General features: G+C 50.1%; 45 protein-coding genes and 1 pseudogene (1 of these 46 running past the window's edge). 26 read left to right on the top strand and 20 right to left on the bottom strand.

All coding sequences use genetic code 11. From position 1 onward, the window contains the following. Positions 1-422: the 5' end (the start) of a DNA topoisomerase IV subunit A gene (locus tag AB1611_09630; GenBank protein ID MEW6379855.1), read on the bottom strand. Its footprint begins 1,495 nt before the window's first position; 422 of the gene's 1,917 nt are visible here — the first part of the coding sequence; it begins with the start codon at positions 420-422; the stop codon falls past the left edge of the window. A 29-nt stretch (positions 423-451) separates the two neighbouring features. After that, on the bottom strand, positions 452-2,254 hold the full coding sequence (locus tag AB1611_09625; protein MEW6379854.1) for a toprim domain-containing protein: 1,803 nt from the start codon (positions 2,252-2,254) through the stop codon (positions 452-454). A gap of 483 nt (positions 2,255-2,737) precedes the next feature. Between AB1611_09625 and AB1611_09620 the strand changes: the two genes are divergently transcribed. Together AB1611_09620 and AB1611_09615 are read left to right on the top strand one after the other, a co-directional pair. Next, entirely contained in the window at positions 2,738-3,820 is a 1,083-nt protein-coding gene (locus AB1611_09620; protein MEW6379853.1) for a hypothetical protein, read from the top strand. A gap of 37 nt (positions 3,821-3,857) precedes the next feature. Then, a complete protein-coding gene (locus AB1611_09615; protein ID MEW6379852.1) occupies positions 3,858-4,958 on the top strand; it encodes a hypothetical protein in 1,101 nt (366 codons plus the stop codon). A gap of 70 nt (positions 4,959-5,028) precedes the next feature. On the opposite strand, the gene AB1611_09610 is transcribed toward AB1611_09615, so the two are convergent. From AB1611_09610 to AB1611_09595, 4 genes are all read right to left on the bottom strand, one after another. Further along, complete coding sequence (locus AB1611_09610) at positions 5,029-8,730, bottom strand: PQQ-binding-like beta-propeller repeat protein (protein ID MEW6379851.1); 3,702 nt, start codon at positions 8,728-8,730, stop codon at positions 5,029-5,031. Positions 8,731-8,805: 75 nt separating this feature from the next. After that, positions 8,806-10,002 (bottom strand): PQQ-binding-like beta-propeller repeat protein, encoded by a 1,197-nt coding sequence (locus tag AB1611_09605; protein ID MEW6379850.1) that lies wholly within the window; start codon positions 10,000-10,002, stop codon positions 8,806-8,808. 205 nt (positions 10,003-10,207) lie between these two features. After that, positions 10,208-10,831, bottom strand: a complete 624-nt coding sequence (locus AB1611_09600; GenBank protein ID MEW6379849.1) for a hypothetical protein — start codon at positions 10,829-10,831, stop codon at positions 10,208-10,210. A gap of 48 nt (positions 10,832-10,879) precedes the next feature. Beyond that, the gene (locus tag AB1611_09595; protein ID MEW6379848.1) at positions 10,880-11,449 is read right to left on the bottom strand and encodes a hypothetical protein; all 570 of its coding nucleotides are present in this window, start codon (positions 11,447-11,449) and stop codon (positions 10,880-10,882) included. Positions 11,450-12,153: 704 nt separating this feature from the next. Between AB1611_09595 and AB1611_09590 the strand changes: the two genes are divergently transcribed. From AB1611_09590 to AB1611_09580, 3 genes are all read left to right on the top strand, one after another. After that, complete coding sequence (locus AB1611_09590; protein ID MEW6379847.1) at positions 12,154-14,022, top strand: hypothetical protein; 1,869 nt, start codon at positions 12,154-12,156, stop codon at positions 14,020-14,022. A gap of 142 nt (positions 14,023-14,164) precedes the next feature. Beyond that, positions 14,165-15,028, top strand: coding sequence for a protease inhibitor I42 family protein (locus AB1611_09585; protein MEW6379846.1), 864 nt, complete (start codon positions 14,165-14,167; stop codon positions 15,026-15,028). 217 nt (positions 15,029-15,245) lie between these two features. Continuing rightward, complete coding sequence (locus tag AB1611_09580; protein ID MEW6379845.1) at positions 15,246-15,827, top strand: THUMP domain-containing protein; 582 nt, start codon at positions 15,246-15,248, stop codon at positions 15,825-15,827. Between the two features lie 61 nt (positions 15,828-15,888). Here the strand turns inward: AB1611_09580 and AB1611_09575 are convergent, their stop codons facing one another. The 3 genes from AB1611_09575 to AB1611_09565 all read right to left on the bottom strand — a co-directional run bounded on the left by AB1611_09575 (position 15,889) and on the right by AB1611_09565 (position 19,751). Beyond that, positions 15,889-16,230 carry a P-II family nitrogen regulator gene (locus tag AB1611_09575; GenBank protein ID MEW6379844.1) on the bottom strand — a complete coding sequence of 114 codons (342 nt, stop codon included), beginning with the start codon at positions 16,228-16,230 and terminating at the stop codon, positions 15,889-15,891. 21 nt (positions 16,231-16,251) lie between these two features. Further along, positions 16,252-17,631: an ammonium transporter gene (locus tag AB1611_09570; GenBank protein MEW6379843.1), complete on the bottom strand. Its 1,380-nt coding sequence runs from the start codon at positions 17,629-17,631 to the stop codon at positions 16,252-16,254. Between the two features lie 461 nt (positions 17,632-18,092). Further along, a complete protein-coding gene (locus tag AB1611_09565) occupies positions 18,093-19,751 on the bottom strand; it encodes a YgiQ family radical SAM protein (protein ID MEW6379842.1) in 1,659 nt (552 codons plus the stop codon). Positions 19,752-19,972: 221 nt separating this feature from the next. Here AB1611_09565 and AB1611_09560 point away from each other — a divergent pair, with 221 nt between their 5' ends. The 3 genes from AB1611_09560 (at position 19,973) to AB1611_09550 (ending at position 25,732) form a co-directional block, all read left to right on the top strand. Continuing rightward, on the top strand, positions 19,973-20,401 hold the full coding sequence (locus AB1611_09560; protein ID MEW6379841.1) for a helix-turn-helix domain-containing protein: 429 nt from the start codon (positions 19,973-19,975) through the stop codon (positions 20,399-20,401). A gap of 27 nt (positions 20,402-20,428) precedes the next feature. Beyond that, positions 20,429-21,709 (top strand): AAA family ATPase, encoded by a 1,281-nt coding sequence (locus AB1611_09555; GenBank protein MEW6379840.1) that lies wholly within the window; start codon positions 20,429-20,431, stop codon positions 21,707-21,709. A 726-nt stretch (positions 21,710-22,435) separates the two neighbouring features. Further along, entirely contained in the window at positions 22,436-25,732 is a 3,297-nt protein-coding gene (locus tag AB1611_09550) for a UvrD-helicase domain-containing protein (protein MEW6379839.1), read from the top strand. Positions 25,733-26,159: 427 nt separating this feature from the next. Here AB1611_09550 and AB1611_09545 read toward each other — a convergent pair whose 3' ends face one another. The 4 genes from AB1611_09545 to gmd all read right to left on the bottom strand — a co-directional run bounded on the left by AB1611_09545 (position 26,160) and on the right by gmd (position 29,005). Further along, positions 26,160-26,354 carry a ferredoxin gene (locus AB1611_09545; GenBank protein ID MEW6379838.1) on the bottom strand — a complete coding sequence of 65 codons (195 nt, stop codon included), beginning with the start codon at positions 26,352-26,354 and terminating at the stop codon, positions 26,160-26,162. After that, positions 26,351-26,737, bottom strand: coding sequence for a cyclophilin-like fold protein (locus AB1611_09540; protein ID MEW6379837.1), 387 nt, complete (start codon positions 26,735-26,737; stop codon positions 26,351-26,353). The genes AB1611_09545 and AB1611_09540 overlap by 4 nt, the downstream gene beginning before the upstream one ends. Positions 26,738-27,007: 270 nt before the next feature. After that, a complete protein-coding gene (locus tag AB1611_09535) occupies positions 27,008-27,976 on the bottom strand; it encodes a GDP-L-fucose synthase (GenBank protein MEW6379836.1) in 969 nt (322 codons plus the stop codon). Positions 27,977-27,982: 6 nt separating this feature from the next. After that, complete coding sequence (gene gmd / locus AB1611_09530) at positions 27,983-29,005, bottom strand: GDP-mannose 4,6-dehydratase (GenBank protein MEW6379835.1); 1,023 nt, start codon at positions 29,003-29,005, stop codon at positions 27,983-27,985. Between the two features lie 174 nt (positions 29,006-29,179). On the opposite strand from gmd, the gene pgi reads away from it, so the two are divergent. Next, entirely contained in the window at positions 29,180-30,838 is a 1,659-nt protein-coding gene (pgi, locus tag AB1611_09525) for a glucose-6-phosphate isomerase (GenBank protein ID MEW6379834.1), read from the top strand. Between the two features lie 88 nt (positions 30,839-30,926). Here the strand turns inward: pgi and AB1611_09520 are convergent, their stop codons facing one another. Beyond that, the gene (locus tag AB1611_09520; GenBank protein ID MEW6379833.1) at positions 30,927-31,661 is read right to left on the bottom strand and encodes a hypothetical protein; all 735 of its coding nucleotides are present in this window, start codon (positions 31,659-31,661) and stop codon (positions 30,927-30,929) included. A 1,214-nt stretch (positions 31,662-32,875) separates the two neighbouring features. Here AB1611_09520 and AB1611_09515 point away from each other — a divergent pair. Next, complete coding sequence (locus AB1611_09515) at positions 32,876-34,054, top strand: hypothetical protein (GenBank protein ID MEW6379832.1); 1,179 nt, start codon at positions 32,876-32,878, stop codon at positions 34,052-34,054. A 191-nt stretch (positions 34,055-34,245) separates the two neighbouring features. Beyond that, on the top strand, positions 34,246-34,443 hold the full coding sequence (locus tag AB1611_09510; GenBank protein MEW6379831.1) for a hypothetical protein: 198 nt from the start codon (positions 34,246-34,248) through the stop codon (positions 34,441-34,443). 175 nt (positions 34,444-34,618) lie between these two features. Here AB1611_09510 and AB1611_09505 read toward each other — a convergent pair whose 3' ends face one another. Next, positions 34,619-34,975 carry a hypothetical protein gene (locus tag AB1611_09505; protein MEW6379830.1) on the bottom strand — a complete coding sequence of 119 codons (357 nt, stop codon included), beginning with the start codon at positions 34,973-34,975 and terminating at the stop codon, positions 34,619-34,621. Between the two features lie 582 nt (positions 34,976-35,557). Here AB1611_09505 and AB1611_09500 point away from each other — a divergent pair. Both AB1611_09500 and glgB read left to right on the top strand, forming a co-directional pair. After that, the gene (locus tag AB1611_09500) at positions 35,558-36,268 is read left to right on the top strand and encodes a hypothetical protein (GenBank protein MEW6379829.1); all 711 of its coding nucleotides are present in this window, start codon (positions 35,558-35,560) and stop codon (positions 36,266-36,268) included. 145 nt (positions 36,269-36,413) lie between these two features. Next, on the top strand, positions 36,414-38,300 hold the full coding sequence (gene glgB, locus AB1611_09495; GenBank protein MEW6379828.1) for a 1,4-alpha-glucan branching protein GlgB: 1,887 nt from the start codon (positions 36,414-36,416) through the stop codon (positions 38,298-38,300). A 91-nt stretch (positions 38,301-38,391) separates the two neighbouring features. Here glgB and AB1611_09490 read toward each other — a convergent pair whose 3' ends face one another. The 5 genes from AB1611_09490 to AB1611_09470 all read right to left on the bottom strand — a co-directional run bounded on the left by AB1611_09490 (position 38,392) and on the right by AB1611_09470 (position 44,984). Then, the gene (locus AB1611_09490) at positions 38,392-39,069 is read right to left on the bottom strand and encodes a hypothetical protein (GenBank protein MEW6379827.1); all 678 of its coding nucleotides are present in this window, start codon (positions 39,067-39,069) and stop codon (positions 38,392-38,394) included. Positions 39,070-39,316: 247 nt separating this feature from the next. After that, complete coding sequence (locus AB1611_09485) at positions 39,317-40,219, bottom strand: hypothetical protein (protein MEW6379826.1); 903 nt, start codon at positions 40,217-40,219, stop codon at positions 39,317-39,319. A 460-nt stretch (positions 40,220-40,679) separates the two neighbouring features. Further along, complete coding sequence (gene trxA / locus AB1611_09480; protein MEW6379825.1) at positions 40,680-41,009, bottom strand: thioredoxin; 330 nt, start codon at positions 41,007-41,009, stop codon at positions 40,680-40,682. A gap of 239 nt (positions 41,010-41,248) precedes the next feature. Further along, the gene (locus AB1611_09475) at positions 41,249-42,967 is read right to left on the bottom strand and encodes a S8 family serine peptidase (GenBank protein ID MEW6379824.1); all 1,719 of its coding nucleotides are present in this window, start codon (positions 42,965-42,967) and stop codon (positions 41,249-41,251) included. 460 nt (positions 42,968-43,427) lie between these two features. Next, positions 43,428-44,984: a tetratricopeptide repeat protein gene (locus AB1611_09470; GenBank protein ID MEW6379823.1), complete on the bottom strand. Its 1,557-nt coding sequence runs from the start codon at positions 44,982-44,984 to the stop codon at positions 43,428-43,430. 321 nt (positions 44,985-45,305) lie between these two features. Between AB1611_09470 and AB1611_09465 the strand changes: the two genes are divergently transcribed. The 13 genes and pseudogenes from AB1611_09465 to AB1611_09405 all read left to right on the top strand — a co-directional run bounded on the left by AB1611_09465 (position 45,306) and on the right by AB1611_09405 (position 57,220). Then, a complete protein-coding gene (locus AB1611_09465) occupies positions 45,306-45,725 on the top strand; it encodes a secondary thiamine-phosphate synthase enzyme YjbQ (GenBank protein ID MEW6379822.1) in 420 nt (139 codons plus the stop codon). A 2-nt stretch (positions 45,726-45,727) separates the two neighbouring features. After that, positions 45,728-46,825, top strand: a complete 1,098-nt coding sequence (locus tag AB1611_09460) for a M48 family metallopeptidase (GenBank protein MEW6379821.1) — start codon at positions 45,728-45,730, stop codon at positions 46,823-46,825. After that, complete coding sequence (locus tag AB1611_09455) at positions 46,818-47,363, top strand: DUF4416 family protein (GenBank protein ID MEW6379820.1); 546 nt, start codon at positions 46,818-46,820, stop codon at positions 47,361-47,363. Before AB1611_09460 ends, AB1611_09455 begins: the two co-directional genes overlap by 8 nt. A gap of 77 nt (positions 47,364-47,440) precedes the next feature. After that, positions 47,441-48,313, top strand: a complete 873-nt coding sequence (locus tag AB1611_09450; protein ID MEW6379819.1) for an NAD(+)/NADH kinase — start codon at positions 47,441-47,443, stop codon at positions 48,311-48,313. Continuing rightward, entirely contained in the window at positions 48,310-50,037 is a 1,728-nt protein-coding gene (gene recN, locus AB1611_09445; protein MEW6379818.1) for a DNA repair protein RecN, read from the top strand. The genes AB1611_09450 and recN overlap by 4 nt, the downstream gene beginning before the upstream one ends. Before the next feature lie 163 nt (positions 50,038-50,200). Beyond that, positions 50,201-52,087 carry an ATP-binding protein gene (locus AB1611_09440; GenBank protein MEW6379817.1) on the top strand — a complete coding sequence of 629 codons (1,887 nt, stop codon included), beginning with the start codon at positions 50,201-50,203 and terminating at the stop codon, positions 52,085-52,087. A gap of 39 nt (positions 52,088-52,126) precedes the next feature. Beyond that, complete coding sequence (locus tag AB1611_09435; protein MEW6379816.1) at positions 52,127-52,498, top strand: response regulator; 372 nt, start codon at positions 52,127-52,129, stop codon at positions 52,496-52,498. A gap of 96 nt (positions 52,499-52,594) precedes the next feature. Next, positions 52,595-54,217, top strand: a complete 1,623-nt coding sequence (locus AB1611_09430; protein ID MEW6379815.1) for a PAS domain S-box protein — start codon at positions 52,595-52,597, stop codon at positions 54,215-54,217. Between the two features lie 10 nt (positions 54,218-54,227). Further along, positions 54,228-55,571 (top strand): ATP-binding protein, encoded by a 1,344-nt coding sequence (locus AB1611_09425; protein ID MEW6379814.1) that lies wholly within the window; start codon positions 54,228-54,230, stop codon positions 55,569-55,571. A gap of 60 nt (positions 55,572-55,631) precedes the next feature. Beyond that, positions 55,632-55,874: a 4Fe-4S binding protein gene (locus AB1611_09420; GenBank protein ID MEW6379813.1), complete on the top strand. Its 243-nt coding sequence runs from the start codon at positions 55,632-55,634 to the stop codon at positions 55,872-55,874. Between the two features lie 119 nt (positions 55,875-55,993). Next, positions 55,994-56,212: a hypothetical protein gene (locus tag AB1611_09415; GenBank protein MEW6379812.1), complete on the top strand. Its 219-nt coding sequence runs from the start codon at positions 55,994-55,996 to the stop codon at positions 56,210-56,212. A gap of 367 nt (positions 56,213-56,579) precedes the next feature. Then, positions 56,580-56,663 (top strand): annotated as a pseudogene (locus AB1611_09410) (type II toxin-antitoxin system HicB family antitoxin). A 140-nt stretch (positions 56,664-56,803) separates the two neighbouring features. After that, the gene (locus tag AB1611_09405; GenBank protein MEW6379811.1) at positions 56,804-57,220 is read left to right on the top strand and encodes a hypothetical protein; all 417 of its coding nucleotides are present in this window, start codon (positions 56,804-56,806) and stop codon (positions 57,218-57,220) included. Positions 57,221-57,671: the final 451 nt, after the last annotated feature.

The following is a 57,671-nucleotide window of genomic DNA, read 5'->3' as shown; positions in this document are numbered from 1 at the left end:
GGTAAAAATACCGGCTCACGGTTTCGGCCATCGTAGGAATCCACATATTCGGTGATGTCCTTGTTGAAAAGGGTCTCTTTGGCCAGTGCAGACAGCCGGCACTCAATATAACGGGCTGCCGAGGCTGCATCGCCGGTATAGATATTGCCAAAGTTACCCTGCTTCTCGATAAAATATTCCTTGTTTGCCAGATTGACCAGGGCATCGTAGATCGAAGCATCACCGTGCGGGTGGTACTTCATGCAGTGTCCGACCACGTTGGCAACTTTGTTGAATTTGCCGTCATCCATCTCAAAGAGAGAATGCAGGATACGGCGCTGGACCGGTTTTAGCCCGTCTTCGATTTCCGGTATGGCCCGGTCCTTGATAACATATGAGGCATATTCGATAAAATTCTGCCCCATCAAACTCTTCAAACTCATGGGTATCCTCTCTCATCAAAAAACCAGCGTTAAACCAGATTTTCCATGATGTATTCTTTTCTCTCCGGAGTATTCTTGCCCATGTAGAACTGGAGAATCTCCGGCACCTTTTTCAATTCATCCACGATCACTTCAATCAGGCGGATATCCGGTCCGATGAACTGACCGAATTCTTTGGGCGAGATCTCTCCAAGCCCTTTGAACCTGGTGATTTCCGCCTTGGGACCGAGTTTTTTCACTGCCGCCTCTTTCTCCCGCTCGCTGTAACAATACAGGGTGCGTTTTTGGTCTCTCACCCGAAAGAGCGGGGTCTCCAGGATAAAAACATGCCGCTTCAGGACCAGGGGCTCGAAGAATTTCAGGAAATAGGTCAGGAGCAGGTTGCGGATGTGCAGGCCATCGACATCGGAATCAGTGGCCAGGACGATCTTTTGAAACCGCAGCCCGTCAATGGATTCTTCGATGCCCAGGGCTTTCATGATATTGTAGAGCTCTTCATTCTTATAGACCCTGCTCAGGCCTTCATCGCAGCAGTTTAAGGGTTTTCCTTTCAGCGAAAAGACAGCCTGGGTCATGACATCCCGGCAGGTGATCATGGATCCTGCTGCGGATTGTCCTTCGGTGATAAAAATCATGGACTTTTCCCCTTCAGGGGAACTGTCCCCCCGGTGCCGTTTGCAATCCCTGAAATTGGGCACTTTGATCGAGGTTTTTTTTGCCAGCTCCCGTGCTTCCTTCTTCACTCCCTGGAGTTCCAGGCGGACTTTCTCGTTGGCGGCAATTTTTTTCAGCACGGCATCGGCAATGTCCGCATTTTTGTGCAGGAAATCCGAAACCTGGTCCTTCACCTCGCCGACAATCCAACTGCGGATATCGGTGTTGCCGAGCTTGTTCTTGGTTTGCGATTCAAAAATCGGCTCATCGATCCGGATGGCAATGGCCCCGACCATGCCGTCGCGCACATCAGCCGCATTGAAGGATTTTCCCGCATAGTCATTGATCCCTTTCAGGGCACCTTCCCGGAATGCGGACTGATGGGTGCCGCCATCGGTAGTATATTGCCCGTTGACAAAGGAATAATAGGTGTCTCCGTAGCTGTCGGTATGGGTGAAGGAAAATTCCAGCCGCTCCGATGCATAATGGATGATCGGGTACAGGGCCGCTTCTTGAAGCTCGTCCTGAAGCAGGTCGAACAGCCCTCGTTTTGAAACAATGGGCTTGTCGTTATAGTGAAGCACCAGGCCGGTATTCAGATAGGCATAATGCCACAGACGCTTCTCGACCAGGTGCTGTTTAAATTGATAGGCCGGGAAAATGGACCGGTCCGGCCTGAATTCGATATAGGTTCCATTGGGCTCATTGATATTCAGGGTCTGGTCCTGCTGCAAAACGCCCTGGGTAAAGTGAGCTGTGCGGCACTGGCCATCCCTGAACGACTGAACCAGAAAATGCTCCGACAGGGCATTGACCGCTTTACAGCCTACTCCATTCAGCCCCACGGAGAATCGAAATACGTCCTGATCATATTTGGCCCCCGTATTGATCCGGGAAACACAATCAATTACTTTCCCCAGCGGGATCCCGCGGCCAAAATCGCGCACGCTGACCAGGTTATCATCCCCGATCCGGATAATAATCTTTTTCCCATAGCCCATGACATACTCGTCTACGGCGTTGTCAATTACCTCTTTCATCAGGATATAGATGCCATCATCGTGGTCCGAGCCGTCTCCCAGTCGGCCAATATACATCCCATAGCGAAGTCGGATGTGTTCCAATGACGAGAGTGTCTTGATTTTACTCTCGTCATACCTGGTGTCTGTTTCGAGCATGATTACCTCCGGCTGATTTCTTTCCTCGAATAGTACATGGAGAATCCCCATTGTACACCAAAATAAGGAGAAATGTAACCCGGAATATTAACTTTTACCGGCCAGTCATCCTGGTGGCGGCAGGTAAGCAGTGAACCGCAGACCAGACATAAAGGCACAGAGGGAAGGTTTCGAAATTATCCGCTCGTTGCGCAGAAGTGTAGCCGCATGAACTGATGTCATTTTATTTGAATATACTAATAATTATAGTTATAATGCTAATATCTATAAAGAACAGTGGTAGCCTCCTTTTTTGGCAGAGCCATAGAAATAGCAGGGGCCAGATATTGAATTACATTAATTCGAGACCTGCCCCCCAAAATTTTCGGAAGAAAGTTCATTTTTTTATTTTCTATTGTCTAACAGAGGCTTATCAGGTACAATTAAATTACAGAGCAATCTTAGAGAAAGCAACAGATACGAGACAACAAGGGAGCAAGCTTCATGCCTGCATACCGGCATTATGCTGATTATCTCATCAAGAGAGCCATGAGCGATCTTGGCTCAATGGATGATTTCCTGCGGCATGTGCTTTTTACCGATTCCTTCTGGCAACAGAAGGTTATCGGATTAGGCAAGGATATCCAGAAGTTTGAAGGTCCGTTGAAGAGGGAAGACCTGAACAAGGCCATCAAGCAGGAAACCCTGGATGGGGGATTCCTCTTTCATAATGCCAGGGTTATCATCGAGGGGGAAGATTCCCTGGAGGTTGAGGACATCTATCAACTGCTCAGGCAGGAGGCCGCTGTCCTTGAGCCCGGACAAAAGAGAAAGGCCCTGATTGCACTCATCGTCTCTCTTTCTGATTCCCCGATCCACCGGATCGACAGGAAGCCCTGTCCTTTTCTTGAGATTACCAATATCCTGGGACCACGAACCTTCATCGGCTTTGCCTCGATCAATCTGTACCCGATCGATGAGGGTTTCTATCAAGACTATTTCGGGAGCCTTTCCCGGAACTGGTGTCAGGCTGAGGTGGAGAGTGTTCTCGACAGATCATTCAGCAGCATGCTGTTGAGCTATTGGGCAAGAAGATTATGGCTGAGCAAAGACAGCCTTCAGGAGGCGATGGGCCGATTAGAGGCATTGAAGAGCTTTTTGGATTGTATCTGGAATAAGACACAGTATGGCAGGATATTTTATGAGACAATGGTGCTTTTTAAAGACCTGCCTGAGCTGGTTCATTTCTTCGATGAAGGAGGTCTCAAAATGAAATCGTTTGTCGATACTATGCCTGAACCTGCCAGAAAGATTTATGAAGAGGTTCTGGTTGCTCCTGTGGTTAAAAGACTGACACAGGAATTTGAAGGGAAATTACAACAGGCGGAGTTGGAAAAGGCAGAACAAGAGATCAGGGCAACTTGCCAGCAGGTCATTTTCAATAAGTTTCCTGATGTTTCCGCCGCTGCGCTCGTGGCCGTGAATCGATTGAGTTTCTCTCAGTGTAATCAGTTGCTCAGGAAATTGGAGAAGATCAAGGATGTTCATGATTGTGAGGCTTTTGTCAAAAACCTCGGAGGTGAATAAATAATATGCTCACAGGAAGCGACAAGGAGCAAGCTTCATGCCTGCATACCGGCATTATGCTGATTATCTCATCAAGAGAGCCATGAGCGATCTTGGCTCAATGGATGATTTCCTGCGGCATGTGCTTTTTACCGATTCCTTCTGGCAACAGAAGGTTATCGGATTAGGCAAGGATATCCAGAAGTTTGAAGGTCCGTTGAAGAGGGAAGACCTGAACAAGGCCATCAAGCAGGAAACCCTGGATGGGGGATTCCTCTTTCATAATGCCAGGGTTATCATCGAGGGGGAAGATTCCCTGGAGGTTGAGGACATCTATCAACTGCTCAGGCAGGAGGCCGCTGTCCTTGAGCCCGGACAAAAGAGAAAGGCCCTGATTGCACTCATCGTCTCTCTTTCTGATTCCCCGATCCACCGGATCGACAGGAAGCCCTGTCCTTTTCTTGAGATTACCAATATCCTGGGACCACGAACCTTCATCGGCTTTGCCTCGATCAATCTGTACCCGATCGATGAGGGTTTCTATCAAGACTATTTCGGGAGCCTTTCCCGGAACTGGTGTCAGGCTGAGGTGGAGAGTGTTCTCGACAGATCATTCAGCAGCATGCTGTTGAGCTATTGGGCAAGAAGATTATGGCTGAGCAAAGACAGCCTTCAGGAGGCGATGGGCCGATTAGAGGCATTGAAGAGCTTTTTGGATTGTATCTGGAATAAGACACAGTATGGCAGGATATTTTATGAGACAATGGTGCTTTTTAAAGACCTGCCTGAGCTGGTTCATTTCTTCGATGAAGGAGGTCTCAAAATGAAATCGTTTGTCGATACTATGCCTGAACCTGCCAGAAAGATTTATGAAGAGGTTCTGGTTGCTCCTGTGGTTAAAAGACTGACCCAGGAATTTGAAGGGAAATTACAGCAACTGGAAATGCAAAGGGAAAGGGAAAAGGCAGAGCTGGAAAAGGCAGAACAAGAGATCAGGGCAACTTGCCAGCAGGTCATTTTCAATAAGTTTCCTGATGTTTCCGCCGCTGCGCTCGTGGCCGTGAATCGATTGAGTTTCTCTCAGTGTAATCAGTTACTCAGGGAACTGGAGAAGATCAAGGATGTTCATGATTGTGAGGCTTTTGTCAAGAACCTCTAATGTTCTAACGTCTTCTTCAGGGGAATCGCATTGATAAAAGGGCTGACAGAGCTGTCCCCCTTAAGTTCTTCTATTTACCATGAATGGCATAGACCTGCCCATTTTGGCTTCCGATATAGATAGTGCCATCCTTTCCGATGATCGGAATGGCGGTAATTTTCCCTCCTTCGGTGAGAAATCGCCATTTTTGATTTCCGGTGACCGGATCGAAGGCGTACAGATAATAATCATGGCTTCCGATATAGACGGTGCCGTCAGGGCCAATGGCAGCCGAGGATCGGACTTCCCCTTCGGTGACTGCTGACCAGCGAAGCGATCCGTTGGGGTTGAGGGCATACAGCCTGCAATCGTCGCTGCCGATATAGATCGTACCGTCAGGGCCGAGAACAGGGGAAGAAACCACTTCGCCTCCCGTGAGGTAATCCCATTTCGGGGTGCCGTTCGACGGGTTGAGGGCATAGATATTCTTATCCTTGCTTCCCACATAGATTGTCCCATCCTTTCCGAGTGCCGGTCGCGAAAGGGTATAGATGTCGGCAATCCACTTTTTCCCTCCATCTGTCGCCTTTACGGCATAGAAGTGCCCCCCGTCCGTCCAGTTTCCCGCTCCCACGTAAATGGTTCCATCCGCTCCGACTGCTGGCGAAGAAACCATATTTTCCAGTTGGCTTGACCACCTGATCCGGCCATCTTTCGGATCCAGGGCGTACAGGCATCCGTCGTTGCATCCGACATACACGGTACCATCCGAGCCGAGGGCTGCGGTGGACATGATTTTGTCAGTCAGGGCTGTCTTCCACTTCACTCCTCCCTGCGGATTCAGAGCATAGAGATAATGATCGCTGCTGCCGGTATAGATGGTGCCGTCTTTCGGATCAACCACCGGCGAGGCAAAGACCGGGCCCTGCGTGACTAGAAACCACTTGATGCTTCCATCCGGATTCATGGCCAGGATTTTGTAATCGTCGTAGCTTCCGGCATAGATAGTACCGTCAGAACCAAGGGCCAGGCCAGAGAAAATGCGTCCGCCAACAGGGACGGACCATTGCTCGATTCCCGAAGACCGCGAAGAGGTGAACTGCAGGCCGAATATGCCGGAGCCCTGAACGGTAATACTCAGGGATGTCGGCTCAAACGTGCAGCCTGCCTTATCCGGCCTCAGGGTATAGCTCCCGGCGGCAGCGCTCAGGCTGAAATTACCCTGCCCGTCGGTCAGAGTTTCAGCGGTTTTCACTCCCCCGGAATTGGTCAGGGTCAGGGTGATACCTTCGGTAACATCTCCGGTAACTTTTCCGGAAACCGGGTAAAGGCTGCTCTGAACAGCGGAAAAGTTATTACCGGAGCTGTCGGCGCCCTGGATGGTGATTTCCCTCTGAGCCGGAGAGAAGCTGTAGCCCGCTTTGGAAGCCGTGAGAACATAGTGTCCGTCGGGCAGACGGAAACTGAATCTTCCCTGGCTATCGGAAGCCGTTGTCCGGGAAAGGTCCCCGGACAGGGTCAGGATTACCTGATCCCGGACATCACCGCTTATGGTTCCGGACAGCGTATACTCCTGCTGAGAGGCGGCATGGGCAATAAAGTTATTGCCGACATAGTGGCTTGCGCTCTCGATCCTGATCTGCCGTGAAGAGGGCTGGAAGGAGTATCCTGCCAGGCTGGGAGTAATCCGGTAGCAGCCCCGGTACACGGTAAATTCGAAGCTGCCGTTAGCCCGTGAAGTAGTCATTCCCCTGATTGAATTTCCTTCAATGGTATTTCCGTCCAGGTAAAGGGCCACTCCGTCCTGCGCATCTCCGGCGACGCTGCCTGAGATGATATAAGCTCTCAGAAGGGACAGGAAGGATGGATCGTCAGAGTCGCCGGTGAGACTTATGGAACAGGTTTGCGGGCTGAAGGTATAGCCATCCAGCGATGGAGTCAGAACATAGGACCCCTGAGGCAGCGAGAAGGAAAACTTTCCGCCCGCATCGGATATGGCTGTATCGATCAGGGTGCCTCCTCTGGCTGCCCTGACGGTTACTCCCTGCCGGGCCGCCGGTCCGGTAATCTCTCCAGTCAACCGGAATGCCCTGGAGGAGGTAAAATCGTACCCTTCATTCTTAACCCCGGAAACAGTGACTTCAATACTCTTGGGAGTGAAACAGGAGCCTTCCCTGGTCGGGAGAAGGATATAGATTCCCGGACGGATATCGGTGAATCTGAATGTTCCATCCACGGCAGTCTCAGTTGTGATTGCCTCATCCGAGTCTATCCTCCTCAAGGACATTGATACCCTCCCCTGAATATCGCCGGTAACCCGTCCGGAAACCGAGCACAGGAGACTGAGGGGTAAAGCTCCCTGGTGCCTGCATTCTTTGCGGAACATGGGCCAGACAGAGGTTGCAGCTCCCCGTGCCGGGTTAGCGAGGGCAGAGAGCTTACCATCGCTGCTGCTGACATAAATCCTGCCGTCCATCTTTTCATTCCCGGTCAGGCAGGGCGAGGGGGTAATGCCTTCGGGACTCATCCTGCCAGAAGAAGCGCCTTCACCGGCCTGCAGGAGTCCATACACAGTTCCCTGGGGAGTAAGGGCATAGAGCGTCCCGTCATCACAGCCAAAATAAACAATATGCGCCTGATCCAGGCCCGGAGAGGAAGAGACAGCGCCTGTGGCCTGATAAGCCCACTTGCGGGTGCCGTCCGCGTTGAGAGCATACAGGCAGTGGTCATCACTGCCAAAATAAATGGTGCCATCCCCATCGAGAGCGCAGGATGAGCGGATCGGCCCGCCGCTTGGAAAGGCCCACTTCCGGGCCCCCAAAGGTGTAATGGCATACAGGATATGATCGCAACTGCCGATATAGATGGTATTATCGGCACCGATGACTGCAGAAGCCCTGATGGGTCCGCCAGTGGGAAATTTCCACTTCAGTCCCCCCTGCGCCGAGAGGGCGTACAGGTTCCCGTCGCTGCTTCCGGCGTAAATGATACCGTTGGCATCGACAGCCGGAGAGGATTGAATCGCCCCGGCAGTGCGATATGACCACAGCATTCCTCCCCCCGGAGAGAAGGCATAGAGAGAGCTGTCATCGCTGCCGACATAAATCCTGCCAAAATCATCGACGGCTGGTGAGGATTGAATCGCTCCTCCGGTCCGGTACGACCACTGCCGCTTTCCGTCAGGATTTACAGCATAGAGGCAGTGATCGTCGCTGCCAAAATAGATGGTTCCCCGCTGACCGATTGCCGGAGAGGATTGAATGGCTCCCTGAGTGGCATAACTCCATTTGGGATCACCGGTTGACTGAAAGGCGTAGAGTGAGCCATCGCTGCTGCCCACGTATACCACGCCGTCCCGGCCAGTAGCCGGTGAGGATGCAATCCCTCCTCCGACCGCCGTACACCAGAGGACCGAGGATTTGAGGTCTTTGACCAGGAGAAAGTTATTGTTCGGGCTGTCCGTTCCGGAAACAACGACCTCACGGCTTTCGGGAATGACCAGATAATCGGGCATCGAAGCGGTGAGGGTATACTTCCCGCCGGGAAGGGAAAAGTGATAGAATCCATTGGTCTCGGTCCGGGTCTGAAGATTCCTTCCCCCGCTGACCGTGACCAGCACCCGATCCCGGACTTCTCCGTCAACGAATCCAGAAACCATGACGGTTCCCTTCCCTTCATTGCCAGCCCCCCCGCAGGAAGAAAGAAAGAGAATCAGAAGCGGTATTGCTCTCCTGAACAGACGGGCAAAAGGGCGCTTATAGCTCGGATAGCATGATCCTTTCTCTGTAAGCATTTTCCCTCATATTCCTTATGCTTTTATCTTTTTATCTTTTGGTGGTATAGGCGATCGAGAACCGTTATAAAGCACCTAATCGGCTCGATCAACTGCCGTATCCCGAATGGCATAGACCCTGGAATCCTGCCCGCAAAAGTAGATGGTTCCATCCTGGCCGATGAGCGGGATTGAAACAATCGGCTCCTGCCGATGCGTCGGGAATAACCCCTGACGGGCCCCATCGTGGTCCTCGAAGGCATACAGACAGCCATTATGACAGCCGATATAGATGGTCCCGTTCTGGCTCACGGCAGCCGATGACCGGATTTTATCATCGGTGGCTGCTGCCCACTCGAGTGAGCCATCGGCAGTATGCAGGGCATACAGTCTGGCATCATCACTGCCGACATAAACTGTGTCCTCCTCCAGATCAAGGACAGGACAGGAGAGAACCGGCCCTCCGGTCTGATACCGCCACTTTTCCGCCATCTCCCCTGTATTCCCCCCTGGTTCAAAGGCATATACGAAGCCGTTCGTGCTTCCGGCATAGACGGTTCCCTCGGAATCGACAGCCGGTCTGGCAAAGACCGGCATTTGCCCTGTCCATAGTATGTCACCGTCTTCAGGGTCCAGGGCAGAGAGTTTTCCGCTTGACCGCTCCGGTCTGTTCCAATCCAGATTGCCGCTTCCCACGTAAATGGTACCATCCTGTCCGATTGCCGGAGAAGACACCGGTCCTCCCAGTGATTTCGTCCATTTCCTGCTGCCATCGGAAGGATAGAGAGCGTAAAGGTTCCCATCGTTGCTGCCCACGTAAATTATGCCCTGCCGGTCAATAACAGGAGAGGATAATATCCAGCCTCCCGTGTCAGAAGACCACTTCCGGGTTCCGTTTGGATTAATGGCGTAGAATTTCCCGTCACAGCTTCCTGCATAGATGGTTCCATCATCACCAACCGCCGGGGAAGAGAAAACCGCCCCTTCTGTTGGAAATTTCCACAGAACAGTCCCCTGCGGCGAAAATGCGTAGAGATGCTTATCGTTGCTTCCTACATAGAAGGTATTCCCGTTGGGAGCACAGGCCGGGGAGGAGTAAATCTTATCGCTGGTGGAGAAAGCCCATTTTTCCTCCAATCCCAGAGGCTGATAGACAGGGTTTTGACTTTTACTGCCGCTGGTATCACCGCCCCCTCCACCACCGCCACCGCAGGAGGAGAGAACCAACAGAGGAATGAGCAGGAATAAACCGCACGATATCATGGAGTAAATACGGGGAGGCTTGGTAAGCATCTTCATTCTCCTTACAAAAGGGTTATGGAATTTTGGGGAAGTTTTCTCATTCAGCAGTAGATATTTATTCGGTTTTTTTTATCCTGAGAGCTACAAAGAAAGAAAAGAGGAAGCATGCAGGGGGGAAAATAAAGCGGAAAAGAGCAGTGAGAAGCACATCACTGCTCTTTTTTTCATAATTCAGCAGGGGGGGATATCCTCCTGCTCAGGGATAGATCAGGGAAGCCGCGGTTAACAGAGTAGTTATGCTGGGAGCCGGAGCAACCAGGGAAACCAGCAGAGAGCTTAAACCCGGCAGGGCCGTAGCCAGAGCAGGAGGCAGCGTTATCGGATTAGCGGCCAGGGCGAACGTGGGATAGGTGCTGAGATAGGTCAGATTGGCCACCGGAACATTGTTCGACAACCAGGCTGCACTGGTAGGGGTCAGATACTGATACCCTACCGGCAGGGTAATGGGCTGCGGGAGCCCGGTCGTTGCATTAACCAGATACTTGGGCGGCCAGGTTTTCACTCCAAGGAGGGGATCATAATAGGCCATGCCGACCGGGGTATTATACAGAAGAAAGGGATAGAGCCAGCTTGGATCCCAGGTCAGGCCAGGCTGAGCCGGTAATACGGTTGTAGGTTTCAGGTTGGTTACAATCGGCGTCGGCACACCAGTCACCGGATTCTTGGGAGACAGGGCTGCCGTCCACAGCGGCCAAAGGGTGTTGTAAGGAGGAAGTGCCTTCCAGTTTTGTGCATCGGCTCCCGGCACCAGTAAAAAGCCGAGAGCTGCTAAAAGTGTTAAAAAAAAGCAAAAATTTTTCAAGGGATATCTCCGACTCATCGTCAGTCTCCTTTCGTCGTAAGCCTGTTTTTGGTACTTTTCAAAGAATTACCAACCTAACAAAAGGGCCGGGGTCAACAGAGATGAAAGCGGGGGAGTGGAAGATACGGTTATAGGAGGATACGTGTTGTAATAATAGAGATTGGCTGTGGGGACATTTGCGGCAAGCCAGGCGGAACTGGTGGGTGCCAGGGAGGTATAAGCGATCTTGAGAGCGAGGTAATCAATAGGTGCAGGCAGGCCGGTCAACGGGTTCAGAAGAGATGCCGGGGGCCAGGAGTTGATTCCATAGTAGGGGTCATAATAGCAGAGCCCAAGGGGAGTATTATACAGCAGCCAGGGATAAGTTTTCCGGGGATCCCAGGTCAATCCGGGCTGCACCGGCAGGTACGTGCTTTTGGTAATCTGGCTGACAATCGGCTTGGGCAGCCCTGTCAGGGTGTCAATTGGAGATAACGGCGGTGACCATAAAGGCCAGAGTGTATTGTAGGGTGGAAGCGGCTGCCAATTGGCGGCCATGATTGTGGCTGAGTGTTGAACGATAAGTATTCCCAGGAAGATAAGGGTGAAGCTGGGCAGGATGAAAAGCCGCCGACTCTTCAGCTTCTTGTCCTTCATATTTTTTACTCCTTTTTCTTTCTTCATTTATACACAAGAAACCTGAGTGCTCAAAGCTGGTCTGCCAATAACTGCCATCACCTCCCTCATGCGCTTTCAAGAAACGGGTTGCTCCCCCCTGGTAATATTTCATTAGTCATTATAGTAATAATATATTATATTGATATTCGAAGATCAAGGCGGAAATAGAAGGTAGTTTTGAACCTGACAAAGGGATGAAAATTTCCCCTCTTTACTTTATCTCCCTGCATTGAGCATAATATAAAAGGAAGGACAGAAAGGAACAAGAGGAGGTTTAAAGTACTCGCTAGCGGACACTTTTTTCAATTCCTGTAATCAACCGCGAATGCACACGAATAGACGCTAATAAATTCTTTTGATTTGCATTCATTTGCCTTTACTATCGAGTCCTCTTTGTTCAGTTCGCGTTCATTCGCGTTCATTCGCGGTTGTTACCTCAAAAGTGTCCGGTAGAGAGTTAAAGTATAACGTTAATACCAAATTCCGTAATAAAAAATATTGTATAGCGTCTTACAAAAATATAGCTGTACATAAATCCCCCCCTCCTCACCCGGATGTAAAGAGGTAGCAAAAAAGGCAGGTGTTGCGATCGTAATAAAGTGAAGAAATTAAGGCCTCGGGAAGCAGCGTCTGATTTTTTAGAGGAATCGTGTCTCAATTCTTCACCTTGAGGAGGTTAATTAATGAAACGCTTTATTAAGATTGCTGTTATTGTCTGCTTTTTTGTATTTTCTTTATTCTTCCTTTCCCTGTCAGCTCAATGTCAATGGTCTTCATATCCATCTATTAACATTAACATTAATTTCTACGGCTTCCCCGGAGGAAGCTTTCCTTCCTCTGACAGCTATTGGCAGCCAGCCTTTAGCCAGCAAATTCCTCAATACGGCGGCTTGATTACGGGAACCCCTTATGCTGCTCCATTCGGAGGGTATTATTCACCTCCTGTCTCTATGCCTGTCTCCATACCTGTATCCACATATGCCTCCATGCCTGTATTCACGATGCCTGCTTACACCTCTGGCTACGCGGTGCCTGCCTCCTTCATGCCTGACCCTGACTCAATAAGAATGGCAGCAACCGCGTCCAAGTTTAACATAATGGGAGCGGCTTCCGATGGAGAGTATATTTTTGTGCTGTTTGGGGAATTAAATGGAGAGAGCAGATCGGGATTGGCAATTCTTGAGCCTGCCGGTCCTGATACTTATCGATATCTTTCCCATATCGTCTTATCCGAGGGTGGGCATTGGTACAATCCTGATGGAGAATCATCAATGCCTACGAGTATTATCATTAAAGATAATCTGGCTATAATTGGCGGTGAGGATCTGGGCATGGTATATTTCGTGGATATCTCCCACAAGGATAAGCCACAGCTCATCAACAAAGTAAGCCTTGCCGACAACCAAGATAAGGGTGTGGATAGAGTGCTGGATTTAATAGCGGCTGAAAACGGAGTGCTGTTTGTATGTATCGAAGATTTGGATGGCCTTACCAATGAAGACCACTATATCGTTCATGCTCTCGATATCTCCGATCCTGCGAAATTGACTAAAGAGGAAGGCTTGCTTGGTTCCTACACGGTGGATAAGGATTACAAGGTTTATGGAATGATTTCTGCACCAGGATATCTTTATCTTTCAGGAAAGAAATATGTCCAGAATGATTATGGCCTGTCGATTCACATTATTAACTCTTCAGACCCGAAAAACCTTGCCTTAGTTAAGGTTATCGATGATCTGGGCGCTCCCCCGGCGGGTGAGCCGGAGATAAGTGTAGGGGCTACCGATGGAAGTCGTCTTTTTACTATCGTCGGGGCTGGCGAATTTATTGGACCGCTGGTCGATGGTGAATTTCAGCTTAAAATTTTCGAGGTGAGCGACCCCGCTAATCCGCAAGTGCTGTCTGCTTCCAAAAAACTGACCGGTAGTCAAATATTCGGCAGCAACGGCATGGTACTGGAGAATAATTATGCTTATGTTCTGGCAACTACGTATAATCCCCGGAGAACGAAAGTTTATGTTTTTGATGTATCGGATCTGCAGAACCCTGATTTAGTCGATATCACCGAAAATTCTTACGGTTTAGGATTGAACCTGTATTTTGCTGATAATGACAATCTATTTTTTGTTACTGACGAATTTGTAAAGATCTTCAATACATCAAATCCGGAAAATCTACCGATGGCCAAGACCGTGGATGTCTGTAAGATCCTCGGAGATGAGCTTAAAGATTGGGGGTCTGCTAATCCTCCCGCTTATTCTGCATACGGCGGTATGTCAGGTGGTGTGTACGGTGATGGCGGCTTGAATGGCAGTATAGGCGGATTGTACCCATTATCATACGGTGGAACATATCCTACTGGCGTGCCCTACAATGCATATGGCACTGGCACTGGTCCATCCGCGTATGGGACGGGGACGCCAATTGCAATTCCTCCTTCCGATTCAACAGGCTTTGATTCGAATGCCGTAAATCTGGACGTCAACGGGGACGGCATGGTTACTCCGGCGGATGCCCTTTATATTTTCCATAAGTATCTGGAAATTCTTTAATCACCTCGACCTGAGAGGAGTTTCCGTTTTATTTATGCGGGATTCCCGGTTTGAATGAAAGTTCCCTCACCCTATCGCCATCTCCCCTCTGGGGAGATAACGGGGGGAGGGGGATACCTTGATCATTTAAGGAGATTAAGCAATGAAACGCTTTGGCAAGATTATTATCATTATAAGCCTTTTTGTTATTTCTTTATTCTTTCTTGTCACTCCATCGCCGGCATATTATTCGATATTATCTGCACAACCATATATACAATCATATTATTCGCTGCCATCTATCAACATCAACATTAATGTAAATTTTTGTGGGTTTCCCGGAGGCAGTTCTTGCTATAACCAGCCAGCCTCTCCATATGGTGCTTACTATTGCAGTCCTGGTTATAGTTATGGTTATCCACCGAACAGCCAATACTATTCACTCCCAAGATACGCAGCATCACCTGTTCAGCTAGGCGGGTATGTCATGGGCTACGGTCAATATTATTCAGACTACGGCTATTCTCCATCACAACCCCATAGCACAGGTTATCAACCGGCATATGCCACCTCCCTGCCTTCTTCCTTTGATCCTTATTCCCCGTACGGTCCATTTGGGGAGCCGTTCTCATCAGGGTATGCCTCATCTATCAATCCCTATGAATCGATGCAATCACAATTCAAAGATGCAGATGTATCAATATCTTACAGTGACAAGGGAAATGATGTAAGTATTAATACGGGACAAACCCTCAGTATTATTTTGCCGTCAAACCCTGATTCAGGATGCAGGTGGTACCTTGATGCCGATAAGTTCGATGAGACGATAGCAGTCAAAGAGAGTGCTGAGTTCTTTCCAGGATATGAATACAGTTCCAGCACGTCATTCGGATTCACCGGCGCACATGAGCAGTGGATATTCAAGGCTGCAGCTCCGGGTACTACTACCATCAGATTAGAAATCAAGGAGTCAGAAAACAGTAGTGCTCTGGACACCTATGAGGTGGAAGTGACGGTTGCGGATTAAGGCATCATTATTAAGGTAACGGTCAGTATGAGAAAGGCAGGGCCGGTAATGGCCCTGCCTTTATTGGGCACCCTTGCGTAATAATGACACACCCCTGGCCTCCTGTATTTACCGGCAGAGAATTGAGCGGGAAAAATCCGATGTATTTTGTGATGAGAAAACCCCATCTTGCCACCGTGTGAGATATGGATAGCACTGAAGATCGAGAGGTAATAGTGTGGAATCCGAATCACTCCAAGCACTTAGCCAGGGGAAGGCAAAGCTCATCGTCACCAGCCGGGAGCTTTCCACCACGCGCCGGACTATTTCTGCGCTGAAAAGAGCGGTGCCGGGTGCCTGCATCCGGAGTACGGGCTTTCGGGCCATATTCGCCCTCGAGTCGGAGGGTGATCCCCAGGAACTTGCCAAAAGGGTGAATCAGGAGTGTTTCAGACTCATCGGGCATATAACAGCCGTATTCGCCGAGGTTCAAAGCAGCTTCGATCCCATAAAGGAGGCAGCGGTAAGAATAGGAACAGAGCAGATCGGTGAGAATGAAAGGTTTTGCTTCAGGCTGAATAAACGGGGCGCACACCGGCTGGAGCAGGATACGCCGAAGATCGAGAATGAAATAGGGGGAGCCATTTGGGAGGCCCTTGTGCAAAAATATGGGCAAGAGCCGTCCATCAGTCTCAGAAATCCTGACATAAAAATCATCGCCGATGTCTTGGGACCAGTCACTGCGGTTGGAATCTGGAGGAATGCCTGGCAGCCCGGCGAGACACCTCGCCGTGAGGCTGGCGGGCCTGCCTGGGAATAGTGGAAGGTGGGGCGCTTATGCCCCACCAAAGATGGATAAAATATTTTCAGGGGAGTTTCCCTTATCCGATAGCCGCACCGCCTTTTTCGCCGGTTCTGATCCTTATGCATTCCTGGATATCGAGAACGAAAATCTTGCCATCACCTATTGAGCCGGTTCTTGCTCCCTTGATAATTGCATCTACGGTGCGCTGGACGAAATTTTCGTTGACCGCAATCTCAAGCCGTACCTTTTTCAGGAGGTTTACTTCATGGATAACGCACCGGTAGTTCTCGGTATATCCCTTCTGCTGCCCGCATCCGAGTGCGTTGGTAACAGTCATCTTGTGGACCTCTGCATCAAAGAGTGCCTTCTTGACATCAGGTAATTTATGAGGCTGTATCATCGCAATGATTAATTTCATTACCGTTATTCTCCCTTCTCGTCAGCGGGTAGTGAATATTTGAAATCCTGCATAAGACTCCATGCCGTGCTGGCTGATATCGAGCCCTTTCAGTTCGTCTTCTCTTGAGACCCTCAGACCGACCAGTTTACCGATAACCATGTAAATGACGGACATGGAAACGGCTACAAAAGCCACGGTCGCCAGTGATCCCAGGGCCTGTATGCCAAGCTGAGTGAAGCCTCCGCCGTGCAGTAATCCATCTCTGGCCAGACCGCCAAGTCCCTTATGACCGAAAATGCCAACAGCCAGAGTTCCCCAAATACCATTCACTGCATGCACCGGAACCGCGCCAACCGGGTCATCAATGTGGATCTTATCAAGGAAGAGGGTGGCCAGGACAACCAGGATACCACTAACTATGCCGATGATCAGGGCTTCATGAGGCACTATATAGGCACATGGCGCTGTCACGGCTACCAGTCCCGCCAGACAGCCGTTCATGGTCATGGTCAGATCAGGCTTTCCGCAGATGCGCCAGGCAAAAAACATGGCTGTTAATGACCCGGCTACAGCGGCCATATTGGTATTTACGGCTACCTTGGCCATGAAGCTGCCGTCACCTACGCTTAATGTCGAACCAGGATTGAACCCAAACCAGGCGAACCACAGGATCAGAGTACCAAGAGAAGCAAGCGACATGGAATGGCCTTCAATAGCGTTAGCCGAACCATCCGGATTATACTTTCCTATGCGGGGACCGACAATAGCCGTTCCAACCAAAGCCGCTACGCCTCCAACGGTATGAACTACCGCGGAGCCCGCAAAATCACCAAAACCAAGGCCGGCCAGCCACCCTCCACCCCAGATCCAGTGGCCGATGATCGGATAGACTGTAGCCGAGATAAGAAAAGAATAGGCAAGGTAGGCCTTGAACTTCATCCGTTCCGCTATGCCGCCTGCGACGATAGTTGCCGCTGCACCGCAGAACACTGTATGGAACAGCCACGCCGCCTCAAGGGGGAGATTTCCCTGATGTGTTGCGTTGACCATGAACCACCCGCTGAAGCCCATGAAGCCGTTACCCTTTCCAAACATGATCGCATAGCCGAAGATAAAAAAAACCACCGAGGCCATACAAAAATCAAGAAAATTATTCATCAGGACATTGCAGGTGTTCTTGGTTCTGATCAGACCAGCTTCCAGCATTCCAAAACCTGCCTGCATGACGAAGACCAGAAATGCTGCGATCATAACCCACAGCGTATCGACGCCAACTGAACTGGCATACCCCCCCGCCTCTTCAGCAAGAGCCGGCTTGAGCCAAAGTATACCGAAAATCATGGTAAGTACTGCAACTACTGATGTCCGCTTAAATCTCTCCCGGAAAATCATGCTGCCTCCTTTTTTGTTTGTGGACATTGCTCTTGCTTTCCTTGTTGCTTCAGTTTATGGGGTCCCCTGGTATATTCTCCTGACAAGTTTTATGCCATAATGATTAAAAATGAGCAATTTGAGTAGAAGGTTATTATTTACAGGAAGTTGCCAGGCATAAAGAGAGCATGGGCTTGCACCTGACCGGTTTTGGGAGTGACAAGATTCAGGCAGAACCCGCCACCGTAAGATCAGAATGTCAGAATAATTTCAAAAAAAACGGTTAATATTGACTTATTCTTTGCAGGTTTGCCCGGTTTTTGGCAACTCAGGGACAGCGGTGTCTTATACCTTTTTCAGCTAATAATATGAGACCGCCGGAAGCTTTGAGAGCGGGCATGGCGGACTGGACAATAGGCGGCTGCATTGCTTTCGACCGCTTATCAGTGATCGATTTTTAGCAGGTTTGCTCGATTTTTGGCAAGCCAGACTCCACTATTCTCCTCCCCTTACCGTGAAGATGCACGACGGTGAGCCCGCTGTTTTGGCTGGCAGCCAGGTGAGGATGAAAGCATTTTCTTTTGCTCTTTCTTTTCCGTAAAAGTGCGGGGGACAAAGACCGGCTTGCCTGTCGCGGGATCCAGGCCGGTATGATACATGCAGGTAGAGCGGGTCATCGGTGTCGGAGTGAATATCTGGACCCCTTCGACCGGATGATGGTTTCCTTCCTGCTCAAGCCGGCGCAGGGCATTGGCCAGCTCCCGGCTTTCCGCCCGCCCGGTCCCCGGATGGGCCACCATAAAGTAATATTTCAGGTGCTGCTGCCGGGCACCATTGATCCGCCGGAAGAGGCGGCAAAACTCTTCAAACCGGCCACCATCCTTGTTCATGAGGGACAGAACATGGCCGGATACGTGTTCCGGGGCTATCTTCAGACAGCCGGAAAGATGATGACGGCACAATTCCTCAAGATATTTCGGGCTTTCCAGGGCCAGCTCATAGCGGATGCCGCTGCGCACGAAAACCTTTTTGACTCCCGGAATCCGCCGGGCCTCCTGAAGGAGACGGATCAGCCGGTGGTGACTCCGGTCCAGTCCCGGGCAGGACAGGCAGTTCCCTTTTTCACAGGAGCGCGGGCAATCCATGCCGTACATATTGGCTGACGGCCCTCCCAGATCATCGATATATCCCTGAAAGTCCGGATATCTGGTCAATTGCCGGATTTCGGCCAGAATGGATTCTTCACTGCGGGATATAATCCGGTTTCCCTGGTGAAGGGCCAGGGAGCAGAAAGAGCAGTTGCCGAAACATCCCCGGTGGGTTACGACCGAAAAGCGGGCCATAGCCAGTTCCGGAAACTCAGCCGGGATTTTCCGGGAGAAGGGCAGCCCATAAATCCAGTCCAGATCCTGCGGACAATAGTCCGGCATCCGGTACTGAAGGACAAAGCGGTTGGCATGGGCCTGAGCCAGGTTATGCTGATTGGAAAAAAGGTTCTGCGCCCGGCAAAATGCCTGCGGATCATCGCAGACTTCCTCGAAGGAAGGGATTTCCTGAAATCCGCAGGGTATTTCGGACCGTATAACACAGGTTCCGGCAATGCCTGCAAGATCCTGCCCTTCTTCCAGCCGCCGGGCAATTTCAATGGCCTGCAATTCTCCCGGCCCGTAAACGAGAATATCGGCCCGCGAGTCCAGCAGGAGACTGCGGCGGACCCGGTTCTGCCAATAATCGTAGTGGCCAAAACGCCGCAGGGAGGCCTCGACCCCGCCGATGACAATAATGGAGCCGGGAAACAGGTGCCGGATTTTATTGCTGTAAACCAGGGTCGCCCGGTCGGGCATCCCTGAACAATAGGGTGCAAAAGGGTCCCTGGCCCGCTCTCGCTTGAGCGGAGTATAATTGGCCAGCAGACTGTCGATAGACCCCGAGGTAAGCCCGAAAAAAAGGCGTGGCCGCCCCAGCCGGGAAAAGTCCTTGTCCCGCTTCCAGTCAGGTCTGCCTATGACACCGACCCGATACCCTCTGGCTTCAAGGACCCTGGCGACCACACCGATTCCGGACAGGGGATGATCTGCATAAGGCTCCCCGCCGATAAGAATAATATCAAAGCCAGAACCACAGGTGGCAATCATTTTTATCCCGTTTGGTAATAAGATTGCATACAAACTCTTATTATACCTCCATTGGAGCGGGAATACAAAATTGAAATCTATGATTACCAAAGGGTAATCTCTTTGGAACGAATTATTACAAAAATGTAACCGGTAACGAAAAAAAAGTGGCCGGAAAAACCTCTGTCCGACATGGTATCATCCTTGCTTGAGAAAAATTTGGCAGAGAATTTGAAGACTGTCATTTGTCACCGATAAAGAAAAGGATCAGGAGTATGGAAAAAATCAGTATTGCTCGTCGACGCCAAGAACGTCAGGCAACCTTAATTCCAATCAAAACTGATCATCGGGAACCTGCTCTGGAGCTGGCTGGTCCGAAGCTGTCTGAAACACCCGTGCCGCTTTCTCTTCTGGAATCCCTGATCAATGAAGAAGTCATTACCCCAGAGAAAGAAATCGTTACTCCTGAGAAAAGGAAGAGGAAATTTACCGTGGAGATTACTTCCGGTCTTGAACGACCGCTGAAGATGGTTGTTGCTATTCAGCCTCTGGATTCAGATTTACCCCCAAAAGAGTTCCTTACGGTCAAGGAGGCATCCGCTATCCTGCGGATTTCGGAACATACCCTCTATCGGCAATTGCATCAGGGCACTTTATCCGGTTTAAAAATTGGTCGGCAGTGGCGAGTTATTCTAACCCCCTAGGGAAGGACCGAAAGGAGATGAAAGTTTATGTACTATCAATATTGGGGAATGAAACGGGCCCCTTTTGATAACGTGCCCGACCCAGATCTTTATTGGAGCCAAAACAGCTCGCTCGAAGATGCCGTTTCAGAAATTTTATTTGCCATTGAGGAAGGAAACGATTGCCTGGCGGTTATGACTGGAGATATCGGGACCGGCAAGACAATGGGTTTGCGGGTTATCCTGAACGAGTTGAATGCCGAAAAATACCGGGTCGCTTTTATTACCAATCCGGATTTATCACCAATGCAACTCATGAGAGAAATCATTGGCCAACTGCAGAACAAAAAAGTCACTACCCGCTATAAAGACCAGCTCATGGAAGAGTTTAATGCTATCCTTTTCAAGTGCGCCAATGAGGGCCAAAAGGCAGTCATCTTTATCGATGAGGCCAATGCCATGTCCACCGAGATGTTGAATCAGGTACGGCTTATGACCAATTTGCAGGACGATCAGCAAAATATGGTCATTTTTATCCTGGCCGGACAGAAAGAGCTGGGAAGACGTCTGGAATCCAGAACCATGGAAAACCTTTTCCAGCGGGTCGGCGTTTATTGCCGGATTCGAGGGCTGGAAAGTCCCCAGGAGGTTCAGGATTACCTGACCCACCGCATTCAGGTCTGCGGAGGATCCCCTGACATATTCACTCAGGATGCCTATGCTGCCATCTGGGACCATTCTCAAAAGGGAGTTCCCCGCCTGATCAACAAAATTGCCAAACTTTGCCTGAAGGCAGGGGAAACCAATCAGGTCAGACAAATCGGGGCCGAGATGGTTCACGCTGTCGCCTCCATGTTCGAGCGAGAAAAGTCTTCCCTGACCCGGCAAACCCAGCCGGAGGAGGAGATGGATCAGCCCTGGCAGGAGAAGGACCAGCAGGCTGTGTCCAAGGCTGATATTACTCCAATCGAAGAGCAACAGGTGGCGGCCAGAGAGCCTGGAAAGGTGAAAGCCAATGAGCCGGGAGAAAATGTCCGGGAACTATACCTGCAGCAGTCCCCCGCTCCTGAACCTGCTCCTCATCTGCATCTTGATCCGGAGATGATGCGCCTGATCCAGGGACTCCCCTCCCAAATCCGCAGTCAATTGCAGGTAATGGAGGATAAACAGTTGAACAGCCTGGCTGGCAAGATGGCCTTTCAGTGCATCCAGGAGAAGCTCCCGAAAAATTCGACCGAAGATCCGGTGGTTGTCTGGGACAGCATCAAGGGCCGTATTTATTCAGCGCTCAAGTCCCTGCAAGAACCCAGAGAATACTGCCTGGCGTAGGAATCCGGCCCTCACCCGCCCCGGGGGCTCCCTGTGCCCCAGGGGCTCCCTGCCAGTCATCTCCCCGGAGGGGAGAGTGAGAATGGATATCGAGATTATCCGGGAAATTCAGTATTGCCAAGCTCATCGGGCAAATTTTATCGTGTCAGGGCAAGGGAACAGATATATTTGTTGACGGAAATCAGGAATTGAGTACAATAGTTTTGTACCACGGGCATAAAGAAGGGTGGTCGTACCTGATTACCATCAATCTATCCCTTTTACCCCAGCATGAGGAAAGCCGGTGCGTTTTATCGCTGATTTCCATATTCATTCTCATTATTCCAGGGCTACCAGCACAGAGTGCTGTCCGGAGCAGCTCGACCAGTGGGCCAGGCTCAAAGGGCTGCAGGTGATCGGGACCGGGGATTTTACTCACCCCGGCTGGATAGCGGAGCTCAAGAGCAAGCTCGAACCGGCAGAAGAGGGGCTGTATCGGCTTAAACCCGAATATACCGGCTTCCCTGCCCGGCAGATTCCGGCGGCAGGCGCAGGATGCGGGCAGGTCCGGTTTGTGCTCTCGGCAGAGATCAGCTCTATCTATAAAAAAACGGCCGGGTCAGGAAAATCCATAACCTGCTCCTGGTCCCGGATATCGCCAGCGCGGAAGGGATCAATGCCATACTTGACCGGCTTGGCAATATCCGCTCCGATGGCCGTCCGATCCTGGGGCTGGATAGCAGAAAGGTGCTGGAAATCTGTCTGGAATGCTGCCCCCAGGCAATCTTTATTCCCGCCCATATCTGGACCCCGCATTTTTCCCTGTTCGGCTCACAGTCCGGCTTTGATACGCTTGAAGAATGCTTCGAGGACCTTTCGGAGCACATCTTTGCTCTGGAGACAGGGCTGTCTTCAGATCCGGCCATGAACTTCAGACTGTCGGCCCTCGACCGCTACACGCTCGTTTCGAACTCCGATGCCCACTCGCCCAAAAACCTGGCCAGGGAGGCCAACCTGTTCGATACCGAGCTTTCCTATCCGGCCATGCGGCAGGCGCTCAAAACCAAAGACCTGCACAAATTCTCCGGGACCATCGAGTTTTATCCGGAAGAAGGGAAATACCACTACGATGGCCACCGCAATTGTCAGGTTTGCTGGTCTCCTGAAGAGACGATGGCAGCGGGCAAAGTTTGCCCCCGCTGCGGCAGGAAGGTAACGGTCGGAGTGATGCACCGGGTAGCTGAACTGGCTGACCGGCCTCATGGTGTACGCCCCGATGTGCCAACTCCGGCCTATGAGTCGATTGTTCCCCTGCCCCAGATTCTGGCCGAGCTCTATCAGACAGGTGAGAGCAGCAAAAAAGTCCAGCAGGCATATTTTCAGCTTTTGACCAGCCTGGGAACCGAGCTGGAAATCCTGCGGACGATTCCTCTTGAAGATATCCAGGCCCAATCCGATGTCCTTCTGGCCGAGGGCATCCGCAGAGTGCGGACAGGTGAGGTGAAAATCCGTCCCGGATTCGATGGCGAATATGGCAAGGTTCAATTATTCGACGATCAGGACCGGCAAAAATTCAAGGCCCAGATGAGCCTGTTCGGGATCAGGGATATTCCGTCCGGGAAGGGGCGGGGAGGTGAAAAGAATACCGCCCCCCTGTATCAAACTCACCCGGTATCCCCTGCCACGGGGACTCCCTGCCTTAAGGGAGAGGAAATGAAAAGAGCCTTCGGCAAGGAGGAGAAGAATGACGAAGCTCAAAGCTCCGCCAAAGGAACTCAAAGCCTGTCTCAGGGCTGCCCTCCCCCCTGGATCCTTCAACTGAACGCGGAGCAGCGCCTGTGCGTCACTGCTGACTCCGGACCGATCGTTATCATTGCCGGTCCGGGGACCGGCAAGACCAGGACCCTGGTTTGCCGGATTGCCCACCTGATTCAATTCCGGAAAATCCCGGCGGAGCAGATTCTGGCCATTACCTTTACCAACAAGGCCGCCCGGGAACTGACCGCCAGGATCCGGCAGATTCTCCCCCCTGAGATCACAGCCGATGCCCTGGTCACCGGCACCTTCCATCAGCTCTGCCTGAGCATTCTGCAGGAAGAGTCCGGCAGCGGAGCACAGCCCGGCAAAACCCTGATCAACGAGCAGGATGCCCTGCTGCTGGTCAGAGATGCCCTGGCAGGACAATCATCTTGCTCTGGCCGCCGACGGCTTCAGCCGCAGCGGATGTATCAGTGGATATCGAGAATAAAATCAAGGTCCTGGGGTCTGGATTTTCCCCCGGAGGAATCTTCGTCCAGCCAGATGGCCGCACAGCCCCCTCCCCCGCCGTGGATGCAGGAAGCAATGGCTGACTTATCTGCAGCATCCACACAGCCGGACCTGTCAGCGGATGAGCTCTGGTCATTCTGTCTGGCCTACCAGAATCTGCTGCACCGCTACCATGTCTGCGACTACGATGACCTTCTGCTCAGGGTTGTGCGGCTGTTCCAGTCCGACCCGAAGATCCTGCACAGGTATCGCAGCCGATTCTCCCAGGTGCTGGTGGATGAGTTCCAGGATGTCAACGAGATCCAGTACCTCCTGGTCAAGCTTCTGGCCGGGGAGGATGGTGCCGGACTCCTGGTGATCGGAGACCCGGACCAGGCCATCTATGCTTTTCGGGGAGCGGATTACCGGTTCTTTTTCCGGCTTCAGCAGGATTTCCCCGGCCACCGCCTTTTCCATCTCACCGGGAACTACCGGTCCCAAGGGTATATCCTTCAGGCCGCCGGTGCCCTGATCAGGCATAATTCCGATCGTTTCGGGCTTGAACTGAAACCGGCGCGGCAGGAAGAAGGAGGAGCACCCCGCCGCGGCATCAGGCTGCATTCTGTCGGCAGCGAACAGGCTGAAGGGATCAGCATTGTCCGGGAGATAAGCCGGATGATGGGAGGAGTCGATATGCTCCAGGCTCATGGACAGGGACAGGGCAGGAACTTCCGGCAGGAACACCAGGGGGCGATTCACCCTGCACAAGAATGCGGGGAGCTTGGATTTTCCGATTTTGCCGTTCTGTTTCGAACCGGCCGGCAGGCAGGTCCTCTGGAATTGTGCTTCCTTCAGGCTGGAATTCCCTACCGGGTGGTCGGCCAGAAGGGATTCCTGCAAAATCCCGCAGTTCAAACCATCGTGGCCATGCTTCGCTTTCTGGTCAATCCGGAAGATGACTTTTCCCTGAAGAATCTTCTCCACCGGCGGGAGGGTGAACCCTTTGCAGGATCATTGGCCGGGGAGTGCCTGCAGAAAATAGCCAGCCAGCGGCAATGTTCCCTTTTCCAGGCCATCAGGCATGGCCTGGCCAGAGATGGACAGGATATCCTTTCTCAGGGGGGCAGAGAGATATTCCGCAGGATACTCTCCCTCTGGGATACGTATCACCTGCGGATTCAGGAGCGGGCGGACCAGCTTGTTCTGGACCTGATCCGGCAGGAAATGCCGTCAGCAAAAACCGGAACCAAGGCTTCGGAGCAGTCTGATGAGGACCCTGCTGAAGACCTGATGGGGGACCCCGTTGGAGATATGGACCGGCTGTATCAGTGTTCGAAGCAATTTGCCTCAATACCGGAATTCCTCAAGGGTCTTCTTCTCTTCCGGGATGGTGACCTGGAATATCAGGGAGGTAAGAATGCAGCCAGGGGAGATGCGGTCTCTTTGATGACCATCCATGCAGCCAAAGGGCTGGAATTTCCGGCAGTATTCATCTGCGGGCTGGAAGAGGGACTCCTGCCCTATGGAGTGATCAGTGATCAGTGGTCAGTGGTCAGTGAAAAACAGGGACAGACACCGCAGGGAAACCTTCAGCGGGAGGAGGAGCGCCGATTGTTCTACGTGGCCCTTACCAGGGCCAAAGATGAACTGGTGCTTCTTTCGGCACGCCGTCGTCAGCGATATCACCAGGTAGTTCCGACCAGGCCATCTTCTTTTCTGGCCGAGATTCCGGCTCATCTGATGATCAGAGTATCAACCGCCTCCGCAGCCAAGTCCCGGCAACTGCGGCTCTTTTGACCTTAACACCCAGCACGATAAATCCGCAGCCGGTTATCATCCACTGCGGCGGTACCCACAGTGTGGGGTAGCCGCTTTGGATTGCGGTGGCACGACACCGCTTTCCTTGGCTAGCGATATGCCAGGATGGGCGGTGTACCAGGAAAGCAGCCTCTTGCGTCCGCACTCCAAAGTAGCTTCCGCTGCGGCCTTAAATATCCACCCAACCGTTCATGGTCAATGTTGAAATTGGCCTAAACGTACCCCCCTCACCCCAGCCCTCGCCCCCGTGGGGCGAGGGAGTGAATGGCTATCTCGCACGGGAGAGGCAGCGATCAAATGGAGCAAATAAAATATAGGGTGGAGCTTTTGCCCCACCCTATATTTTATTTGCTTGCCTTTTAGAGCGGAACCTGCATTGTGGGGTAGCCGCTTCTGGCAGCTCTTCCTATTCGTCCTCTTCGAGGATAATTGCATCGACCGGGCAGCTCTCTACTGCCTCATAGCAGGCATCCAGGGCGTCCTCAGGGACTTCATCAGAAATAACGCGGGCTCTTTCACCCTCAATTTCAAATACGTCCGGACAAAGCTCTTCACATTGTCCACAGCCTATGCAGAGTTCGCCATCAATAATAGCTATCATTGAGTTAATCCTCCTCGTGATAAAGTAATAAAATCTCCATCTTCAAACTCTCTTAACCTGGTGGGGTCACCGGTTATACGGCCAACGATATTGACCTTATCAGCACTGACGATCTCATTCCCTTCGCTCAACGGCGTTGGCCCGAAAAAAATGCATAATGCCTTGCCTGTCGGCCAGTAACCAAGCTCGCCGATCTCTACGGTATCACGGGCAGTTTTGTCCAATTCACTGCTGATCGGGATCATGAAGTAAATCTCCCCTCCCCACAGGTTCCCGGATGATTCGATAGGCAATCGCTCCCAAATGAGCTTGGCGGTAGGTGTATCGTTCAATGTTCCTTCAAGTTCAATATTACCGGCTTTAATATGTATTTTATGAGGCATATCCATCTCCACTACCCTGAAATATTCTCATCAGGAGTCAGGAGTCAGGAGTCAGGAGTCAGAATAAAGGCTATTATTTCTTCTGTCTTTTCTGATTACTGATCACTCTTTCCTCCGGAGTTTATCCTTGTTTTTTACTGGCCACTGACCACTGACCACTTTTTTTCACTGATCACTCTTTCTTTACTGACAACTGATAAATCAGTTAAATAGAGCAGTCTGGCGGCTAAATATGATAGTCTATATAGCATTTATCAAAAAGATTGTCAATTACGATGGTAAAATTCCCGGTTCAGCTTGCAGGGTGAGCTTTTTGACTGAATTGGCATACGAGCGGCAGGTAATCTCAATCCCCTGGTCAAGAGGGGTCCTGGCCTTCCAGCCCAGGCTGCTTATTTTGGTTATATCCAGAAGTTTCTGCGGTGTTCCATCCGGCCTGGCCGGATTAAACCGCAATTCCCCCCGGTAGCCGGTAATTCTTTGTATCAGAAGGGCAAGCTCATGGATGGTAATGTCCTTCCCCACCCCGACATTAATAGGCTCACTGCTGGTATAATGCTGCATGAGAAACAGGCAGGCATCGGCCAGATCGTCAACGAAGAGAAATTCCCGGCGTGCCCTTCCCGTGCCCCAGACCTCGACCAGGGGCTTGTGCTCCTCCCTGGCTTCGTGGAATTTTCTGATCAGAGCGGGCAGGACATGCGAATTCTCCAGGTCGAAGTTATCGCCGGGACCATAAAGATTGGTGGGCATAACGCAGATAAACCGGGTGCCATATTGCCTGTTATACGCCTGGCACATCTTGATACCGGCGATCTTGGCCACGGCATAGGGCTCATTGGTAGGCTCAAGCTTGCCGTCCAGCAGGGATTCCTCTCTCATGGGCTGAGGAGCCAGTCTGGGATAAATGCACGAGCTCCCGAGAAAGAGGAGCTTTTTGACTCCGAAACGATAGGCACTCTGGATAACATTGCTCTGTATGGCCAGGTTCTGGTAAATGAAATCGGCAGGATACGTATTGTTGGCGCTGATGCCTCCGACCCTGGCCGCAGCCAGGAAACAATACTCAGGGCGCTCCTGCTGAAAGAACTGCTCCACCTCATGCTGCCGGGTCAGGTCCAGCTCATCACGGGTGCGAAGGAGCAGGTTATCATATCCTCTTTGCCTGAGCAGGCGTACAATGCCAGAGCCAACCAATCCCCTGTGACCGGCAACGTAGATTTTCGCTGAATGCTCCATCAGCCTTCACCAGGCGGCAACCAGGGTTCTGACCACATCCTGACAATGCCGCATTTCTTTGAGGGCTTCCAGATCCGCGTCAACCATAATGTGCACCAGTTCCCGGAAATTCACTTTCGGCTCCCAGCCCAGCATCCTGCGGGCTTTCGATGCATCGGCGCGGAGCAATCCAACCTCGGTCGGGCGAAAGTATTTGTCATCGATTTCCACATGCCGTTCCCAGTCCAGCCCGCAATACGAAAAAGCCTCCTGGACGAACTCCTTCACCGAATGTGCCTCGCCGGTTCCGATAACATAATCGTCAGGCCCATCCTGCTGCAGCATGGTCCACATGGCCTCGACATACTCCGGGGCGTACCCCCAGTCCCGTCTGGCGACCAGATTGCCGAGATAGAGCTTGTCCTGCAACCCCAGTTTGATCCTGGTCACTGCCCGGGTGATCTTGCGGGTGACAAAGGTCTCTCCCCGGCGGGGCGACTCGTGGTTGAACAGAATGCCATTGCAGGCAAAAAGACGATACCCTTCACGATAGTTCCTGGCTATCCAATAGCCATAGACTTTGGCTGCGGCATAGGGGCTTCGCGGTTCAAAAGGGGTTGTTTCATTCTGAGGAGCCGGTGCACTTCCAAACATCTCACTGGACGATGCCTGGTAGAACCGGGTTTTAATCCCGGATTTGCGGATAGCCTCAAGCAGCCTGACGGTCCCTATGGCTGTAATATCGCCGGTATACTCAGGCATGTCAAAACTGACCTTGACATGACTCTGGGCTCCGAGATGGTAAATCTCATCAGGGTGGATGTTATAAATCAGATCGGTCAGGTGTCCGGACACGGATAAATCACCATAGTGGAGAAAAAGCCTGGACCGGGGATCATGGGGGTCGCTGTAGAGATGCTCGATCCGGTCGGTGTTGAAAGTGCTCGCCCGCCGGATGAGACCGTGTACTTCGTAACCCTTCTGAAGGAGCAATTCTGCCAGATAGGATCCGTCCTGCCCGGTAATGCCGGTGATAAGAGCCTTCTTCATGAGAACCCCTCTCTTCCTGGATTTTAATGGTTATCTTTTATTATAGATCGGCAGATTCCGGCTAAAACCTTTACTCGAAGAATGCCTGCCGTAAGTCGGGTATTGAAAAAATGCCCGTTACCATTTAGAATAGCCAGGTGCAGACATGCAAAATCCCCAGGAAAGGAGAAAAAAATGATTACGCGGCTTGCACAGTGGAAGGAGCTTGAGAGGGAAGCCCAAAAAGCACACAAGATGAGCCTTCGGCAGGAGTTTGCCGCAGACTCGAACCGCTATCAAACCTTGAGTATTTCTCTCGAAGGAGAGGTGATCCTTGATTTTTCCCGCCAGCTTGTGACCGGAAAAACCATGAGGCTGCTTTACGCTCTGGCCGAAGCCAGGAACCTGAAGGAAAAAATCCGGCACATGTTTCAGGGCAGGAAGATCAATATGACTGAAAACCGGGCTGCGCTGCACGTGGCCCTGCGCAACCTCTGGGGCGGGCCGATCGAAGTGGACGGTGAGGATGTCATGCCGGAAGTGAAAGCCGTCCTGTCGAAAATAGAGAGCTTCTCCCGCTCGATCCATCAGGGGGAGTGGCGGGGGATAACCGGCAGGCCGATACGAAACATCGTCGCTATCGGCATCGGCGGATCATACCTTGGCCCGGAATTTGTGGCCGAAGCCAACCGGGCTTATGCCAGGCCGGGGATGCGGCTGTGCTTCGTGGCCAATGTGGATGGGACCGATTTTGCCCAAAAGACCGAAGGCTTAGACCCTGAAGAAACCCTGTTTGTAGTCATTTCCAAGACCTTTACCACGGTCGAAACCATGATGAATGCCAGGACAGCCAGGGCCTGGATGATGAACAGGCTGCACCAGCACCCTGACACGGTGAAAAAGCATTTTGTGGCCGTATCCACCAATCTTCCGGCAGTGGCCGAGTTTGGCATTGACCCGGCCAACAGCTTCGGGTTCTGGGACTGGGTAGGAGGACGGTTCAGTGTCAGCTCCGCAGTCGGCGGGGTACCGCTCTCCCTGTACTTTGGATATGAAAATTTTTACAACCTGCTGGCCGGACAATATGCCATCGACCGCCATTTCCTGGAGTCGCCTTGTGAAAAAAACATACCAATAACCCTGGGACTGCTGGGCATCTGGAACAATGACTTCCTCGGGTACACCAGCCGGGCTATCCTTCCTTACAGCCAGGCATTGTCCCGCTTTGCCGCCCACATTCAGCAGGTGGATATGGAAAGCAACGGAAAGCGGGTAGATCTTGAGGGCAATCCTGTTCCGGTTGCCACCTGCCCGGTCATTTTCGGGGAGCCGGGAACCAACGGGCAGCACTCGTTCTATCAGTTGCTCCACCAGGGGCAGGTGGTTCCGGCAGATTTTATCGGCTTCATCAGGCCCCAATACCAGGTCGGTGAAAAATCGGGGGCTTCGGTTGACCACCACCAGGAGCTGATGGCGAATTTCTTTGCCCAGCCCGATGCCCTGGCTTTCGGCAAAACCGAAGAAGAATTGCGGCAGGAGGGGGTGCCGGAATTCCTGGTTCCGCACAAGACCTTTCCCGGCAACCGGCCTTCAAACCTTCTGCTCTTCCCCAAGCTGACCCCAAAGACTACCGGCATGCTGCTGGCAATCTATGAGCATCAGGCTGCGGTGGAAGGATTTATCTGGGGAATCGACAGCTTCGACCAGTGGGGCGTAGAGCTGGGAAAGGCACTGGGGAAAAGCATTCGAACCAGGATGATTGACTATAACCGTGACCCTGCAGGCAGGGTAACCGAGTTTAACCCTGCAACCAATGCCCTGCTGCAAACCTTTCTCGACGGGAACCGGGGGTGAGCAAGTCCTCGCATAAGTCCCCCCTGGTATACCAGGGGGGACTTGTGCGTTCTCTCCACTCAGGGCAGGTTTGGGGGCCAGGGGAGTTTTATCCCTTGCCTTTTCCTTTTCCCTTGTGCTTGACCGCTTTCATCTCTTCCTTATGTCCCCCTCGTGATCCTCCCTTGGTATACCCCTTTTCCGATTCTTTTCTTACCCATCCCCCGGCTGGCTCTCTGCCTGCTTTTTTGAGCCTGTTGTTGATTTCCACGTAGCTGTTTCCCTGTTCTCGTATTTTTACCACTTCATCCGGCGCAAGATGATAATGTTCGGAGACAAACTTGAGGTTCACCAGATTTACCACATCAGCATCTTTCAGCACTACCCTGTTCCATTCTCCCTTCGGTATTTTCCGGTAATGGCCGTGTGCTTTCCCATGCGGCGGCCCCTTTTCCACAATCACCGGCACATAGTAGACCCTCTCGGTCCTGGCCGGTATATAAAATATTTCGGGGCTCAGGCCAAAATGCAGGGTAATATCCATCCAGGTCCTTCCACCCAGCCGAAGATCCATTACGGCCTGCGGAGCAACACGAGCCCTTTTGGCAATTAAGAGTACCACCGGTATTTCTTCATCCGGTATCTGCCGCTCCCTGATAACGATTACTTCTTTCTGAGGGACCTGGTAATAATCTCCGACTGCCAGGTAAAAGCCCTGTAAGCCCTCATCTCCCAGAGATACCCCAAGGTTCACCTGCGCACCAGCAAACCCTGCCAGGCTGCTGAATGCCAAAAAAATCAACGCTGCCAAAGTCAATATCATCCGGATAAATAATGTACGCATGGTTTCCCTCCTTGCCGGTGATTACAGTGAAGTCCTGCATTCTTTTTCACCGGAATTTTCCCCAGCACCTGATAATGACCACCCATCCGAAGTGCCAACACACCTTCCGAAGCTTGAAATACCGAGTGCACAAGAGAAGAAAGACATCAGGAAACGATACCTGCAGAGGCGACAACTCGTATACTCATAGTATCTTATCGTATGAAAGATCGCAGTATATCGTCGCAGAGTATAAGGTTGCACTTTGTTGCACTTCATTTCACATGGCGTTCAATATCAATATGATTTATGAGATCATAGAGTTATCTCATATAGGAAATAACGTATGAATATTTTTTCATAGTATACAAGAATTTTGTAATCAGGATTCATTCTCTGATTATCGATATTTACTGGAATTTACTTGAAAATGTAGATATATAAATTAATGATAATGATTATTAAATACGGCATAATTTATGCAAAAAAATTAAATCAATCATTATAATATATGTATAATTAATTAAATTGCACTGCCGGTCTGTTTTACATCTGAGTGCACGGCGCGGGAATTACGCGGACGGTTAAATAAGAGCTCCCTCACTCCAGCCCTTTCCCCCCAAAGGGAGGCGAGGGAGTGAATGGGCGGCTTTAACCGGCCGCGGATTTAATGCGCAGTGTACTAAGTTTAAGTGCCCGGTGGAGGGTTCCTTTTTTCCTCATTTTATGATTATGGAGCATGCCCCATATGCAACAAGCTCTGGATCATAGATGAGACACACCTCAAGATTCTTCTCCCCTTCAAGGGCAATGTCATCATGTAACTGAATCAATGAATCAATAGGCTGCCATTGATCTCGTTATACCAGAGGAAGTACGCTTCCTCAGCTCAAGAGGACGGCTGAGGCTTTGAGGTTTTTGCCTGTTGACAGGGAGTCCCGCATGGCGATTTCCCGAAAAGTATCCGGCAGTGGGAATATATACTATAAACGGCTTAGAACTGAACTTTTCCAAAGGAGCCGGGAGTCAGGAGTCGGAATTCAGAAGAAGGTATGGGCCATCTTAAGTGAGGAGTTCTTTTACCTTCTTCTGGCTCCTGGCTCCTGACTCCTGACTCCTGAGCAAAAAGTTCAATATTCACCCCTTCACAGTATATGTATCTCAGACATGTGAAAATCCGTTATTGAAGGAGCTTACCTATGAAAAAAAAATATTCACCTGCTGTATGTATGATTATGACTACAATGCTTATCACGCTTTTTTCACCGGCCTCTCTATCATATTCCCAAGTGAACGAAACCATTCAGCTTACGGATAACTCTTTGGATGAGCAGTTTCCCCGCATAAATGACAATGGGTGCGGGGTCTGGGCAGGATATGACGGTCAAGACTACGAAATATTCCTGTATAACGGGACCAGAACCATCCAGCTTACCGATAACATCTATAACGATGAATATCCCCAGATAAATAACCAGGGGTATGTAGTCTGGCATGGATATGACGATCACGGTCATGATACCGAGATATTCTTCTACAATGGCACCACAACAACCCAGCTTACCAATAACTTGTATGATGATTGGGCTCCCAATATCAACAACAATGGATATGTGGTCTGGTATGGATATGATGGAGGAGATTATGAGATATACCTGTATGATGGGACTAAAACCGTCAGGCTCACCAATAACTCGTATAATGATGAATATCCCCGGATAAATAACCGGGGGTATGCGGTCTGGCATGGGTCCGATGGCTGGGATGGTGAGATATACCTGTATGACGGGACCAAACCCCCTGTCAAGCTTACCAATAACTCGTATAATGATGAATATCCCCAGATAAATGACCAAGGATATGTAGTCTGGCGTGGGTCCGATGGCAGGGATTATGAAATATTCCTGTATGATGGTACCAGAATCATCCTGCTTACCAATAACTCTTTTAATGACTGGGAACCCTCGATCAACGCTCAAGGGTATGCAGTCTGGCGTGGATATGACGGCGGTGATTGTGAGATATACCTGTATAATGGTACGGGCACCATCCAGCTTACCGATAATTCCTCCGATGACGAACAGCCCCGGATAAATGCTCAAGGGTATGTGGTCTGGTATGGACACGATGGCCATGATAATGAGATATTCTTGTATAATGGCAGCAGAACCATCCAGCTTACCGATAACTCCTCCGATGATTTGACTCCGAATATCAACAACAATGGATACGTGGTCTGGCAGAGCTCATCCGGCACGGACCGGGAAATATTTCTGGCAGGCCGGGTTCAATCGATGTCTGTACCGATATCATCCCAGCCTGTTCTGATATTCCTGCTGGCTGCGGGAATTATCGGAGTTATGGCAGGGATAAGGAGAAGGTGCAGAGGGAATGAATCGGCAGGAATCGATTAATAAATTTTTCCTTAGCACGTCAAAGCGGGGGGATAAGGCAAGTTAGTTGAGTAGACGCTTAAGTTGAATTTTTCGATATAATTCAGGGAATAGAAGGTATCCTGTTCGGAAGTATCCTGTAAGGACCTGTCCGGGAGGAGGTTTAAACCAATCTGTCTGGCAAATGCAAGAATCTCCTTAGCTGACAGCTCGTGTCTATACCTCGGGCGCAGAAGAGTTTGCAGGCAGGCAGGCAGTTTATCCGCCACCTCTCTCAAAGAGGAGAGAAACTCTCGAATGATAAGCTTGTCGTCACTGCCAAGCTCATCGACCGCGGGAGGGGAATGTCTGGCGTATCATCAGCATCATCTGCCTGCATGGGGATAAATTTTGGTTCTTCTATCAGATAGAGCTGATTGCTCAGGATCAATCTTTGTTTGATCGTGTTGATTATTTGGCTTGTTTGGAGAGAAGTACGATTGAGGAGCCGGGAAATTTCATCCTCGGATTTCCTCAACCTTAAATAAATAAAGACCTTTTGGTGGTCTTCATCAAGGCCTTTAATTGGAGAGGGGAGTCGATTCACTAAAAGATTCTTCCACATTTCCATCTTAACCATTCTATGTAAGTTGAATGTGAATAGACGATTGACCAGATATAGGTTTTCAGACTGCAATCATTAATCCCCTGGAAGGATTTGACCTTCTTCTTTAGGAAATCAAAGAACCAGAGGTAAGAGTCCAGACATTCATCACATTGATCTTCCGGCCATGGTCGATTGCTCCCCTTTTTTTGCTTTTGAAGAAAAAGCAGGGCGCACATTTTCTCCCTGGCTGCATAATGGCAATGAGTCTTCATAAGCCCCCATACCCGTGAAAGCACAAGGTCAGTAAAGTCATTGACAAAAACCTCACAGGCATTGCTGTCGCCGGCACTTACCAAGTCTGGCTTGTGAAATATCTTCCTTTATCTCCACATCTGCCCGGTATCACCTCATTATTACGATACCTTAGAAGGTCCACCTTTCGTTAGTGAAAAGACCTTGCAATCTGAGAGCCAAATCAAGAGTAAAAATGACGAGATAATTGTCAGATTATTACAATATATTTAAAGACTTTAATCTATTATCATAATATACATAAAATTTATGCCATATCCAATCATTTAATTCAAGGTAAATTTGATCCAAGGCGTAAGGGCTGAGGAACAAAAAAAGTTTCTATTCTCCTTTACGTCTGTTTTCAATTTTGATATACTGATTTTTCGAAAAAAAGTTCAGAAAGGATGATACCATACAGGCCATCGGTCAGGATGGTCAAAATATTGGTGGGTGGGTTCATTTTTTATTCATATTTTATTCATACTTTCCATGAAAAAATCCGAAATATATAGTTCGAATATTTTATTCCCAAATATCTTACCTCCAATCAACCAATTAAAGGGTAATTTATAAGCGTAGCGCGCTGAATAGCTGAAAAGTTTTGTTATACAGTTTGTCATAGAGAGGGAAAAGGGGGAAATGTCGTGGATTTAAAGCGGGAATTTTTTCCAAAGATTAAAAAAACTGTTATTCCCAGGCCTGTGGTCAGGCCGGAGACTGATGTCCTTGGCCTGTCCGGAACGGTTCGGGCTTCCGAGGCGGTGATTTACGGCTCCAACTGGTATTATGATCCCGGGCAGGATCTGATTGAAATCTGGGATGCGGGCCCGGCCCTCTGCTTTCGTGATGTTTTGCCGAAAAAGGACAAGTACGCCAGGGAAAATCTTTACCTCAAGCTGTCCATTGCCTACCGGACTACGGAAAATGCCTTCGCCAACATTCGCACTTTTTCCGGCAATCATGTAACCTTACCGAACACCGTGCAGGGATCCATGTATGAGGACCCATTTACCTTCTACTGGGTCACCGATGACTGCACCATCAACATCAATTCCATTTACCGCGATGAACGGATATGGTTCCAGAGAGTCGATTGGGAATGGGTCAGCCGGGAAACCATCTATGATGATGAGCTTTCCTATAAAGATCCGTACCTTTACCGGACGAAGGAAGAGGTGGATGCCCTGTACGCACCAAAGCCCGTCAATGATGATGTGGTCAGAGAATTCCTCATGAAGAAGATAAAGGAGGACCATACTTTTGCCAAGCGGTGCATGCTTCTGCTCAATGGCGATGCGCTGCTGCAGAACGATCTGGTCACCCTGTATCAAAATCTCGGTATTCATTCTCAATAAAACCGAATAAAAAAAGCAGGCGGTCATCCTTTTTTCTCAATGAGTTTGAGTTATTGATGGTCAAGTGATGGTCAAACCTTGGTGTTCTTGCAGGTAGGGAAAGAAAACATGACATTGTCCTCAAAAAGAGGGGGGAAAATACCGGATGGATTCAAGCAAACTTCAGTCTATTCCCGAGCTGGATCTTTATCTTTTCAATGTAGGAGAGCATCGCAGGGTACACAAATTTCTCGGGGCTCATCTGATCGAAGGAGGGTGCCGGTTCGCTGTCTGGGCGCCGAATGCAGAACGGGTTTCCGTCGTAGGCAGTTTCAATAATTGGAATATCCACGCTCACGCCATGGAGCGGCGCGGCAATACGGGTGTCTGGGAACGGTTTATTCCGGGGCTTCATCATGGAATTTTCTATAAGTTTGCCATCCAAAAACCCGGAGGGAAATGGGAGTTTCGGACAGACCCGTTTGCCCGGTTCATGCAAAACGATGAAAACCGTACTCCGATCTTGACCGAAACCTACTATGAATTCAAACATCCCAAGGTTACTCTGGCTGATAAATTCAGCAGCCCCTTAAACATCTTCGAGGTCCATCCTCTGTCGTGGCGGCACCGGAATGGACGGCCATTGAGCTACCGGGAACTGATCGATGAGCTGGTTCCCTATGTCAAATACATGGAGTATACCCACGTTGAGCTTATGGGCATTCTGGAGCATCCCTACATTCCTTCCTGGGGATATCAGGTAATCGGATTTTATGCACCTACCTCCAGGATGGGGACTCCGACTGAATTCAAGCAATTGATCGATGCTTTTCATCAGGCGGGAATCGGGGTCATCATCGACATTATCATGGTCCACTTCCCCAAGGACATTACCGGTCTTGCTTTTTACGACAATGACAATCACCTGTTCGAGAGCCCGATCCCGGAGCGGAAAATGACGGCCTGGGATACCTTTTACTTTGATTTTGGCCGGAATGAGATCAAAAGCTTTCTTATCTCCTGCCTGTTCCACTGGATCGAGGAATTTTACGTTGACGGATTCCGGTTCGATGCCGCAGGCCAATTCCACTATTATGAATTTTCCAGTGACCAGAAATACCGGGAGTTTTTACACCGATATGGCAACTGCCACAACCCGGAAGGGTTCCGTTTCATGCAATCCATGAATTGGGCGGTCAAGGAGGAGCATCCGGAAACCCTGCTCATCGCGGAAGATTCGACCATTGCCAGCGGGGTTACCAGGCCGGTGGAGCACGGCGGGCATGGCTTTGATTATAAGTGGGATCTGGGATGCACCTCTCACATGATGAAATACTTCCGGCGTCCCTCCAGCCAGAGAAGCACCGTCTACGGAGACCTCACCTATCCCATGCTCTACCATCATACTGAAAACTTTATCCTTCCTCTCGGCCATGACGAAGTTGTTCACATGAAAAGGACCATGGTCAATAAAACGGAGGACCTCACCGATTTTGAGAAATTCGCCAATCTCCGGCTGATGTATTTGCTGCAATTCGGCTATCCGCATAAGAAGCTGCTGTTTATGGGACAGGAATTCGGCCAGAAAAACGAGTGGAACGAGCAGCAGCCTCTGTCCTGGGACTCAACCTGGGACCATCTTCATCGCTCCATGCAATGGTTTGTCAAGCGATTGAATGAAGTGTATAAATATATTCCGGCCATGCACGAAGGTGATAATATTCCGAACGGATTTGAATGGATCGAGTGTCAAAACTACCGGCAAAATATCCTTGCCTTTATCCGCTATGATAAAAATTATCACGACTTTATGGTCTATTTGATTAATCTTTCCAAAGAGCATTTTGAGAACTTCCGTCTGGGAGTCCCCTTTGCAGGCAAATATTTTAAGGTACTCGACACCGATGCACAGGAGTTCGGCGGAAACGGCCATAACTGGATCAATGAATACGAAGCGGTAAATCAACCGGCATTTCACCATCAGAACAGCCTGTGCACCAAGCTGCTCCCTTTGCATGGCATGGTTTTCAAATCACTGGACGTCTGGCGGTGATTTTGTGCGGTCAAGCAAAAAACCGGAGAACGGGATTCGTTCTCCGGTCATGACGCAACGTACGGATAAATTTTCAAGAGAGGGCTTTCGATCAGACGATGATCGGTATGGGATTGGCCAGTGTCAGCCCCACGGTGCCGGTATCGACTTGCAGATACAGGGGATCATGAATGATGTAGGTTCCCGTGATAAAGCTTGGAGAAGACAGCGTGCAGGTATAATCCACCGTATAGTTGACAAGGGCGTTCAGATCAAAATAGGTGCCGGTCAGGGTAAATCCGGTAGCACTGTTCAGGCCGGATACACTGATCGGAACTGGAACAAGCTTATTTAAGAGGAGCCCTGCTGTTCCTGATACAACCAATGTTCCCGGAGTGTAAAGCAGTTGAAAATCAGCCACTCCGCTCTTCAGGCTGACATAACTTACCCACGTGCCGCTCCAGCTTCCCGTGGGATTTGGTAAAACAGGGACCAGAGTAGTCGTGGTTGTCAGGGGTGCCTGAGCCTGCCGGATCAGTTGTCCGGCACCCGGAGTAAAGCCTGCCCCCCCCAGCCCATATAAACCGGCCAGACCACCATAAAGGCCATAATATGGACCGTATGGACTGAATTCACCACCAAATAAGCCATAGAGGCCGTAAAGGCCGCTTCCTGGAATACCAGCGGTAAGACCGCCGTAATATGCTGGGGCATTTTGGCTATACATGACCAAAGACACTGCTAAAAGCAGGGAAACCACAAAAACTAGTTTTGCTCTCGTGAACCTCATGGTTAATACCTCCCTTTCCGGATAGCGGGGGATGGGCAATGAATGTTCACTGTTCAGCTCCATCCTCCTTCAAGGAAACAGCGCAGCGGCTGTTAAACCTTTAACCGGCTTTAAAAACGTAATGAGCACCTTTGGCCTGGAGCCACGAAAGATACCTGAAGTAGTGGTTTACCTGAATCTGCTGCCAAATAACCAACCCCCTCCTCTCTAATTTCAATCGCCCTCACCGAAAGGTCCTTATCAAGACTCAGATGACCAGGCTCAGGTTAAATTCGCCTGCATCGCTCTTGAGATACAGGGCATCATGAATCAAATACGTTCCCGTGAGAAAAGACGGGGAAACCAGAGTGCAGGTATAATCTGCATAATACGTTACCAGACTGAGAGGATCAAAATAACTGCCGCTCAGAGTGAAACCGGTTGCACTGTTTAAACCGGAGACAGGAATGGGAACAGGAATCAGCTTGTTCAGCAGAAGGCCTGCTGTTCCGGAAACGGTCAAGGTCAGGGGATTATAGGTAAGAACGAAATTGGCGATGCCGCCCTTCAGCGTAATGTAGCTCAGCCATGTGCCACTCCAGGTTCCGGTGGGATTTGGCAATGCCGGGACAGTTGGTACGGGAGCAGTGGCCGTAGTCGAGGTAGCAGGCAGGGTCGTCCCCGATGTCAGGAGAAGCACCTGAGCCTCTCTGGCCAGGGGATCAACACTTTCACTCAAACTATATCTACCCAGTAGCCCCCCATACAGACCACCATACAGACCACCATAGAGGCCGCCGTACAGCCCGCCATACAAGCTGCTGCCATACAGACCATACAGTCCGCCATAGAGGCCGTAGAGCCCGCCATAGAGGCCGAGCCCGCCGTAGAGGCCGCCATACAGTCCGCCATACAAGCTGCTGCCATACAGACCATACAGCCCGCCATAGAGGCCGAGCCCGCCGTAGAGGCCGCCATACAGTCCGCCATATGCGCTTCCCAGACCGCTGTAGTATACACTTCCCAGACTGGAGCCACTGCCGGTAATACTGCCAATACCGTAACCATACAGACCGCCATAGTAAGCCTGTGCACTTGAGCCATATAAAGCTACCGATAGAACCAATACCAGAAATACTACGCAACCAGCTTTCTCTCTCAAAAACCTCATACCCGAATTACTCCCTTCATTTTGAAAAATATAATAACATCTTGAACCTCACAACTTTCCCGCGGTATCATTCTCTCCAATTAAGCTCTCGTTATCACCTCCTTCAGGCTTTTCAGGCTGGGGTAATATTGATCCTGCGGATAAAGCAGTTATGATCAATATACCGCTTATGGGGTCTTTTCCTTCAACCAGAAACTGTAAGATGGGTCAACGACAAAGTGGGATTACAGCACTCGCATACGCATTACGCAGTGGAAAGCCAGAAAAGGAAACCAGGATCGCATCTACCCGCATTCTGTTACCGAAATTTTATCCTTATCGATAAAAGGCGCTGTGAGTTATAAAACCTTACGGAAATATTTTCGTAACTACGCAGGTTCAGAGGCGGGAGGATGGAGAGACGGAAAAACCTGTAAAGCGAAGGATTCGATTGGTCTTCGCTTTACAGGTCCATGCCGGGTTATTTCCGGGATACTAAAAATGGCTTGATCTTGTCTTCAATGAAATTCTTGGGGACATTGCCGACAATCTGCTCTTTTTTTTCCCCGCTTTGAAAGACCACCAACGTTGGAATACTCATTATCTGATAGGTGGATGCCGTTTTGGGATTGACATCAATGTTGAGCTTACCCACTTTCAACTTTCCTGCATACTCATCAGCGATTTGAGATACCGTAGAGGCAATGGCACGACACGGCATACACCACTCAGCCCAAAAATCTACCAGGACCGGCAGCTCCGACTCCAGAACCTCTTTTTGGAAATTTTCATCACTCAGTTGTATTTCCATAGCATCATTCCCCTTTCCCTGGTTAATTACCAAGAGCTATACTTGGCTCATGAATCCTGTCTTAAGTATAATCCCCATCACCTCCCGTCCCATCTCTCCACCAGGGGACGATGGAAGGGCTTTTAGACCGCCAATTTATTTTCGAGCTATTTTCTTCTCTTCTTCGAGCCTTTCTTTTCTCTTCGGATAGTATTCTCGTCAGGCTTAGGAAATTTTTATGATTTACTATGAAAATTCCATCATGGTGCAAATAAAACCTTTCCCGGAGAGATATTCACTGCAACCGGCCAAAGGAGACCGTAATAAGAGGCGATAAGGGGTGAATAGCCCAGGCCGGAGATTGTATCTGTCACTCGGCTGCCACCGGCAAAGGATGTCGGGATCCCTGGCCAGGAGGCAGGAAAACCGGCTGCCTGGGTCAGAGGGAAATACCCGCCCGGAGAGATGCTGCGGTCGGCGGGCAAATATCCTGCTGAAGCCCTCGATTCTCTGACCGTGCTGCTTCCAATCAGGGATGAGAGAGGATTGTATGCTCGGATGAGATTATCAACCGGGGTAGTAACCAGAAAAGGCCACAGCCGCCCCTGGGCTGCCGCCACAGGTGCGATGATGGCTGCATCCACAGCCAGTAAGGCGGCATGCGGGTTAAGCACGCCCCATCCATAATATTGGTCCCAGCCCGGCGTGTCCAGGTCGATAGCTGTACTTTCCAGAATCTCTCTGACCTGAGCTGCCGAGAGCAAACCGCCGCCTCTGGCCAGGACCAGGGCTGCCACTCCTGACGCATAAGCGCAGGCGCTTGAGGTCCCTTCGGCATAATAAAAGTCGAACCGCCGGAAGTTTCTTCCATCATGGGTCTGCTGGTATATCCCGTCCGGATTTCCGTCCCCATCCTGATCCAGGGAAAGGTCCCCGCCCGGAGCGGCCAGGTCAACGTCAGGTCCATAGTTCGAATACGAGGAGGCAAAGCTGTTATCAAACCGGGTGGCGGTTATCGACAGTGAGTCAGGATAGGAGGAAGGGTAATGAGGCTGGCTCGATGCCTCATTGCCTGCCGAGCAGACTACCAGTACCCCCTGACTCACGGCATAATTGATGGCCTCCTCTTCGGCGGCTGAAGGGTCGGCAATCGATCCATAACTCATATTGATGATCTGTGCGCCATTATTGACCGCATAGTAAACACCGTCAACAATAGTGGCTACATCACCTGCACCGCTGGCATCCAGCACCTTGACCGGAATCAGGCTGCACTGGAAAGCGACCCCGGCCCCGCCGGTGAGGTTATTGGTGGATTGGGCAATGATTCCGGCAATATGGGTGCCGTGCCGGTTGTCGTCATCCGGATTGGCATCGTTATTGACAAAATCCCAGCCGGGGAGAAAGCTCGTGTTGGCCAGGTCAGGAGCCTGAGCGAATTTCAGATAATTCTCGTAAGCGATGCCGGTATCGAGTACCGCCACCACGACATTTTGCCCGGCAGACAGCTCCCACGCCAGCGGCAATCCATTGACATGCAGATGCCACTGCAGGTTATAGACCGGATCGTTGGGAACAAACTCCTCCACGTGGCGGATAAAATTTGCTTCAGCCAGGGCAACCCCAGGCTCTCTCCGCAGGGCCTGAACCAGATCACCGGCAACAGCAGCCGTCGCAACCCGGTGGAATCCGCTGTATGGGCTGCTGGAAACCTGCCTCAGGGCATATTTCCGGCTCAGACTGCCCATGAGAGCAGGCGAGACCCCTGCTTTGAATCTGACCAGGACTTCACCAGTCCGGTACCGGGGAACATAGGCGGAGGGAACAGAAAAAAATGCGCCGGGAGGGTAGAGAGCACCTGAAACCGGATACGGATAGATCGCTGCCCGGACCGGATAAGGGAAGATAAGACCCAGGAGCAGGAGTGATAAAAAAATATACTTGTCAGGAGAAATCTTGAGCAAAAAAGGTGAATGCATTCCCTGCATGAGCCTTCCTTTCCACAACAGAATTGGTCAACCGGAATATGATATTTCATTCGCACTGCTCCTCTTTTTCGCCCGCTCCTAACCGTTTGTGGGTATCCAGTGTCTCGTACTTACTATGAGTATAGTCTATTGAAAGCAAAAATGATGCCTCACTGCATTACTTTCTCCAATTCTTTTTGATCGGTCTCTTGCAGTACATTATCTTCTGGAAGAGATAAATGAATTGGCTCTTGAGTAGACTCTCATGATTTCTGCAAACCAGGAATATTTTTTAGAGTAAAAGCAGTTAAATTCGCTTCACTACCGGACCCCCAGAACGCAAAGCGGCTGCCGCCGCAGTGTATGATAATTAGCCGGTATGTAAAAATGCCTGTGGTGCTACCAGATTTAAATCTAAAAATCCCTGGTACCGCCAAGGTTCAATCGTGGGGCAAGTTTATATCCAGTCACTTCAAAAGGCATAATTAATCAACAACGACAAAGCGCTTTCATCAAGGAGCCGGCACTCGGCGGTTAATTTGATATTTTCCCGCCAATCGTAACCAGTCCCGATCCTGAATCCGAATTGATCTTTTTCATCAAAACTGATGTCTCCGGTGGAATCGGAAAAATCAAGACTTCCCGATGACTTGGCATATAAAAGACCCAGGTACGGAGAGAATTTCCGAAACCCCTGATAGACAGTATCGGCAGCCAGTTGATACTCGGTTACTTCAGCCGCAGCGGAAAGGCTGGTATCCGCCTCATTATCATTTCCCTTGGGAGAGTAGTGCAAGAGGTCCAGATTGACTTTGATTCCCAGGGGGGATTCGGGGACGTTGTAAACATGGGAAGAGATTCCGGCACCATATGCGAAGGCCACGGCCTTTTCGAACTTAACCTGCGGATTCAGGTCGAGAGCTTGATCGAAGCCCATACTGATCGATCCGAGATTAAGGTAGAGACAGGTATTTTTCAACAAACCGGGCGTATATCCGAGCTGAGCGATGGTCCTTTTGGATTTCATGGTGTTATCGCCGACATTATTGGTAAAGACAACTTTCTTTTGGGTAACCAGCTTATTATTAATGCCCAGATTGAAGCTTTTCTTGATGCCGGGATGCCCTGCCTCCTGCGGCATATTCAGTCTTTCTTCATCAGCGCCTTTATCATCCTTCCCCCTGCCGTCACCCCTGATGGACCGGTACAGCTTTTGGGGATAGAACATTAACTTGCTGAACATGCTGCCTTCCTGGGGCTGGCTGTCCTCCGGCTCACCGGCAGCAGGTTGTGCCTGTGCGGTTTTTTCGCCTTCACTCTCCCGGGAAGAAAGTACGGCAAGATTCTTCTGGGCCACCTCATTGCCGGGAGATATCTTGAGAGCCTTCTGATATTCAGCGATAGCTTCGGGCACCTTTCCCTGCCGCTCATACAGTCCGGCTAATTGCAGATACGCATCTGTCATCCGCGGACCGAGCTGACAGGCTTTCTGGTATTCAAGGGCAGCCTTGTCCGTTTTGCCCATTTGATCGAGGCAGAGGCCCATATTATAGTGAAGCTCGGGATCATCGGGGAAAATGTTCAGTCCTTGATAATACTGCTCCAGAGCAAGATCATGCTTTCTTTGCAGGCTATAGATGACTGCCAGGTTAAAAATCGCCTCGTAAAGCTCAGGATTGGCTTTCAGAGCTGCCCGATACCCCTCGACCGCATCATCGAGATGCCCGCTTTTATGCTCTGCCAGGGCGAGATAATAGTAAGCGTCGGCCCGATGAGGGTCCAGGATCAGGGCTTTTTTGAATTCCTGGATGGCAGCCTCATACGCTTGATTTTGCAGCTTTTGGATTCCAGCCCGAAGATATGATTCCGAATCGCTTTCCCAGGACTTCTGCGGACTTTCATTCTGCCTGATGTTTTGTTCCGGTGCAGTGGAATCCGGTCCCTTGGGGGACAGATATTTTTTCCCTAATGAGCAGGAAGCAACGAATATCAAAACCAGAAATATTGAAGCCAATTTAAGCCTTTTCATAAAACCCCCTAAGGATGCAGCGATAATCAATAACCTATAAGAGAATGTATAATAGACCGGCACGTAATCTTGCATGCAGAGTCATAGATAATAATTCATTTTATTACCTTCCGTATTTTTAATCAAGGAAAAATTTTCAAAAAACTCCCCGCCTGTACTATTTATCGGTATCAATTCCAGCATGGAATCAGGATATTCCCCTGGCTCCACCCGGCTTTCCTGAAGGTATTCTTCCCGACCCAAATTATTGACTTTACCGGGAAAAGATGTTATATTTACATGTTTTTAACATGTTATACCAAATACGGAGGGAAAGCGAGCATGCCTGTTATCACCAAAAGTTTTGCCCTTGAAACAAGGGGAAATACTCAGATTTTAGACATCACCCAGCAGGTTAAAAGACAAATCCTCGACTCCGGATTGTCTTCCGGAATAGCCACCGTTTTTGTAGCCGGCTCAACCGCAGGCATTACGACGATTGAATATGAATCGGGGGCGATCAATGATCTGGCCGCGGCCATCGAACGGCTTGTGCCCGTATCCCTGCACTACGATCACGATGCCCGCTGGGGAGATGGAAACGGATATGCCCATGTCCGTGCAGCCCTCCTGGGTGCTTCTCTGACCGTGCCCTTTGAGAATAAACGGATTTTTCTCGGCACCTGGCAGCAGATCGTTCTTCTCGACTTTGATAACCGTCCCCGTTCGCGCGAGATCATTGTCCAATTGATTGGTGAATAGGATTGACTCAAGAGCGGAAAGCCAAAGAGTACAATCGGAAAAAAATCCTCGTTGAAATTGCCGAAACGGGCTGGTTAATGATTTTTCTGGTCTTGTTCATGTATCGAGGCTGGTCGGTATCCCTGAAAAATTTTTTATTTGGTTTCTCCTCCTCTGCATGGATAGGAAACGGTTTCTATATCCTCGTCTTTCTGCTGCTGATCGAGACGATAATCCTGCCCCTGAGTTATTATTCCGGCTATGTCCTCGAACATGCATATGGCTTATCATCGGAAAGTCACATCTCATGGATTATCGATGAGCTGAAATCGCTGTCACTGTCCCTGTGCTTTGGTCTGCTGCTCGGAGAGATCATCTATGCCCTGATTGCCGGATTTCCCTCTTTCTGGTGGCTGATCGCATCCGTCATTATCAACGGTGTCCTCATTGTCCTGACAAAGCTGGCCCCTGTTGTGCTGATGCCCATTTTCTTCCGGTTTCAGCGTCTTGACGATAAGGACCTTGAAGCCAGAATCCTCAAACTGACTGATCAGGCACACACCCGCATCAATGGCGTGTTTGAGATGAATCTCAGCAGGAAAACCAGGGCAGCCAATGCAGCCCTGGCAGGGATCGGCAGCACCCGCCGGATCATCTTATCCGATACCCTTCTGCAAAACTACAATCATGACGAAATCGAAAGCATCATGGCCCATGAACTGGGACATCATGTCTATAACCATTTATGGAAGGGAATTCTGATTCAGAGCATGCTGATTACCCTGCTTTTCTCCCTGGTTGCCGTCAGCCTGAACAGGGGAGTTGTGTGGTTTCACCTGCAAGGCCCCCACGATATTGCCGGACTGCCCTACCTGACTATCATTACCACCGTGTTTTCCCTGATATTTTTACCCCTGGTCAATATGTACCTCCGCTCCCTGGAATATCAGGCCGACCACTATGGAGTCTCGGTTACCGGCAAACGGGACAGTTTCATCTCGGCCCTGGAAAAACTGGCCCGGCAGAATCTCTGCGATCAGGAACCGAGCGCCGTTGTCGAGTTTATATTCTACAGTCATCCCTCGATATCCAGGCGAATAGGTCGCATAGCTCATGGGTAAGATCAGGATACCGGATAAAGTAAAGCCTTTTGCCGGATTGCTGCTGGCGGATATCTCCCTGCTCGATGAGGCCAAAACAGCCCTGGAGTCGCTGTTAGGTCCGATTGACCTGTGCAGCGATAGTATTCCCTTCTCGCATTCGGACTATTACCGGCCTGAAATGGGAGAGCACATCCTTCGCCTTTGGGTCAGTTTTGCCAGGTTGTCCGATCCGGGAAATCTGCCGGGGTGGAAGATTGTGTCAAACCGCCTGGAAGAAGAGCGGGCACAGCGGGGGGATGACAGATTATCGCGGCGGATCAATATTGATCCCGGCTACGTGAGCGACTCGAAGATCGTTCTTGCTTCCACCAAAGATTACAGCCACAGGATTTATCTTGGCTCCGGGATTTATGGAGAAGTAACGCTGGGCTACCGAAGAAATAAGGGCTGGCAGTTCTTCGACTGGACCTATCCGGATTACCGGGAAAAAGCAGCCCTGGATTTTTTTACCCTGGTGAGAGACAAACTGCTGTCATCGCGCCGGTCAATGGCATAAGATGGTTGATATCCTTGACATTTTTGCTGTAAAGGCTAAAATGGGGAAGAAATCTTTTTAACGGCTCAAGCACGACCATGATAAAAAATATCGGAATTTTCTGTAAGCCCGATCAGCAGCGGGCTCCCAAGGTATTATCGGAATTACTTGCCTGGATAAGGGCCAGAGAGCTTGTGCCCTACCTTGAATGCACGGCAGCGGAATTGGTATCCTTCCCTGACAAGGCCCATGTTCTGCCCCTGGCAGATCTTGCGGCTGCAATCGACCTTTTAATCATCCTGGGAGGAGATGGAACGCTGCTGCGGGCTGCACACGTAATCGAAGGGAAAAGCATACCTATCCTGGGAGTCAATCTGGGAAGCCTCGGCTTTTTAACCGAGATTACCATTCCGGAGCTGATCCCTGCTCTTGCGGCCATCATCGGGGCGGGGTCGTATGCCGTAGATGAGCGGATGACGCTGGAGGCATCGTTTTCTCTGGACAATTCCCCGGAGGCAAAGAGGGCCTGTGCCCTCAATGACGTTGTTTTTTCGAAAGGAATCCATGAAAGCCAGCTCATTGAGCTGTCCATCAGAGTGGATGGAATCTGGATCAACAAATTCCTGGCTGACGGCCTGATCATCAGCACCCCTACCGGCTCGACCGCCTATTCTCTGTCTGCCGGAGGACCGATTCTTCACCCTTCGATGCATGCCATTCTGATAACCCCCATCTGCCCTCATATCCTGACCAATAGACCCATTGTTGTGCCGGATAACCAGGTTATCGGGGTGACTTCAAAATCGAAAAAAACTATTCTCCTGACAGTCGATGGTGAATTCAGAAAGGAAATCTCCTGCGATGAGGAAATCCTCATCAAAAAGGGAAGCAGTAAGATCCGTTTGATCAAGGCCCCGAACAAGGACTATTATCAGGTGCTTCGGACGAAGCTGAAATGGGGGGAGCGATGATCGTCACACTCCGGATAGAAAACTTTGCCATTATCGATCAACTGCTGATCGAGTTGAGCGGAGGATTTTCCGTTTTCTCAGGAGAGACCGGAGCGGGAAAGTCCATTCTGATCACCGCGCTGAATCTTCTTCTGGGAGAGCGGGCCTACACGGAATACATCCGGTCCGGCAGAGAGAGTGCTACGGTCGAGGGTGTTTTCAGGGTAGCGGAAAGCTCCACCGCTCTTGCGCATCTGAGGGACAAGGGCATCGATCTTCTGGATGAGGGGGAAATCTGGATCAAGCGAAAAATCTTTCAGGCCGAGAAAAGCAACCGCTGCTATATCAACCACCAGCCCTGTCCCCTGTCTCTCCTGGCGGAAATCGGACGATGGCTGGTGGACATCCACGGGCAGCATGAGCACCAGTTCCTCTTATCTCCCGATCGGCATATCGATATCCTGGATGCCTTCGGCAATCTGAAGGAGCTGCGAAACCGGTTTACCGGCCTGTACAGGGAGTATGAGGAAAAAGGCAGGCAGTTGCTCGCTCTGATCAAGAGCAAGCAACTCAATCAGCAGGAGCTTGAATTTCTGCATTTTCAGATGCAGGAAATCGACCAGGCCAACCTGAGCCGGGAGGAGGAGGAGACGCTTGATCTGAGGAGGCGGCAGCTTCAGAATGCCGGGCGGCTGTCTCAGGACCTTACGATGGTTATCCAGGAAATTTACGAACGCGAAGGTTCTCTGCACGAGCGGATGGGCAAAATCTGTGCCACCTTGCGGCAGTTGGCCAGAATAGATGATTTTTTCTCACCCCTGGCCGATTCCCTGGAAAATGTCTGCTACCAGATGGAAGAGGTATCATCCCGGTGTACGGATTACCTTCAGGGCATAGAGTTTGAGCCGCATCTTCTGGATGAGCTGGAGACACGGTCAGCGGAAATCCAGCGGCTGAAGCGTAAATATGGACAGACGATCACCGATATCCTGGATGCAAGAGCCGGAATGGAAGAAAAATGGCAGTCGGTGCAGCGGACTGAAGATGAGATAGAAGGGGTTCACCAGCAGATCGAGCGGCTGGCAGGACAGGTTCTTGATCTGGCCGAACACCTCTCCGCCGAGAGGCAGAAGGTAGCTTCCGGCCTTGAGCAGCGGATTACCAAAGAACTGGCTGATCTTTCCCTGCCCAAGGCCCGTTTTCAGGTGAGTCAGCAGAGAGGAAAAGCGGAAGCCGCCGGAGCTGACACCCTTTCCGGCGCACGTCAACTGCCTGTGTTCCCCTGTCGGCTGACCTCAAAAGGCATTGATCTGATCGAGTTTCTTTTTTCCGCCAACCAGGGGGAAGAGCTTAAATCTCTGGCCCGCATTGCCTCCGGAGGGGAGATTTCCCGGATTCTTCTGGCCCTCAAAGCCTGCCTGAAGAGTGCAGACGAGGTGCCGGTCCTGGTGTTCGACGAAGTGGATGTCGGCATCGGCGGCGATATCTCCAGAATTGTCGGCAGGAAGCTCAAGGAGCTGTCAACTGCAAAGCAGGTACTCTGTATTACCCATTCTCCCCAGATCGCCTCGCTGGCTGATCATCACTACGTGGTCAGGAAAGTGACGACCGATCACCGTACCAGTACAACTGTAGAGCACCTTCAGAACGGACAGCGGATTGAGGAATTGGCCAGAATGCTGGGAGGTGGAGTTGCTTCGGATATTACTTTCACTCATGCGCGGGAGTTGATTGAAACCGGGTGATCATGACCGCATCTTTTTCCTTTCTGAAATTTTTCCCTCTCTTGAATTGTATCGCTAAATATAGTACCATTGGGTTATAATATATAGTACCATTGGGTTATAATATTGGAACCATCGATAAAGCACCGTAATAATAAAATTATTATCGACTTTTGAGGAATCAATGCACAGAAAAAGGGGAGAAGGCCATTTCTCAAAGGATCAGGGGTTTAAACCATGTCCCAGGGGAGTGGGGATTACCCTTCGACTGTTTACTCTCATTCTGACCTTACTCGTTCTGATGGTTGTCAACCACCTTGTTGCCTACCGCCAGAATATTAAAGTTACCACAGCCTTTGAAAACATCCTCAAGGAAATTCCCCACGAGAGAGCCATATATGAAATCCAGACCGCCATAACCGATTATATTATGCCTGCCAATGATTTTCTCATTACGGGAAATATCAATGAGCATAAGAAAGCCAAGGCCCTGGAAAAAAAGGTTCTCGAAGCTCTGAATCATTGTTACACTCTATCCCGGCCTCAGGAGATAGCTTTAATCGACCGCATCCGTGAGGATTTTGTCCACATCCAGTTTCTTTCAGGCAAAATCATGGCCAGTGATATCACCCAGCGGCAGGTAGCCGGAGCTATGATGAAGGAAATGGATGATCTGGCTATTTCAACCCGGAACCATATCCAGGAACTGGTCAGGATGCATGATGAACACATGGCCAATTCGCGGAATGAGGCTGAATATGCCTGGCGTTCTGCCAATTTGTGGATGATAGCGATTTTTATCATGGCCACAGTCATCAGCCTGACGGTAGCCACCTATATTTCTCTGTCTATTTTACGCCCTCTCAAGCTTCTGGATGATTCAGCACAGCGGATTGCAGACGGAAACCTGAATGAGCTGCTGCAAATCGAACGGAAAGGAGAAATCAGCAGCCTGGCCAATTCCTTTAACCAGATGATTCTTTCTCTCCGGCACCAGATCAAAACCAGCAGAACTATTCTCGATGCCATAGCTGATCCGGTTTTTACCGTGGACATGGGCATGAATATCACTTACTTCAGTCCTGCCTGCGAGTCCCTGACAGGATACACCAGCAGTGAAGTTATTGGTAAAAAATGCCATAACATATTCAAAAGTGATATCTGCGAAGGTCGATGCGCTATCAAAGCTTCAGCCAGAAACGGAACGCCAACCCTGAACGTCGAAGTCCAGATTCAGACAAAAGACGAAAGGGCTATTCCGATTATGGCCAGTGCCTCCTCTCTGAAGGACGAACGGGGTGAAATTATGGGCGGATGTGAGGTATTCCGGGACATTTCAGAGCAAAAGCGGATGACCAGGGAACTGAAAGAGACTCAGGAGCAACTGATTCTTTCCGAGAAAATGGCAGCCCTGGGGCGTCTGGCATCTTCGGTGAGCCATGAGCTGCGCAATCCTCTGGCGGTGATCCAGAATTCGACCTATTATCTGAAAAACAAGCTTGACTGCCAGGACCCGAAAGTACAAAAACATATCGAGATTATCGAACACGAAATTGAAAGCTCCAATAAAATCATCAGCGACCTTCTGGGTTTTTGCCGGACCAGAAAGCCGGAGCTTCATCTCGAAGATATTAATCAGGTGATCAACACATCTTTGTCACGGATTAAGTTACCGGCCAATATCTCTGCCCGTCAACAGCTTGCTCCCGGTTTGCCCCTTATCCTGGTCGATAAGCATCAAATGCATCAGGTCCTGGTCAATCTGATCACTAACGCTGAGCAGGCCATGCAAAAAGGAGGTGGGGAAATACTTATCGCCACCCGGGAGAATCAGGGGAGGATCGAGGTTGAAATCGCGGATCAGGGGTATGGCATCTCTCCCGCTGATCTGGAAAAACTGTTCGATCCTTTCTTTACCACCAAGGCTACCGGGATCGGCCTGGGACTCACCATTACCAAATCGATTATCCAGAACCACCAGGCCAGCATTGCGGTTAAGAGTGTGGTTGGACAGGGAAGCTCATTCACTATATCATTCCCTATCAGGGAGGACGTAGGGCAAAGCCCATAATCAATAATTGCTGAGGTCAATACATTGAAAATCTTGGTTGTGGATGATCAACCGGGTATGAGAGAAACATTGATCGATATCCTCCAGGACGCCGGATACGAGGTTGAATCCGCTGGAGACGGATATGGTGCCATTGAAAAGACTGACCAGCAATTCTTTGATGTTATTTTGATTGATATTATCATGCCGGGCATTAACGGCGTGGAAACAATCAGGAAAATCCAAAAAACAAACAAAAAAATAGACAGGAAAACCGAGTTTATCCTGATGACCGCTTATTCTGCGGAGGCCCTCATTGAGGAGGCCTTGAGCTATGGTATTTATCAGTATGTCAATAAACCATTCCCTCCGGAGCAGATTATCTCACTGGTGGAAGAGATCAGGGAGAAGAGTAAAGATAGTGGTCAGTAAAGACAGTGGTCAGTGATCAGTGGCCAGTGGCCAGTAAAAGCAGGGGACAGTGGTCAGTAAAAAGCTGATAACTCGGTTGAGAAAAAGGATAGTACTATGTCTGCCAAAGCCAACATTCTGATCGTGGATGATGAGATCGGAGTATGCTACACCATAAAGGACATTCTGGAAGACGATGGTTATGGAGTAAGCATTACCCTCAATGGAAATGATGCCATTGATGCTATCCGCGACAATTCTTTTAATGTGGCAATTATCGATATCAATTTGCCGGATATCAGCGGGCTGGAAATTCTTAAGGCAATCCGCAGCATGAATCTTGATCTCTATTCGATCATGCTGACGGCAGCCGCAACTATTGAAAACTCCATCAAGGCACTGAACCAGGGGGCCTATGCCTATATCGTCAAGCCATTCCAGGTGGAAGGGCTCAAAGATACGGTCAAGCGGGCTGCCGATGAACAGCACCTTGTCCTGGAGAATAAAAAACTGCTCCGCGAGCTTCAGGTTTCCAATGCCGCCCTGAAAGAAGCCAAGATGAAGGTGGATGACCTGAACCGTGCCCTGGAGTCGAAAATCCGGCAGCGGACACAGGAACTGTTTGACCAGAAGGAACGTACCGAGGCTATTATCGAGAGCCTGGCCGATGGCCTTTGTACGGTTGATGAGCACTGGTGTATTACCTCCTTTAATCGTCAGGCTGAAAAGATCACCGGCTACCGGGCTGATGAGGTTATCGGCAAGTATCATGCCGAGATATTTAAAAGCCAGAACACCGACTACACCAGGCAGTTGATGGAGTCTCTGAAAACTAAAGAGACGGTTTCCCATATGGAGGTCTACATTCAGAACAGGAGTCATCACACGATTCCGATTCGCGTCAGCGCAGCGCTCCTGCGGGATAAACAGGGACGGATTACCGGGGCGGTCCAGAATTTCCGGGACATTACCGAGCAGAAGCAATTGCAGGAGCAGCTGATCCAGGCCTCGAAGCTGGCATCCATGGGAGAATTACTGGCCAATTTCACCCACGAAATCAAAAATCCCTTAAATGGCATGCTCCTGTTCGCCAGCCTTATCCAGAGCGAGATCAAGGACCAGGACAGCGAAATTGCCGACTATGCCGACAGGATATTGCAGGAAGGAACCAGGATTGGAAAAATCGCCAGCGATATTCTCACCTTTTCCCGGCAAAACCGCCAGGAATACCACCTTGAGGATATCACCGAGATCATCGGCGCGACCCTGGCCCTTACCGAACATCAGCTCCAGCTCGACGGCATCAAGGTGATCAGGGAGTTTGAGCCCGGCCTGCCGAAAATCGCCGCCAACAGCGGAAGGCTCCAGCAGGTTTTCCTGAACCTTATCAATAATGCTCAATATGCCTTGAACAAGAAATCCCCAGGCATTGCTGACAGTGATGCCAAGGTCCTGCGGATCAGCGTCAATAAGGTTGAACATAATGGAACGCAGCATATCCGCATCAAGATCTTCGACAATGGCATGGGAATCCCGGAAAAACATTTCAATAAATTGTTTGATCCCTTTTTTACCACCAAGCCCGTCGGCCAGGGAACCGGCCTGGGTTTAAGCGTCAGCTACGGCATCATCCAGGATCACCAGGGAACCATCGAAGTTGAAAGCCGCGTCGACGAATTTACAGCCTTCATTATCGATCTTCCCGCAGCCGATTCTCAGAGGGACGCTCCACATGCCTGATTGCGGATCAATGAGGATACTTCTCGTTGATGATGAAGTCCTCTTCTGTGAAACGTTTAAAGATGTCCTGGCTGATGACGAATACGAACTGCTCGTTGTTCACTCCGGAGAGGATGCCTTACGGGAAATGTCCCGCCAGCTTATCCAGGTGGCCATTATCGACCTTCAATTACCCGATATGAGCGGCCTGGATGTTTTGCAGGCCATTAAAAATGCCCACCGTGAAGTATGCCCGATAATGCTGACCGGCCATGCTTCCCTGGAAACCGCAATCAAGGCCCTCAACCAGGGAGCCTATGCCTATATCACCAAACCCTATCAGGTAGGGGAAGTCCGGGCGATTATCAGAAATGCTCTGGAGCAGCAGAGACTTTCGCTGGAAAATCGCAGACTGATGGAAGTCCTGAAAGAAAACAATCAGCAGCTTATGGCCGCCACGCGTCAACTGGAGCAATTCAACCGGGAACTGGAGAGCAAGGTGGAAAAACGGGCTCTGGAGCTGGCCAGAGAGCGAGAGAAAAACGAGCGGCTCACCGAGCTTGATCAGCTCAAATCGGAGTTTCTGGCTATGGTCAGCCATGAATTAAAAACCCCCCTGACATCGATCATCGGATATAGCACCTACCTCCTGAATATGAGTCCTGAAGAGCGGTTGCCGGAAACCACCGATGGTTTGACCAGAATCAGCCGCAACGGGTACATTCTCCTCGATCTGATCAATAAACTTCTGGAATTTTCCAAAATCGAGGCTGGTAAGGTCGGTATCGAACTGGAGAAATTCGACCTGAAAGAAGTTGTCGAGGAGGTTTTGCTCATTTCCCTGCCCATGGCCAGGGAGAAACACCTTCAATTGTCGTTCGCTCCTTCTGACTTCCATGAAGTCATTGAGGCAGACCGACAGAAAATCAAACAGGTTATCCTGAATCTGGTGAGCAATGCCGTGAAATTTACCGAGAAGCCGGATTCACAGATTCTGATCCTGCTCGAAGCACAGGATGATTGTGTTCAGGTTTGCGTATCAGACCAGGGGATCGGCATCAGCCAGCAGGATCAGGAGGTTATTTTTGAAAGGTTCCGGCAGCTCGATTCGGCTGCTTCCCGAAAGCTTGGCGGTACCGGCCTGGGGCTCAGTATCGCCAAAAAATTCATCGATATCCACCGTGGCAGGATCTGGCTCGAAAGCGAACCGCACCAAGGCTCCCGCTTCATCTTCCAGATACCCAAAAGGCAATATGCGGAGGGGGACAGATATGGGGCTGGGAGTGAGCATGGGGGTGGACATGGGCACAGGCAGGGAGATGAGAGCAATGCGCCCGGTGGGGATGAGGGCAATATGCCGGGGTTGGTAATGTGACGGTGATGGAGTGGTAACGTGGTTGGATAAGGTGACTTGGTAAGGTGATTGGGTAAGGTGATGGCGAGAAATAATGAAAGGGTGGGGAAAATTCCAGGACGAATTGAAATTGACCCGCAAAGATGCAAGGGATGTGAACTGTGTGTGTCCCAATGCCCGCAAAAGGCCATCACCATTGGAGATGCCCTGAATCAGCAGGGATATTACTTTGCCCAAGCTCAGCATCCTGAGCGATGCACCGGCTGCGCCCTGTGCGCTGAAGTTTGCCCGGACCTGGCCATTGCCGTGTTTAAGGAGCGATGAGGGGATGCCGCAAAAACTCCTCCCCCTTGAGGGGGGAGTCTGGGTGGGGGTGATGGTTGTTTTCACCATCCTCATCGAGACAGGAGAAACGGGGAACATCTGAGAAAAGGTGATATTCCTTGACCAAAGTGAAAGGTACATATCGAGGAAACACTATCGAGCTCCTTGGGCCCGTTAAGGCAAAAGATGGAGTCGAGGTAGAAGTCATTTTTCCTGAAGCCCGTGGAATAGATCAATCCTTCATGATAGCTATGAAGCAGGAATTAGAGCGCATGGATAAAGGAATTCGACTTGGTGGCGGGCCTTACTACCAATCCCGTGATGAGCTCCATGAGTAAAGGGAGCAAATGTAGAGTAGGGCTTTCCCCCTCACCAAACACCATACGTAACCTGTTTGCCGACACTAAGAGCCCATCCGAAAAGTGGGTGCGGCTCCAATCCTGATGCTGTCGAAACAGTTCATCCTCTCCTGTGAGGGATAACTGTTCACTCCTTTTCCCTTGGGGAAGATGCCATTACCATAAAGGGGGGTAAGGTCAGGCCTTTGCTCAATAGTGAATATCTCGCTCATGGACATTAAACCCAAGGCAGCGTTTTTCTCCCTCGCCCCTCTGGGGAGAGGGGCTTTTGGGGTAAGTACCCTAATAGCATAGTCCTGAGTTATCCAGGTATGGTATCATTATTCTGAGGGAGAGGAGGTAGATTATGAGACAATACAAAGTTATCGTAGAAAAATATCCCGACGGTTATGTTGCTTACCCATTGGGGCTCAAAGGCATCGTTGTAGGATTAAGAGAATTCTGAAAGATACACTTGATCTCTCAGATGAAGATGTTAAATGGTCATATGATGTTCCCAAATTAAGTGGTAAAATTCAGACCTTATCTCTTGACAGCAGGATACCTCTGAAGCCATTAAAGAATAGACAAGTGAAAGGAAAGGTTATTCAATGGATTGAAGATTGTGCAAAATCACTGGATATTGCACCTCAAGTTATTAAATCTATACAAGGTGTTGTTTTTGAAGTCCGACAAGGGTACAAAAGCAAAGATTCAAAAAGACAAAATGCTGATATTAGAAATGCCGTGACAGCTTATACTCAAGGTTATTTGCCTTGTGTGGCAGTATTTTCTACTCAAATTGACAAGGATATTTTAATCAGGTACAAAAATGAAAAATGGATTCTGCTTACAGGTATAACAGAAACATCATCTCCATTGGTATCAATTTACTCATTTATGCGTGACATAATCGGCTATGATTTAGCATCGTTCTTTGAACGAAATCAAAATATCCTAAAAGCAGAGATTGATCAGGTATTACAGAACCTTCTCTCAACTCAATAAAATAAACGGTAAAAGAAATGCAGCAACTTATTGTCAAGCAGCGTGTAGATTATACTTATAAGTTTAATCAGAATGTAGGTAGACATGGGTGGTTACGATTGACTCCTGCATATTCTATAAAAGTTGTCGAAGAAATCTTAAAGGAATCTCCTGTCCATACTTGTGTACTCGATCCTTTTTCCGGAACAGCTACAACCTCTCTCTGTGCAGCGTATAGAAACCTTGAATCAATTTCGTTAGAAATTAACCCGTTTCTCGTGTGGCTTGGTAAGGTTAAGGTAGGTGTATATAATGCTGAAACTCTATCTCATACCCGTGAAGCAGCTAAGTACACGTCGCCATAATTACGCGGCCAGTTGTTTTGGGCCTGGTGGAGCAAATTGGAGCAGGAACTTTTCTTTCGTATAAGTCCAGTGTATTGGTTTAGGATGAGCATTGAGTTGATCACAAT

This window comes from bacterium (genome assembly GCA_040755755.1).
GTDB lineage: Bacteria > SZUA-182 > SZUA-182 > DTGQ01 > DTGQ01 > DTGQ01.
The sequence above is the reverse complement of the archived record's forward strand: the minus strand, read 5'-3'. Positions and strand labels throughout refer to the sequence as shown.

What these genes read in the sequence shown, in the direction of transcription:
- AB1611_09440 (MEW6379817.1), top strand. Translation starts at nt 50,201, where the DNA reads ATGCACAGAAAAAGGGGAGAAGGCCATTTCTCAAAGGATCAGGGGTTT.
- pgi (MEW6379834.1), top strand. Translation starts at nt 29,180, where the DNA reads ATGATTACGCGGCTTGCACAGTGGAAGGAGCTTGAGAGGGAAGCCCAA.
- trxA (MEW6379825.1), bottom strand. Translation starts at nt 41,009, where the DNA reads ATGGAAATACAACTGAGTGATGAAAATTTCCAAAAAGAGGTTCTGGAG.
- AB1611_09610 (MEW6379851.1), bottom strand. Translation starts at nt 8,730, where the DNA reads ATGCTTACAGAGAAAGGATCATGCTATCCGAGCTATAAGCGCCCTTTT.
- AB1611_09490 (MEW6379827.1), bottom strand. Translation starts at nt 39,069, where the DNA reads ATGAGGTTCACGAGAGCAAAACTAGTTTTTGTGGTTTCCCTGCTTTTA.
- AB1611_09470 (MEW6379823.1), bottom strand. Translation starts at nt 44,984, where the DNA reads ATGAAAAGGCTTAAATTGGCTTCAATATTTCTGGTTTTGATATTCGTT.
- AB1611_09485 (MEW6379826.1), bottom strand. Translation starts at nt 40,219, where the DNA reads ATGAGGTTTTTGAGAGAGAAAGCTGGTTGCGTAGTATTTCTGGTATTG.
- AB1611_09450 (MEW6379819.1), top strand. Translation starts at nt 47,441, where the DNA reads ATGATAAAAAATATCGGAATTTTCTGTAAGCCCGATCAGCAGCGGGCT.
- AB1611_09520 (MEW6379833.1), bottom strand. Translation starts at nt 31,661, where the DNA reads ATGCGTACATTATTTATCCGGATGATATTGACTTTGGCAGCGTTGATT.
- glgB (MEW6379828.1), top strand. Translation starts at nt 36,414, where the DNA reads ATGGATTCAAGCAAACTTCAGTCTATTCCCGAGCTGGATCTTTATCTT.
- AB1611_09600 (MEW6379849.1), bottom strand. Translation starts at nt 10,831, where the DNA reads ATGAGTCGGAGATATCCCTTGAAAAATTTTTGCTTTTTTTTAACACTT.
- recN (MEW6379818.1), top strand. Translation starts at nt 48,310, where the DNA reads ATGATCGTCACACTCCGGATAGAAAACTTTGCCATTATCGATCAACTG.
- AB1611_09535 (MEW6379836.1), bottom strand. Translation starts at nt 27,976, where the DNA reads ATGGAGCATTCAGCGAAAATCTACGTTGCCGGTCACAGGGGATTGGTT.
- AB1611_09560 (MEW6379841.1), top strand. Translation starts at nt 19,973, where the DNA reads ATGGAAAAAATCAGTATTGCTCGTCGACGCCAAGAACGTCAGGCAACC.
- AB1611_09420 (MEW6379813.1), top strand. Translation starts at nt 55,632, where the DNA reads ATGGCGAGAAATAATGAAAGGGTGGGGAAAATTCCAGGACGAATTGAA.
- AB1611_09545 (MEW6379838.1), bottom strand. Translation starts at nt 26,354, where the DNA reads ATGATAGCTATTATTGATGGCGAACTCTGCATAGGCTGTGGACAATGT.
- AB1611_09605 (MEW6379850.1), bottom strand. Translation starts at nt 10,002, where the DNA reads ATGCTTACCAAGCCTCCCCGTATTTACTCCATGATATCGTGCGGTTTA.
- AB1611_09475 (MEW6379824.1), bottom strand. Translation starts at nt 42,967, where the DNA reads ATGCATTCACCTTTTTTGCTCAAGATTTCTCCTGACAAGTATATTTTT.
- AB1611_09590 (MEW6379847.1), top strand. Translation starts at nt 12,154, where the DNA reads ATGAAACGCTTTATTAAGATTGCTGTTATTGTCTGCTTTTTTGTATTT.
- AB1611_09515 (MEW6379832.1), top strand. Translation starts at nt 32,876, where the DNA reads ATGACTACAATGCTTATCACGCTTTTTTCACCGGCCTCTCTATCATAT.
- AB1611_09575 (MEW6379844.1), bottom strand. Translation starts at nt 16,230, where the DNA reads ATGAAATTAATCATTGCGATGATACAGCCTCATAAATTACCTGATGTC.
- AB1611_09465 (MEW6379822.1), top strand. Translation starts at nt 45,306, where the DNA reads ATGCCTGTTATCACCAAAAGTTTTGCCCTTGAAACAAGGGGAAATACT.
- AB1611_09455 (MEW6379820.1), top strand. Translation starts at nt 46,818, where the DNA reads ATGGGTAAGATCAGGATACCGGATAAAGTAAAGCCTTTTGCCGGATTG.
- gmd (MEW6379835.1), bottom strand. Translation starts at nt 29,005, where the DNA reads ATGAAGAAGGCTCTTATCACCGGCATTACCGGGCAGGACGGATCCTAT.
- AB1611_09425 (MEW6379814.1), top strand. Translation starts at nt 54,228, where the DNA reads ATGAGGATACTTCTCGTTGATGATGAAGTCCTCTTCTGTGAAACGTTT.
- AB1611_09555 (MEW6379840.1), top strand. Translation starts at nt 20,429, where the DNA reads ATGTACTATCAATATTGGGGAATGAAACGGGCCCCTTTTGATAACGTG.
- AB1611_09540 (MEW6379837.1), bottom strand. Translation starts at nt 26,737, where the DNA reads ATGCCTCATAAAATACATATTAAAGCCGGTAATATTGAACTTGAAGGA.
- AB1611_09620 (MEW6379853.1), top strand. Translation starts at nt 2,738, where the DNA reads ATGCCTGCATACCGGCATTATGCTGATTATCTCATCAAGAGAGCCATG.
- AB1611_09585 (MEW6379846.1), top strand. Translation starts at nt 14,165, where the DNA reads ATGAAACGCTTTGGCAAGATTATTATCATTATAAGCCTTTTTGTTATT.
- AB1611_09595 (MEW6379848.1), bottom strand. Translation starts at nt 11,449, where the DNA reads ATGAAGGACAAGAAGCTGAAGAGTCGGCGGCTTTTCATCCTGCCCAGC.
- AB1611_09615 (MEW6379852.1), top strand. Translation starts at nt 3,858, where the DNA reads ATGCCTGCATACCGGCATTATGCTGATTATCTCATCAAGAGAGCCATG.
- AB1611_09570 (MEW6379843.1), bottom strand. Translation starts at nt 17,631, where the DNA reads ATGTCCACAAACAAAAAAGGAGGCAGCATGATTTTCCGGGAGAGATTT.
- AB1611_09430 (MEW6379815.1), top strand. Translation starts at nt 52,595, where the DNA reads ATGTCTGCCAAAGCCAACATTCTGATCGTGGATGATGAGATCGGAGTA.
- AB1611_09625 (MEW6379854.1), bottom strand. Translation starts at nt 2,254, where the DNA reads ATGCTCGAAACAGACACCAGGTATGACGAGAGTAAAATCAAGACACTC.